This is a genomic window from Singulisphaera chitinilytica, from assembly GCF_049331405.1.
Lineage (GTDB): Bacteria > Planctomycetota > Planctomycetia > Isosphaerales > Isosphaeraceae > PoT.
The window spans coordinates 173,014-230,684 of the sequence record NZ_CP186274.1; the positions used below are offsets into that span (position 1 = coordinate 173,014).

Sequence of the window (57,671 nt, forward strand, 5' to 3'; positions counted from 1 at the left end):
TGGCGGCTCGGCGGATCGCCCACGCCCGATCCCGCCCTGGATGCACTCGTGACCTTCATGGACATTCGCCGCTTCCCATTGGCGAAAGGTTCGCTCGGAATGAGGTTGCTTCCGTGCATGACGCGGGCGCAAGCGCCTTCGAAAATCGACCAGGTCGGCGCGACCGGCGATCGATGTCGAGGGAACCTGCAAATGCCCTGCTGAACGCCTTATGTGTCTCTTACGCTATTATTGAGATCTGCTCAAGGCTAATCATCCAGGCAACCGTCACGCCACCTTCCGGCAGGCAACCGTCACGCTGCTTTCCGGATCGATCCTCATGGCCTTGGGCCAGCCAGGACCCGACGAGGGGGGATTCACGTGCCGGGACCGGAGTCCCGGCTCCCATCCATGATGATCCCCGCGGCCCTGGCCGGGGTCGCGTGCCGGATCCTCGTATCGGTCCCCCTGGTGGATTGTTGCCTCGGAGAAACCCTGGACATCGGCAGGATCGTCGAATGGGCTGCGACGAACTTGCTTTCGAAAACACGATGGACAGGCCTAAAAAAATCGTAGAGCCCGACGAAATAGCGGCTTTCCAAGAAGATGGATTGGCGTTCTGGAGGGAGAAGCCGCGAGAAGCGGGGAGTTCATCGATCGGGGACGCCCTATTCTGGAGCGTCACGTCTCGGAAATGGGTGAGTTGATTGGAAAAAGCAACACGAGAGGCCGATTGTCCAAGTCACCTCGCGTTAGAAAGCGTCCGAGACTAATCTCTACCCGTTCGATCTGACTTGCGATCGTCACGACGGAGTGGCGAAGCGGTCGGAAGAAACAAGACTCCTCGAATCGACGCACGCATCCTTCGTCGGAGGCCGTGGACAGCGGCCGTCCATTCTGCGTGCGGGCCCAACGTGGCTTGGGAATCGGCCTGATCCTGGCGAGGACTATGAGCGTTCTCGAGGACCTGAAGCCGGGCGGATCGAAGGGGCGAATCAAGAACTCAGGAGAGTGGAATTTGAACCGGACGCTGCTGATCGCCGCCCTCGTGATCCTCGCCGAAGTCGCCCCGACCGCCCCGGCCAACGCGGGCCTGCTCCTCACCGCCGAGGACGCCGGAGTCCAGGCGACGAAGATTTCCAACACGACCACGCTGACGTTCAACAGCCTGACGCCCGGCAACTACACCTCGCTGTCGACCTCGATCGGCACGATCACCTCGCCCGGGCTCAACATCCACACGGCCGACGTCTACGGCGGTGCCGGCGGGACCGGGAAGTATGCGGCGATCGGAGCCGAGAGCGCGACGACCTCGGCGACCCTGACGCTGCTCTCGCCCCAGTCATACTTCGGCTTCTGGTGGTCGGCCGCCGACGCCATGAACAAGATCCAGTTCCTCTCCAACGGCGTGGAAGTCGGCTCCTTCGACCCGACGTCGGCCCTGGGCTCGCTCGACTCGACCTACTATGGCAACCCCAACATGAGCGGCAATAGCGGCGAGAAGTACGCGTACCTGAACGTCTTCGGCACCAACGGGACCACCTTCGACCAGGTCGTCTTCACCAACCTGAACACGGGCTCCGGCTTCGAGTCCGACAACTGGTCCGTCCGCGCCGCCGCCGTCGACCCGCCCTACAGCGGCGCCCCGATCAACGGTGGCATCACCGCCGTCCCCGAACCCTCCTCGATCATCCTGACCGCCATCGGTGCCCTCGGCATGGTCGGCCTCGTCCGCCAGAAGCGGAAGGCCAGCTAATCGGGGCTGAGGTCACCCCGGCAGGATGCAACCAACATCTCGCAGCGATCGAAACCTCACATCTCCCTCGATGTCCGTGTCGCATAGTATGATCTCAGATCCGTCGATGAGATCATGCTCCCCGGCTCAAAATGAGCAACCCGTGGTGAGCTCCTCGGGAGCATCCCCGAAATCGAGCTTCGCCGCGGCGGTGTCGGTGAGCTTGGCCAGACGCCGGCCGAGTTCCTGTAACATCGAGGACGAGTAACCCGGCCAGAGATGCTCGACGGTACCCTGACCGTCGATCAGGGCCGTATAGACCGAGCTCTCCGCCCCCAGGGCCCGGATGAGCTTCTTGTCGGGGTCGGCCAGGATGGGATAAGGAGTCCCGTGGCGATCGGCCCAGCCTTTGGCCTCTTCGAGGCCCCCATCGATGACGCCGAGGATCTCGGCCCGGTCGCGGTAGCCCGAGTAGAGCCTGGCGAAGCAAGGGTCGGCGGCCTCGCTGCAAGGGCAGTCCCCCTTGATGAAGACCAGGACGCGGGGACGCCCGCCCGACGACTCGCCCAGGCGATACGTCCGGCCATCGGAGCCCTCGGCGAGCAGCGAACCCGTGACGCGCCCGGCGACGGCCTCGGCCTCGGATTCCATCCTGGGGGTGACGGGATGGCCGACCTGCCATCGCGAGGCGATCGCGGCCGAGAGCGCAATGCCCGCCCCGACGAGCAGGAGCGCGGAGATGGAATTCCTCATGAGGATTCTGACTCCCCCGATGGATCCGCCCGAGGCCCAAGCTCAGCCGCTTAGCTTAAAGGGAGACCGGCCCCTTCTGCGAGCGCCGGATCGAGTTGGATATCTTCACCTCCGACCGTCGGCGATCTTTCGGTTTTGCGCTTCGGCCCGGAGATTTGCAAGACGAGAGCGGCCGTGGCCAGGCAGAAGGCCCCCGCGGTGAGGAAGGCCGGGCGGTAGTCGCCGACGATCGCCCGGATCGAGCCCGCGCCGAAGGTCGCGACGGCGGCACCGATCTGGTGCGCGGCGACGATCCAGCCGAAGACGATCGCGGCCCGCTGCTTGCCGAAGGCGTCGGCCGTCAGGCGGACCGTCGGCGGGACCGTGGCGATCCAGTCGAGCCCGTAGAAGAGGGCGAACACCGAGAGCCCCCACGAGGAATCGACCAGGCCGAACGGGAGATAGATCAGGGCCAGGCCCCTCAGGGCATAATACCAGCAGAGCAGGGCCCGGTTGTCGTACCGGTCGGAGAGCCAGCCCGAGGCGGTCGTCCCCACCAGGTCGAACAGCCCCATCGCGGCCAGCAAGCCCGCCGCGCGGATCTCGGGGATCCCGGCGTCGAGGCAGGCCGAGATCAGGTGGGTGCCGATCAGGCCGTTGGTGCTCAGGCCGCAGACGAAGAAGCTGCCGGCCAGGAGCCAGAAGTCTCGCGATCGCAGGCCGTCCCGGAGGGCCCCAATCGCGGCCGCGAACGGGTCGACCGCCGGGGCCGAGGCCACCCCTTTGGCCGATTCGTCGCCCTCGTCGGCCCCGAAGGGGAGCAGGCCGACGTCTGACGGTCGATCCCGCATCAGGAAGGCCACGAGCGGCGTGATCATCAGGGCCGCCCCGGCCACCACCAGGGCCGCGGGCCTCCACTTGTAGGACGTGACGATCGCGGCGAGCGCCGGCAGGAAGACCATCTGCCCCGTGGCCGTGCTCGCGGTCAGGACGCCGAGCACGAGGCCTCGCCGCTCGACGAACCAGCGGTTCACCACGGTCGCCCCCAGCACGAGCGCCGTCATGCCCGTCCCCGCGCCGACGACCACGCCCCAGAGCAGGATGAGCTGCCACGAGGCCGTCATCCGGGTCGAGAGCGCCACGCCCAGGCCGACCGTCACCAAAGATCCGATCATCGTCCGCCGAATCCCCACCCGATCCATCAACGCGGCGGCGAACGGGCCGATCAGGCCGTAGAGGATGAGGTTGATCGAGATGGCCAGCGAGATCGTCGCCCGGTTCCAGCCATATTCCTTCTCCCAGGGAACCATCATGACCCCCGGCGTGGCCCTGACCCCGGCCGTCGCCAGCAAGGTCAGGAACGTGAGCCCGGCGACGACCCAGGCATAGTGCAACCGGCCCTCTCGTCTCGGCGAATCCGACATGCAGCCTCTCCCTCGATCGTTGCCCGGCCCCTTGATCTTCGGCTCCCGGTCGGCCAGAATGTTACGGACGGTTCTGTCTCATGTCAATCCGCCAAGGCATTCTGTCGCGGAACGACATGTCGGCACGGCTGTCGAATATCCGAGATGGATTCCGAGAACGGGGGTGGGGTTCGGATGCCGGGCGAGAAGTCGGAGAAGTCGGCGAAGGATCGGGTGCTCGAAGTAGCCGAGGAGCTCTTCTACCGCGAGGGGATCCGCGCCGTGGGGGTCGACACGATCATCGCGCGTTCCGGCGTGGCCAAGATGAGCCTCTACCGCAACTTCCCCTCGAAGGACGAGTTGATCGTCGCCTATTTGAAGGTGCGTACCGAAAGATTCTGGCAATGGTGGGACAGCGTGATGAAGCCGCTGGAGGGCTCCCCTCGCGAGCAGATCCGCGGCCTCTTTGCGGCCCTCCTGGTGAAGGTGAACGCCCCCGGCTTCCGCGGCTGCCCGTTCGTCAACACCGCGACCGAGTTTCCCACCCCCGGCCACCCCGCCCGCGAGGCGGCCCTCGTGCATCACCGCGAGTTGAAAGCCCACCTCACGCGCATCGCCAACGAGCTCGGCGCACCAAGGCCCGAGGCCCTGGCCGATCAGCTCGTCATCATAATCGACGGCGTTTATGCCAGTGCGGGCACCTTCTCCTCGCCCGAGACCGCCACCGCGATCCTCGCCGCGGTCGACGCCCTGGTCGAGGCCCAGGTTCCCTCGCGCTGAATCGAGGGGAGCCTGGGCCTATCGGCACGATCAAGAAGGATCAATGGCCGGCGGTCAGTTCCAGGGAGCCGGGCTTGTCGTGCTCGCCGAGGCGGTCGATCATCGTCGAGCTGGCCTCGTTGAGTCCGATCAGGTCGACTTCGATGCCCTTGCGGCGGAACTTCAATACCACTTTGTCCAAGGCGGAGATGGCCGAGATATCCCAGAAGTGGGCGTGGGTGAACTCGATCTCGACGCGCTCCACTTGCTCGTTGAAGTCGAAGCCCCGGATGAACGCGTGCGAGGACACGAAGAAGAGTTGCCCGTAGACGTGATAGATCCGCTTGCGCCCGCCGTCGACGGATTCGGACCGGACCTGGACGATCCGCTCGACCTTCATGGCGAAGAGGAGGGTGCTCAATAAAACGCCCACCAGCACGCCCTTGGACAGGTCGTGGATGGCCACGACCACGACGACCGTCGAGACCATGACGACGCTCGAGCTCTTCGGGTAGACGATCAGGCTCTTGAGCGACGCCCAGTTGAACGTGCCGATCGAGACCATCGTCATCACGGCCACCAGCGCCGCCATCGGGATCTGCCGCACCCAGCGGCTCAGCACCAGGCTGTACTTTCCGTGAGAATGTATATGTCATGCTGCCAGGCTGAGCAGCCTGGCAGCGACGGCCTGAATCTCCTCCTCGGTGGCCCCCGGGCGTAGAACCGCGCGGATTTCCTCGCCCAGCAGCGCATGACGCCACGCCCGGCGCTTATCCGCGTGGCTCGGGCGACGCGACGGGCTGTCCCACGGCGAGGCCGAGCGGTCTACCAACTCCCCATCCTCCCTCGACCACGCCCACGCCTCGGTCAGGGTGAACGTCCACAGGCAGATGTGGAACGACCCGACGTTCGCACGGATCAACCGCACCTGCTGTTGCCCGGCCCCGACGACCTGCTTGCAGTCGCGGAAGGCGATCTCCAGGCTGAAGCGATCGGCCACCATCCCCAGGATCTCCGCCACGCTCGCCCGCGTGTCGGTGCAGAAGTACGCCCTCCATCCCTTCGGCTCGTCCACCAGGACCACCCGGATCGCGCCCCCGGCCGGCCTCCAGGTCGCCGTGAACGTCTTGTAGCGCTTGACCACATCTTCCCCGTAGAGCTCGAACGTGCCGGTGGACCAGCCACGACGCTGGCCGGCCCGCTTGGCCAGGTCGATCGCATCCGGGCCGTAGGTCGGGGCCGGGCCGCGTCGGCCCGGCGGCTTCGGCCCGGGCAGGGTCCGCAGGGCCGCATCCCTGCGGAGCCGGCTCACGACCGTCATACCCAGGGACTTCGCCGGCTTGAGGAACCCCTCTTGGCATAGGCTCCGTCGGCAACCACCCAGATCGGCAGGCCCAGCAGGTCGAGCCAGGACTGGGCCCATCGGAGCAGCTCGACGGCCATCTGCAGCTTGGTGCGGAACTCGGGCCGGTGCCGGGGGTCGATGGCCGGCAGGTCCGCCTTGCGGACGTAGAGTCGGGACAGCAGGGGCAGGGCCACGACGCCCCTGGCCGGGTGCGTCGCCAGGAGCCCGAGTACGACGAAGACGTGGCCGTAGACGTAGGGGGAGCCGGCCGGGCCGGGGGTGGGGTTGTGATGGACGCCGGCCCCCTGGACGTGCGGGCCGTGCCGCTTCGTCGGGGTGTCATCCAGGGCGAGGACCAGCCGGGTGGACCCCCGGAGCAGCGGCCTGACCGCCGCGATGAGCAGGCGTGCGGCGATGCGATCGGCCTCCTTGCCGGCGGCGGCCGCGGCGGTGTAGCAGGAGCGGAACTCGTCGCCGAGGCCGGCGGCGCGGATCCAGGCGGTGACGGTGCGTCGGCCGCGGGCGAGGACGGCGCCGAGGAGCAGGAGCGCGAGCCTCGGTGCGGTCCGGCGATCGAGGACGTCGGCGAGCCATGCGAACCACTGGCAAGGGGCGGGCGTCGGATGCGAGGATGTCATGGGGGCCGGCTCCGCTCGGGGTGTCAGGCAGTGTGGTAACCGCCATCGTCCCGCCCGGGCCGGCCCCCGTCTACTCGCCACATCTCAACCCTACGCATACTTCAAGTCGCGGAAAGTACAGACCAGGATCAGGAAGAGCAGGAAAATCCCCGCGAAGAAGGTCGAGAGCCGGCCGCGGCCCCCCGACTTCACATTGATGACCGACTGGCCGATCATCGCGCATCCCGCCATGCCGCCGAAGCAGCCGGCGACGACGTTGCCGATCCCCTGGCCGGTGCATTCGCGATTCTTGTCGCTATACGTGTCGATCATGTCATCCACGATCGTCGCCGTCATCATCGACTCGAGCAGGCCGACCACGGCCAGCGTGCACGAGTAGGGGAAGATGATCCTGAGCGTCTCGAAGGTCAGGGGGACCTTCGGCAGCAGGAAGGCCGGGAACTCGGTGGGCAGGGCACCCATGTCGCCGACCGTCCGGAGCGGCATCCCGCTCAGCATGGCCACGATCGTCAGGGCGATGATGCAGACGAGCGCGGAGGGGACCGCCTTGGTGAAACGAGGCAAGATATAAATGATCGCCAGGCCCGCCGCGACCATCGGGTAGACGTGCCACTTCCTCTCGAGGCCCTTCCGCGACCTGACCCCGGGGCAGACCCGGGCGGCCAAGCGGGCGGCCCTGAACATCTCGGCGACGGCCGTCACGTTGCTGGGCGCCGGCGTCGTCTTCGGCTTCCTCTTCTGCCCGCATGAGAAGACCGGCTGGGCCCTTTTCGGCCTCGACACCCGGGAGGTCGGCGGCATCGCCATCCTCGCCTGGAACGTGGCGATGCTCGTCGGCTGCTGGCGAGGCCAGGAGTCGAGCCGGATCGTGACGATCATGCTCCTGGGCGTCGCGGGCAACGTCGCGATCGTCCTGGGATGGCTCGGGGCCTCGGCCGTCGAGCGGCAACTGCACGGGATGCCGGGCAACTACGCCCCGATGAGTGTCGGCTTGATCAGCCAGGTCGCCCTCGCTGCCGCGGCCTTGGCCCCGCCCGGCTGCCTTCGAACCCGGCGAGTCTGACGGCACGCCCGCCTCGGTCCCCGTCCGATGGTCCCCGTGCGGCGGTCCTCAAGAAAGAGGTGGGCTCGTCAACGGCTGCCGCCCGCTCATCCCGGGCGGCAGCCGCTTTACGCAGTCATCGCCTTCCTATCAACTCCACGGATCGCGAGGCTCAATCCTTGCCGAGGTAGGCGATCGTCTCGCGAGGCTGCTGCGGCCGGCGGGGCTGGCGGGGGAGGTCCCAGAACCTCAGGACGGCGTCGTCGGCCCCGGTCACGAGCGTCGTGCCATCGGGCGAAATCCCCATCGACTTCACCCGGCTATGCTGCCCTTCGAGGCGGCAACAAACGTCGATCGTCTCATGCGAGACGTCCCAGAGGGCCAGGGCCCCGTTCAGGTTCGACGAGGCCAACGTCACTCCATCGGGGAGGTACTGGACCGAGGTCACGGCGCCCTGGCCACTCTGCCAGGCGCGGGTCTGGCCAGTGGTCAGGTCGTGGTGCGCGATCCCTCGGGTGCCGCCGACCGCCAGGGATCGGCCGTTAGGCGCGAAGGCGATCGACCAGAGCGGCCCGGCTCCGGCCTGGAACTCGTCCTGCACCTTGCCCGTAACCACGTCCCAGAGGATCGCGCGGCCGTCGAGGCTGACCGAGCCCAGGACATTGCCGGACGGGGCGAAGGCGAGGCCGTCCACCGTCTCGGTGTGCCCTCGCAACTCCTGCACGACCCGGCCGGTGGCGAAGTCCCAGACGCGTACGACGCAGTCGTCGCTCCCGGTAGCAACGTAAGATCCATCGCTCGAGAACGTAACGGAGCGGATCCCACCGATGCAGACGCGAACGGACATCCGGACCTTCATCGTCTTGGTGTCGCGGACCGTGAGCATGCCGTCGAGCCCGCCGCTGGCCAGCACGTGGCCGTCGGGGGCGAACGCGACGGACGTGAATCCGGCCTGCCCCTTCACGACGACCCCCTGTTCCCGGCGCGACTTCACGTCCCAGATCCTGACCGTGCCGTCCCGGCTCGCCGAGGCCGCCGTGCGACCGTCGGAGGAGAAGGCGAGGCCCTCGATCCTCCCGGAATGGATGGCGAGCTCCTTCCGCTCCCCTTGCGGCTTGGGCCTGGAGTCGGCCGTCAGGGTCGCGACCGCGGCGATGCCGACGATCAGGACCGCCACCAGGCAGAGCTCGGGCGAGGGGAGCAGGCGGAAAACGGGCTTGCGATCGGCGAGCCGCGCCTTCGGATCATCCTGGTCATCTCGCCCCGGCGTCGCGACGCTGGGCAGGAGGCGCATCGGGTCAATCTCCCTGGAACCGCGAAGGATGGCCGGCACCGAATGAATTGGGGGGCTTGGACTTCCGGCCAGATGAGGGGGGCGAGGCATTCGTCCTCGAAACGCTCCACCCATGAAGGAACTCGCCAACGGCCCGACGAACCCAGCGCGCGATTTCCGGAAAAGTTCCCAAGACGCGCGGCGGCGGCCACGTGAAAAGACCGAGCCGCTAGCGCAGCACGGCTTTACGAGATGCGGTGCGAATTCTTAGAATGCATGCGCGTTCCCGCAGCACATGAACGGCCGGAGCCGCATCTCAGGTGATGTCCACGTCGCGATCGATCACCCGCTGCATCGACATGCTCAAACGGGGGGACCGCGCAGCGGCCGAGAAGCTCTGGGACGCCTACGTCCAGAGACTCGTCGCGCTAGCCCGGGCCAGGATCGGCGGGGTCGCTCGCAGGGCGGCCGACGAGGAGGACGTCGCCCTCAGCGCCTTCGACAGCTTCTACCGGAGGGCCGAGGGGGGGCAGTTCACCCGCCTCTCGGACCGCGACGACCTCTGGCAGATCCTCGTCCTGATCACCGAGCGTAAGGCGATCGACCTGATGAGGCGCGAAGGCCGCCAATCGCGAGGGGAGGGCAAGGTCCTCAACCTCTCGGAGGTGGAAGGGAACGCCGCCGGCGTCCTCGACCCCGGCCCCACCCCCGAGTTCGCCGCGCAGGTCGTCGACGAATTCCGCAAATTGCTCGACCTCCTGGGCGAAGACTCCCTGCGACGCGTGGCGCTCGCGAAGATGGAAGGCTACACGAACCGGCAGATCGCCGAGCGGCTCGGCTGCATCGAGCAGACGGTCGAGCGCAAGCTCCGGTCGATCCGCCGGATCTGGACCGAGGGGGGCATCTCATGAGCCCGACGGAATCGGCCATCCAGGATCCCGCCACCCCCTCGGCGATCCGATCCCTCGAATCCGCCTGCGACCGCTTCGAGGCCGCCTGGGGCGATGGGCTCCGGCCTTTACTTGAGGATCACCTCGGCCCCCCCGGATCGCCGGGATACGCCGCGCTCCTGCGGGAGCTCCTCGTCCTCGAACTGGCCTACCGCCAACGCGCGGGCGAGCAACCCAACCGCGAGGAGTACCAAGATCGCTTCTCCCGCTCGGAGAAGGCGATCGCCGCGGCCTTCGACGCGATCGAGGGCTCGGCGGGCGGAGACAACCAAGGCTCGCCGGACGACCAGCCCGGGAGCCTGCCGACGATCCCCGGGTACACGCTGCTGGAGGAACTCGGGCGGGGGGGCATGGGGGTCGTCTACAAGGCGAGGCCCGAGCGGCTCAGCCGGCTCGTCGCCTTGAAGATGATCCTGGCCGGCGAATTCGCCGGGGCCGAGGCCGCCGCACGCTTCTACGCCGAGGCCGAGGCCGTCGCACGCTTGCAGCATCCCCAGGTCGTGCAGATCTTCCGGATCGGCGACTACAAGGGGCACCCTTACCTCGAGATGGAGTTCGTCGAGGGGGGGAGCCTGGCCGACCGGCTCGACGGCACCCCCTGGCGCCCGAAGGAGGCGGCCCGCCTGGTGGAGTCATTGGCCCTGGCCGTGCATCACGCCCACCGGCGCCGGATCATCCACCGCGACCTGAAGCCGGCCAACATCCTGCTCACGACCGACGCCACGCCCAAGCTGACCGACTTCGGCCTCGCCAAGAGCCTGGGGACCGACGAGGGGCTGACCCGGACCGACTCGATCATCGGCTCCCCCAGCTACATGGCCCCGGAGCAGACGGGCGGCAACGCGCAGGAGGTCGGCCCCGCCACCGACGTCTACGCACTCGGGGCAATCCTCTATGAGTTGCTGACGGGCTGCCCCCCCTTCCGCGCGGCGACCGTGCTGGAGACCCTGGAGCTGGTGAAGACGACCGAGCCGGCGTCCTTCTCCCGGATCCAGCCCGGCCTGCCGATGGACATCGAGACGATCGCCCTGAAATGCCTCCAGAAGGAGCCGGCCAGGCGCTACGCCAGCGCCGAGGCCCTGGCGGCCGACCTCCGACGCTTCATCGCCGGCGAGCCGGTCCTCGCGCGGCCGATCGGCAGCGTCGAGCGTTGGTTCAAGTGGGCCAGGCGCCGACCCTTGACGGCCGGCCTGGCGGTGTTCAGCGCGATCTCGACGGTGTTGCTGATCGTCGTGCTGGCGATCACCAACGTCATGATCCGCCAGGCGCTCAACAGCGAGCGCCGGGTCAGGGAGGAGCTCGCCCGCACGAACGCCCAGCTCGCCGAGCAGCAGAAGCGGACCGAGAAGGCCCTCGAGAACAAGACCGTCGCGCTCGAGCTGCGCGACTACGACCTCCAGCGCGAGCGTCAGGCGTCGTACTACCGCCGGATCGAGCTGGCCGAGGCCGAGCGTCGGGCGGGGCGGATCAGCCGGGCCGAGCAGATCCTCGACGAGTGCCCGACCGACCTCCGAGGCTGGGAATGGCGCTACCTGAAGAAGCTGCCCCCCGCCACGCCGACCGCCTTCTTCGGCCACACGGGGGAGGTCTGGGACGCGGCGATTAGCCCGGATGGCAAGACCCTCGCCACGGCCGGATTCGACCTCACCGTGAGGGTCTGGGACGTCGCCACCGCCAGGCTCAAGCAGACGCTCGAGGGGCACAAGGCCCGCGTCTATAGCGTCGCCTTCAACAAGGCCGGCGACCGGCTCGTCTCCGCCAGCGCCGACCGCTCGGCGATCGTCTGGGACGTGACAACCGGCGAGCGGATCCACGTCCTCCGCGGGCATACGGATAATGTCCGCTGCGCGGCGTTCAGCCCCGACGACGCCTGGATCGTCTCGGGGAGCTGGGACGGGACGCTCCGCGTCTGGCAGGCGAACTCGGGTCGCCCCGCCGGCGCCATCGAGACGGGCGCAGGCTGGATCACCCGGCTCTCGTTCAGCCCCGATGGCCTCTGGGTCGCCGTGGGCGGGACGTCGGGGCAGGCCGAGGTCTGGGAATACCTCTCCGGCCGGCAGATCCAGACCTTCCACGGCAAGTCCGGCCCGGTCCTCAGCGTGGCGTTCAGCCCCGACGGCTGGCGGATCGCCACGACGAGCAACTCGGCCGGCATCGGCGTCATCAGGGTCTGGGACATCCCCAGCGGACGCGAGACCCTCACCTTCAGGGACGGCGCGGCCCCTTTCGAACGCGTAACGTTCAGCCCCGACGGCCGGCGGCTCGCCACCTCCGGCTGGGACGGCAACGTCAAGCTCTGGGACATCCTCACCGGCCGCGAGATCCTCTGCCTCCGGGGCCACAGCGACCGCGTCTGGGGGATCGCCTTCAGCCCCAACGGCGACTCGATCGTCTCCGCCAGCGCCGACCGCTCGGTCCTGCTCTGGGACGGCGGGCTTCCCCCCAACGCCTCGCCCGCAGAATAGCCCGGCAGGGAGACGAAGAAAGCCGCGGGGCCCTCGATGCGAGAGGCCCGCGGCAACCTTTGCGACGTCAACCGTCCGACCGGGCTCAGTACGAGTCCGACGAAAGGATCTCGCCCTGCTTGATCGAGCCGAGCGCCCAGATGGTCTGGTTGCTGGTGCTGTCCTTGAGGAACTTCACCGAGCCGTCGAGCAGCAGGATATTGGCCCCGCCCGGGTGGAAGCTGCTCAGGCCGAAGACGCCGGGGTTCTCGATCCCGCTGGAGGCGGTGTTGCAGTTGGGATACTTGGCGTTCGGGGGCAACACCACATTCCCCTGAGTATAGCCGATCAGGCCGAAGGCCCAGGCCTCGCCGAGGGTCGGAGTCTTCCCCTGGCGGCCGCCGCCCGATCGCCAGGTCTGCGAGCACTGCTCGAGCCAGGGCTGGAGGCTCGTGGCCAGCGTGCCATTCGGCAGGTTCAGCGTGCCGTTGTTCCTCGCGGTGCCGCTGGGGAACGAGCCGGTGAAGATGACATCCTGGATCGAGTACGTGCCCGCGGAACCGCTGCCGATCTTCCACTCGCCAAAGCCGAGTGTGTTGCTCAGGCCGTCGGTCACCTCGGCAATCCTCGTCACGTGCCCCTTGGTGCCGATGTAGGGGAAGGGGCCGTTGGGTGGGCCGTTCAACTGCTGGGCGGCGAACTCGAGGCTCGAGCCGACCGAGGCGAAGTAGCTGTTCCCCGTCGCCTTGGTGCCCTGCAGAATCGCATCGTTGATCCCCTGGATGTTCCAGCTCGGCGCGGTGCTCGACGGGCAAAGGAACGTGTTGAGTACCGTCGAGGTAACGGTAATGTTCATCGCGTCGCCGACGGGATCATTGAAGATGCTGACCGAGAAGTTGATCGCGTTATACAACGATTGCTGTTCGATGTAATTGAGAATACGAGCATGGGCGCTCGCCCCGTGGTTGTTGTACAGGGTCGAGTTGGGGTTGCCGTTGAGGAAGAAGGCCAGGGCGCCCGGCGGGAAGCAGTCGTTGGTCTGGTAGTAGTTGTGCAGGCCCAGGCCGATCTGCTTCAGGTTGTTGGTGCACTGGATGCGCCTGGCCGCCTCGCGTGCCGCCTGCACGGCGGGCAAGAGCAGGGCGATCAGGACCGCGATGATCGCGATCACCACCAGCAGTTCGATCAGCGTGAAACCCGAACGGCCCCGGGGGCGAGGGGCGCGAACCGGCGAGAGCCGGCCCGGAATTGTAGGCGTGGCCATGCGATACTCCGACGAGGCCGCGTGCCTCCGGTTTCTCCGGTCAGTCACGCGGCAGCGAGAAGAGTCTCAGGTGCCTCTCGTGGTCGAGTCGGCAACATATTCACGGGCACTCCTATGGTGGGGGGGAGTGGGGGGAAACCCTAGGAGGCATTCACTCAGCGAAGCCGATGCTTCTCGATCCGCTCGATCTGGATGACCACGCCATCCCGGATCGTCACGTGCACTTCGCCGTGCCGGATCCCCTTGATGGCCTGCCGGATCTGCTCCAGCTCGAAGTCGCGGGCGGCGGGAGTGGCGGGCGACGCGGCGACCGCCCGCTCGTCGTCCTGGGATGAAAACGTCTTGCTCGACATGGTTTCACATCTCTCTCTGTCTAGCGAGCGTTGGCACCGGCCGACGAATCCCGAGGGCGTTCATCCGCTCCGACGTTTGCTCATCTTCAAAGGTCTGAGTGGTTCAGGCCCATTATTGGCAGCCGCACTAAATCGGTCAAGTATATTGTCGATATTTACGATCAGGTTACTGAACTCAATTCATGGCGGGGCCAGGAATGCGGCGGACCTCCCCGGCGAGGAGCGGTCGCACGCCGAGGAGCCGAGAAAGCCGAAAAGGCCTCGACCAGAGGCCTTACGATGTCGGCTTAAAACCATGGGACTTCGCCGGGCACTCACGCCGATGGGCGTGCCGGGCGAAGTCCCTCGGAGGGGTATTCCTACCGCCGTGGTAGGGATTCGGTCGGGATGGCGTCAGAATGAGTCGGACGAGATGACCTCACCCTGCTTCATCGAGCCGAGGGCCCAGAGTGTCTGCTTGTTGACGCTGTCCTTGAGGAACTTCACCGAGCCGTCGAGCAGGAGGATATTGGCACCGCCCGGGTGGAAGCTGCTCAGGCCGAAGACGCCGACGCTCTGGATCGTCCCACCGCCGTTCGTATTGCAGTTGGGGTAAGGGGCGTTGGGGGGCAGGGTGACGTTCCCCTGCGAGTAACCCATCAGGCCGAAGGCCCAGGCCTCGCCGAGGGTCGGCGTCTTCCCCTGGCGGCCGCCGCCCGATCGCCAGGTCTGGGAGCACTGCTCCAGCCATGCCGGGAAGCTCGCGACGAGGGCGGGGTGGGGGAAGTTCAGCGTGCCGTTGTTGCGGGCCGTCCCGGCGGGGAACGAGCCGACGAAGATGACGTCCTGGATCGAGACGGTGCCAAGCGACCCGGAGCCGATCTTCCACTCGCCGTAAGCGATCGTGTTGCTCAGGCCGTCCGTCACCTCGGCGATCTGCGTCGCGTGCCCCTTGGTGCCGATGTAGGGGAAGGGGCCGTTGGGCGGCCCGCCCGTCTGCTGCGCGGCGAATTCCAGGCTCGAGCCGACCGAGGCGAAGTAGCTGTTCCCCGTCGCCTTGGTGTTCAGCAGGACGGCGTCGGTCCCCTGGATGTTCCAGCTCGGCGCGGTGCTCGACGGGCAGAGGAACGTGTCGATCACCGTCCTGGTGACGGTGATGTTCATCGCGTCGCCGACCTCGTCGTTGAAGATGCTGACCGAGAAGTTCAGCGCGTTGAAGAGGGCCTGTTGCTCCACGTAGTTGAGCATACGAGCATGGGCGCTCGGGCCGTGGTTGTTGTAGAAGGTCGGCGAGTTCGTGTTGCCGTTGAGGAAGTAGGCCAGGGCGCCCGGCGGGAAGCTCTCATTACTCTGGACGTAATTGTGCAGCCCCAGGCCGATCTGCTTGAGGTTGTTGATGCACTTCACGCGCCTGGCGGCCTCGCGGGCCGCCTGCACCGCGGGCAAGAGCAGGGCGATCAACACGGCGATGATCGCGATGACGACGAGCAACTCGATCAGCGTGAATCCCGGGCGTCTCCGGAGCAAGCCTCGATGGCAAGAATCCGAGGCGCGGCCTCCGTCGTTGCGGAGTGCCGGCAGGAAACGAGGACGTACGAGGGCGTGGACCGGCGCGAGCCGGCCTTGGGCGTTGGGCATGGCCATGATTGCCAGACTCCGACGAGCCGCATGCCTCCGGATCGACCGGTCAGCGCGCGGAGGGGGGATTCATCGTGCCTCTCGATCACGAGTCAGCAGCACATGAACAATTCAGAGGGCCCCGGTCGCGGGATTCGATCCTCGACGACCAGGCAAGGCGGGACATCGAATGACGAAAGCCTTGTCGCATCCATGACTTTTCACGGAATGACGCGAAGTCCACACATTATTCCCAGGACCCCCGCCCCGGTCAAGCGGAATAATCACGAACCCGATCAAGTTACTGTAAATTCGAAATTCCTCGAGAAATGAGCGGCGAGTGCGCTGCCCCCGGGGGAGCAAAAGGTCACGCAACAAGCAAATCGGCGTCGACGGCCCTCAGAAGAAGGGCAGCCGACGCCGATCGAATGAGCTCGGGATACGGAGGGTCAGAACCCGTCGCTGGGCCGAATCGTGAGGGTCAATTCCTGGCCGTTGCGGAGGACGTTGATCGAGGTCTCCTTGCCCACGGCGACGCCCGAGGCGGCCGCGTAGGCGTCGGCGATCGAGGTCGTCCAGCGCCCGTCGATGGTGGTCAGGATGTCGCCCGGCTTCAGGCCGGCGGTCGAGGCGGGGGAGTCGGCCAGGACGGAGCGGACGGGGATCCCCCTGGCGTCGACGCCCCCTTCGGCCTCGTCGACGCTGAGGCCCCAGAGCCCGCCGGGGGCGAGCACGCGATGCTTCGCCACGCGAGGGCCGGCCAGGCGGTCGGGCAGGTCCTTCATCAGGTTCCGCACCTTGTTCTCGACCGGCTCGAAGGTCATCGTCCGCGACTGGTAGTCGATCGTCGTCTTGTACCTGGCGAAGAAGGTGTACCCCATGATGCCGTCGAGCCTTCGGCCGAGCATCTGGCCCATCGCCTTCAGGAGCGGGTGGTCGAGCACGATGACCGGCACATCCTTGGCCACGAGGCCGCCGACCTTGATGGTGCCGACCTCGGCCTCCCCGCGCATGGCGAACAGGAACGAGCGCGGGGCGTTCGCCTTGACGACTCCCGAGGTCTCGGCCGCCTTGTTGCTCAGGAGCGTGACCGGCGCTCCGACGTCGAAGATCAAGGAAAACGGCCCCTTGTCATTGATCTTGGCCCGGACGAGCATGTGGTTCGTCGCCAGCATCTCGAACGAGACGATCGACACCTCGGGGCGATCCTCGGCCTTGACCGCGGGCGGGGCTGTAGCCGCGGCGGGGGGCGAGTCGGCCGGGGTCGAGCCGGGGAGCAGGGCGAGCGTCGCCGCCAGCAGGGTCAGACCCATAGCTCGGAGGCGGCGGAGCAGGGTGGTCGAGTTCGCGATCATGTTCAGAAGCCCTCCCCGGCGGTCAGGGATACGTCGACCTTCCCCGAATCGCGGCCGATCACGAGCGGGACGCGGTCGCCGGGCTTGATCTCGGCGACGATCTCACGGGCGACCTTGACGCTCCCGAGTTGCTTGCGCTGGATCTCCAGGAGCCGGTCGCCGGCCTTCACGCCAGCCCTGGCCGCGGGCGAGTCGGCCAGGACGCGAGTGACCCGCACCTCGCCCCCCTTCTCGGCGATTTCGAGGCCGAAGAACCCGCGAGGGTGAAGTTGTTCCTCGGGCTGCTTGCCCACGACCTTCGCGGCGAACTTGGCGAGCGGGCCGAGCATGTTCATCGCCCCCATCTCGGCCGGAGGCGCGTCCCTCTCAGCCCGGTCGGGCACGGGGGGCTCCTTCGGCTCGTAGTCGAGGCGGGTCCAGGTCATCCGGTCCCGGGTCGGGTCCAGCTCGAGCTTGAACCTGGCGAGGATGGTGAAGCCGAGGATGCCGTCGATCGAGGCCCCCGGCAGGCCGAGGGCGTTCATGCCGATGAGCTGGAACGGATCCTCGACCCTCGCCTTGACGTGGTCGAGTCGCGCGCCCCCCTCGAACTCGACGCGATCGACGGGGGTCCAGAAGCTCGTCTTCGACGCGGTCAGGTCGATCTTCTTCGCCGTATCGGTGGAGATGTAGAGCGCGGGCGCGCCGGTGTCGACCAGGAAGTTGAATGGCCCCTTGCCGTTGATGCGGACCCGGACCAGGAAGTGGTTGGTCTCGGTGAGCCGGTAGGGGACCTGATACGACTTGCCGATCGCCCGGTCGCGGGCCTCCTCGGGCGCCGGCGCCAGGGCCGCGAGGGCCAGCACCAATCCGAGCCGCCAGAGCCTTCGATTCATGGGAGCGGACGCCTCCGTTGCCGACTTCTCGAACGGGTTATTTCCTAAGTCTACGTCGGGAAGACCCGCTCGGAAACGGCACCGGACTTTCCTTTTTCGGTTTCGGGCCGCTCAACCAAATGAGTAGGAGGTTTGCGGGGTTGCGCGCGGCGCGGTAACTTCGTGTCTCATTCATGAAGCGTACGAATGCGTGATCGGGTCGCCGGCTGGACGCGTGGATCTCCCTCGAAGGTCTCCGGCTCTTTATTCGCTGGCCAACAACAACCTGTGCGAGCGCCTGCCCCATGTCGACCTCCCCGACGACTGCGCTGGACCGCGCCCGAGCCAAGGCGTATCGCCGGCTCCTGCCGCTCTTATTCTTCTGCTACATGATCGCCTATGTCGATCGGACGAACGTGTCGATCGCCTCGCTGACGATGACGAAGGACTTACCGGGGTTCGACAACGCCGTCTTCGGCTTCGGCGCGGGCATCTTTTTCCTCGGCTATTTCTTGCTGGAAATCCCGGGCACGCTGATCGTCGAGAAGTGGAGCGCCCGGAAGTGGATCAGCCGGATCATGATCTCGTGGGGCTTCATGGCGGCCCTCACGGCGTTCGTGAAGACCCCGATGCACTTCTATGGCGTGCGGTTCCTGCTCGGTTTGGCCGAGGCCGGGTTCTTCCCGGGTGTGATCGTCTACCTGACGCACTGGTTCCCGAGCCGTGACCGGGCGCGGGCCCTGGCTTACTTCTTCGTCGCCACGCCGATCGCGCAGATCGTCAGCCCTAAGCTCTCGAATATCCTGCTCAAGATCGGCGTCGACGGGGCACCTTTGGTGCTCGGCCTCAAGGGATGGCAATGGGTCTACATCGCCTGGGGCATACCCGCGCTCGTCCTTGGGATTTTGGTCCTCTTCCTGCTGACCGACCGGCCGGGGCAGGCGAAGTGGCTCGACCCCGACGAGCGCACGGCCCTCGAGCTCGAGCTCAAGCGGGAGAAGGAGATCCAGCACGGCAGCGGGCACATGGGCGTGCTCGAGGCCTTGCGCCATCCCAAGGTCATCCTGCTCGCCGCGGCCTACTTCTTCATCGTGACGGGCAACTACGGCATCGAGATGTTCCTGCCCAAGATCCTCGAGAACTGGTACAACCTCAAGCTCGACGCCGTGACCTGGCTGGTGATCCTGCCGCCGATCGGCTCGCTGATCGGGCAGATCAGCGTCGGCTGGAACTCCGACCGCACCAAGGAACGTCGACTGCACGCGGTGGTGCCGATCCTGTGCGGGGCCCTCGCCCTGGCCCTGACCCCCTGGAGCCAGGGCAAGCTCGGGGTGACCATCCTGCTCTTCATCGGCGCGATGACGGGCCTGAAGGCCTATTTGCCGGCCTTCTGGTCGCTCCCCAGCCTCTTCCTCACGGAGGCCGCCGCCGCCGGCAGCATCGGCCTGATCAACTCGGTGGGCAACCTCGGAGGCTTCCTCGGCCCGTTCATCCTCGGCAAGGTCCAGACCATGACCGGCTCGTTCCAGGGAGGGATCTACATCCTCAGCACCTCGATGGCCGTCTCGGCGATGATCATCCTGGTGCTCGGGCTCGGCCGGCGTGACACCAAGGAGAAGGTCTCCGACCCGCTGGTCGAACCGCTCGCGGAAGTGCTCTAGCCATAAACATTCACATCAGCATCTTCGCGGGCGGCCTCCGCCGATCGTCCTCCTCGCCGGGGAGATCGGCGGAGGCCGCCCGCCTCGTTTTGCCGGGGCGGTCAGTCGTCCCCTTCGAGCTCAAGGACGCCTTCCTCGATCATCTGGGCGGCCTCTTTTCGCAGTTTCTCTCGGGCCGCCGCGAGTTCGGCGGGGAGGCTGCCGGCCGGGATCTCGTCGAGGATGCGGAGCGCCGCGGTGGGGCGCTGGCAGTTCCGCATCAGGACGAAGGCGAGCTTCAGGCCGATCCTGGCCGAGGCGTCGGGGAACCTCCGGCAGTGGTCGCGCATCGGGCGGACCGAGTCGACCTCGGCCCCCCGGGCGTGGAAGGCCTTGATCAGGGCGAGGAGATCGCGCTGGGGAGGCCACTCCGGCAGCGTCTTCCTCGCCTTGTCGTAGGCTGCGAGCGCCCCGATGAAGTCGCCATCGGCGATGATCGACTGGATGCGCTGGACGGCCGAGGCCCCTCGGGACTCCGATATCACCGCATCATCATCTGATAATTTTTTCTTCGATTTGGATTTGGCCTTCTTCTTCGAGGGGAGCGCCTCGTTCTCCTTCGCCAGGGCGTGCCGCTTGCCTCGGGCCTCCCAGTCGCGCCCGAGCTTCCGATTCTTGGACCAGACCGAGAAGATATCCCACCCTTCGCAGTCGACCAACCTGGCCTTGAGCAGCAAGACGGCGACGACGCTCCCCCAGAGGGCTCCCGAGAGGTGCCCCATCTCCGAGAGCCTCGCCTGGCCGATGACCCCTCCCCAGAAGGCCAGGCCGAGGAGTTGCTCCCCGACGTAGATGAGGGCCACGGTCGTGAAATACGGCTCCCACTGGAAGACCAGGATCCGGAAGCCGACGAACAGGATGATCGTGCAGTTCAGCTCGTTCCTCGGCGCCCAGACCATGCACGTCGCGAGCAGGCCATAGACGATCGCCGATGCCCCCGCCGCATGCCCGTCCAGCCCCGATCTTATCATGATGAGCTGCACGAACAGGCCGTGCAGCGTGCCGATCGCGGCATACATGATCAAGTAAGCGACCGCGCCCAGCTTCCCCTCGACGACGATGCCGAAGGCCCAGAGGAAGAGCATGTTCCCGAGGAGATGACCGATCCCGTAATGCAGGAAGTTGTGCGTGAACCACTGCACGGGGTGGAGCTTGCCGTCGCCGATCGCCAGGGCATAGCGGTCGAAGTTCGACTCAACCACCGCCACGACCTCGTCGTTCTCGTCGAGTTGGGGGATGCTCGAGACCGGCGGGACCACGACGAACACCGCAATATTGATCAGGATCAGCGCGACCGTGGCATACGGCCAGTGATAGATTGGCGCATCGGTCCCCGTCGGAATCACGATCATGGGCGAACTCCCTGCGGACTGCGGCGGAAACCACTCGCGGGCGATTATGCAATGACCCCCCGATCGAAGCAACCTCTCCTGGGCTCATCCACTTCTTGAATCTGCTTGATTGATAAGGCCGGGCATGGGCGACACGTTGGCACCATAATGCCATCATAATTCACATATTATCTTCTCAATCACAGCTGGTTTCTGACGTCACCACCTCGTGCGACGTGCAGGCAGTCGGCGGCATCGCCAAGATGTCGGGGCCCTGTTCGGCGGCGACGACAAGTCCCCCAATCGATCGGGGGCGAGGTCTACGGCGACCGCGCCACGCTGCGGCGCCCCGCCCGGCGACGCCGCATCTCGTCAAAATATCATTGCGTGAGCGCCTTCAGGACCATCCTGGCGACGGCCACGTAGGCGTTCTCCCACTCCCCCCCGCGGAAGAATCGCAGGGGGGCGATGGGGTTGCCGACGAACGGACGCAGGATCCAGCCCATCTGGATGCCGACGAACGAATACAGGAAGAGCCAGACCCGCAAGAGCATGCGGTGCCTCGGGTCGATCGCGACGAGCGGCCGATAGGCGCGGGCGAGCACGACCTGCGCACCGAGGCTCGCGGTGCCGAACATCAAGGCGTTGAAGAGGATCGCCGCCTGATAGTTGGCCGACGAGGCATACCAGAGCATCGTCAACGGCGCGAGGGCCACCAGGATGATCGTCAGCGCGGCCTGCGCCGAGACGATCGCGCGCAGGACCTTCGAGAACTCTCCCCGGACGCCCAGCAGTGTGTTGAGGATGAAGTAGCTCGGCAGGCTCAGGGCGAGCGTGGCGAGCAGGAGCAGGGGGACCTTCACCGCCGAATACGCCATCTGCCCGAGGCGCCCGGCGAACGAGCCCATCACCGCCCCGTAGGCCATGCCGCAGAGCACGACCAGGAGCCAGGGCTGCGAGGCCGCACGGCCCCGCAGGACGTCGTCGACCCTCCGCAAGAGGGCCTTCATGTGAAGAGACTCGCGATGGCCCCCCAGACGGCCTCGAAGAAGTTCGAGTCACGCCCGCGGAACCAGGTGAACGGCCGCGCCGGGTTGCCGATGAAAGGCCGGAGCACCCAGCTCATCTGGGCCCCGACGATCCCGAAGAGGAGCACCCAGCAACGGAAGATCGTCTTCACGTGCCGCCCGAGCACCTTGTCGGTGATCGGCTCGAGCGCCCCCTTCGATCCCGACTCCCCCTCGTGCCCCTTCTCCTCGCCGACGAACTCCGTCGCCTCGGTCTCCGGGTCGGGCACGACCAGGCTCAGCCGGTGGAGCGTGCGGAGCAGGAAGATCAGGCCCAGCACCCCCGAGAGGCCGAACACCACGACGTTGATCAGGATCATGAACGAGTACGTCGTGGTGCTGGCCGAGAAGAACGCGACGATCGGCCCGAGCGAGGCCAGCACCGAGATCATCACCGCCAGCGACGCCACCAGTAGCTTCAACGCCGCGCCGATCTGCAGCCGAGAGCCCACCAGGGCGTTGAACACGTAGAGCGACGGGAAGGTCACCAGCAAGGTCATCACGAAGAGCGCGGGCACTTTCACCGTCGACGCCACGAGTTGCTGGGTCTCGGGGCCCGACTCCTTCAAGAGGGAGAAGCTCCCCATGCAGGCGCCGTAGAACATCGACAGGAGGATGAGCACGAACGTGATGCCCCCCGCCGGGATCTCGATCGTCCCCCGCCGCAACGAGGAGAGCTTCGTGGCCTCCCCGCGCAAGATCCGGTCGAGGTCTCTCCACCATCCCCTCATCGCGCACCTCCATCCTTCCCCGATCGACGGGGTATCTCGCACGAGGCCCGGTCGACGGCGCACCCCCATCGGGGGCGGCCGATCGCGGCGCCTGCTCGTCGAGCACGTGAATTCAAAACTCTCTCAAGCAACGATCCCGCCGAGACGTGATGCGAGATCCATGACAATTGCCACGGACACACCACCCCAAGGCAATGGTCGCCCGACGGATATTAGCTTTGCAGAACAAAGCACTTTATGCAAGAAGGAAAACTTTGCGGATTGGCGAAAGAAGATGAGGCCGCATCCTCGCCGGTCCTTGCGCATGGGGGCTCGCCACGCCGGGGTAGACGTGGGAACATCTCTGGAATTCTTCACGGCGAGGGCATGACGCCAGTGCTGGCGGGCGGCCTCAGTTCATCGACGGGTCGTCGGGGATTTCCTTGAGGCGGAGCATCCTGGAGAGCTGCGAGGCGTTGATGGACTTGACGACGACGTCCCAGAGGTCGCCTTCGCCCTGCCAGAAGACGTGTTCGTAGGTGGCGGGGAGGTAGAGCCACGAGTCGTCCCCGAACTCGCTCTCGAGCTGCCCGGGACCCCAGCCCGCGTAGTTGGCGAGGACGAGCGAGGGCTCGGGGCGGTGATGGATCAGCTCCTGAACCCTGTCGGTCTCGACCGTGTTGTAGACGCCGGTGAGGATCTCCTGGTCGCCAAGGTCCTCGAGCGTATGCAGGACCATCAGGGGGCCGGGGACGGGCCCGCCCAGGCTCACCGGCTTCTCCCAGGTGAAGGGGGCCTCGAAAATGCGCTCGGCGATCTCGGTGACCGTCGTCTCGGTCGGCCGGTTCAGGATCAGGCCCGCCGCACCTTCCTCGGTGTGGTCGAGCATGAGGAGCACGGTCCGCGCGAAGATCGGGGCGACCAACGACGGCGAAGCAACCAGGAGGTGGCCTTTCAGGGATTGCATGATCGGTCGACGGTCCCGCGCGGTTCGGAGATCAGAGGGCGCGGACGATGTCCGCGATCCCAGACGTACCCCAGTATAACCGAGCCGGGGCCGTCGGCAGTAGACCCGCGATCGCGATCCGGGCGACGGCCTCCCGAACCGAGAGGCCTGTCGCACTTATTCCATAAAGATGCGTATTCTCAAAACCGCTGTCACAGGCATGACGATCACCACGACCTGGCTGAGACTTCGACGCGGGGCGTCACGCGATAGAGGGCGAACGCGCGGTCGTCGACCCGAGAGGCGCGGGCGCGGAGCTTCGGGCCTCGCAAGATCGTGTCGACGTGCCCGAGTTGCAGGAGCGACGGGATGTCCCGATCGCGGCCGATGACCGCGAATGAAGCCCCTCCGCGCACGGGGGGTTGCTCCAGCAGGGCGTCGACGCCGATCCGCCACGAGGCCGGGCGATCGAGGTAATACAGCCGCACGGCCAGGTCATGCGGCACGGGGCCGAACGGCGTGGGATACGGCTTCCGGTCCCAGTCGTCGTAGAGCAAGGTCAGCGACTCGGTCTCGTGCAGGGCGTCCCCGGCGGTCTCATAGAAGGCCCACTCCTGGCCGCGATGGTCGAAGCGGGGGGCGATGAACCCGAAGCCGAGCCCGCAGCCCAGCGCCAGGGTGCCGAAGCCGAACCGGGCGAGCCGCTCGATCCTCGGCGCGGGCCAGCCTCTGGCGAGGAGCCTGGAGCCGATCCGGACCAGGCTCAGCGCCGCCCAGACCGACCACGGCGGTAGCGCATAGATCGCGTAATGCCCGTTCTTCACCGTCGCCAGCGACAGCAAGACGATCGGCCCGACCGCCCAGGCCCAGAGCAGGCGGTCGCCCCCCCGGGGTTGATCCAGCGCACGCTTCCAAGAACGCCAGGCCCCGATCAACGCCAGCGGCGTCCAGGGCAAGACCTGCCAGAGCAGGGCGGGGCCGTACTGCCACCAGGGGCCCCCCGCGAAGTGCTCCGGCCGCGCCGCGACCCTATCGGTGACGTGCAGACTCCAGAGGCTCAACGCGTTCGGATGCCGCAAAAGGACGAGCAGTGGCCAGGCCAGCGCAATCCCGGCCGACAGGAGCCAACCCCGGATGAATCGCAAGTCGCGGAGCCCTTCCCGGTCGCGGTCCCAGGCCAGGACGAGCGCGACGGCCGCGAGCACAAGCGCCGCCCCGAAGCCGATCCCCTTGGCGAGCGAGGTGAACCCGATTCCCGCGAAGAAGGCCCAGCGCCAGAGTTTCCGGCTCGCCTCGTCAACCTCGTCGCGCATGCGATCGAAGGCGAGGACCGTCCACGTAATCAGGCAGGCCAGGAGCATGTCGGCCTCGGCCAGCCGACCCCGGATCATGGTCCAGGTGGTCGTCGCCTGCACCAGGCCGGCGAGCAGCCCGACGGTGGATCCGAACCGATACGCGGCGAGGATCGCGACCCCCAGGGCGACCGCAACCCCCGCGAGGGCCGACGGAAATCGCGCCTGCCATTCCGCACTCGAGCCGGTGACCCGATCGGTGAGGGCGACGAGCCAGACGGCCAGCGGCGGCTTCTCGAGCCAGGGCCTGCCGCCCATCGTCGGCACCAGGACGTCGCCACTCGCCACCATCTCCCGCGCCGCCTGGGCCACGAACGCCTCGTGATACGTCAAGCGGCCCGCTCGACCGAGTCCAATCCCGAGCGTCAAGGCCGCCAGCCCCGCCACCATCGCCAAGCGCGCCATCCCCAAATGGGTTCCGGGCACGGTCGAATCCTCCCTGTAATCCCAGCTCATCCGCGGCCGCCTTGCCGTGGTCGACTCCTCGTCGGCGCGAATCCTAGTCCATCTCCCGAAAAAAGACGACGCGAACTCTCGCCGTCAGGGGCAGGTGGAGGACGACGCAGACTACCCAGATCCCCCGGAGGGCTCACACATTCACACGGATGCACCTAGGCCCCGCTCTCACTGAATCTCATCCCCGAGATTCGGGTTCTGGGCATGGCGGAGGTGGGGGGGCAGGGCCGTGCCGGCGGGCGTGATGAGTTCGGCGTAGACCTTGCCGTCGATGGTGTTGCTGATGAATCGGGTCGCGCCGTCGCAGAAGACGAAGTTGCTCCCGCCGGGATGGCCGCTGTTGGCGAACGGGAAGGAGCCCTCGCCGAGCGGCCCGCGACTGCCGGCACGCTTGCGGGCTTCCAGGCCATCCGCCCGCGACCAGCCGGCGCCGGTCTCCCCCCGTGCGGTCGGTTTAAGTTGTCCGCCGAGGCAGTCGGTGGCGGAGTTCGGCGTGCGGCAGACGTCGTCGGAGGCGAAGAACATGCAGAAGTTCGGCAGCGGGCACGCCCAGTTGGTGGCAATGCCCGCCGAGTCGGGCGTCCCCGGCGAGTACCCGACCCGCATGTTCTCGCCGATCAGGATCGTCGTCGAGGTCCCGTCGACGATATCCGTCGGCCTCGTCTTGATATCCCAGGGCTGATCCCCCGTCTGCGTCCCCAGAAACATCACGCCGAGCTTCTTGCCGATCTCCTGGTTCTCCTGCCAGGTCCCCCCTGGGCCCGCCCAGCGAAGCACCTCGCCCGCCCCCGCCTTCTCGCGGGGACTGTTCCCCGACCAGGCCACCGGGTACGCCGGCCAGCGCGAGAAGCCGCCGTTGACGACGTAGCTGAGATTACCCTGACTACTCTCGCAAGTAGAGTCATCGGGACAACGCAGTATTCCTATCGCTGTCGAAGAAACATTGGCATTGGACAGTTCCTCTGTCATCTCCTCTTCAACGCAAACCACCTTTATTTTGTATGTGTTTTTATTTGAATAGTAGGTCTCATTATTCCAAGTATCATAAAGACATTGCACGTCCACATATGGCAAGATACTGACAACCCATGACCGGAAGAGAGTTTTCTCGATGGAAGCCCCTTTACCTTGCTTCTCGAGCATCATCGCTTGATAGATGTTCGACTTCGTGGGATCTCCCTGATGGACCAGCGGGTCATCATAGATCGTCCCGGCGTTGGGGAACCATTGCTTGGAATTGGAGAACCCCGTCAGCCCGAGGCCGATCTGCCTCATGTTGTTCTGGCATTGGGTCCGTCGCGCCGCCTCTCGTGCACCACCGCAAACCCCGGTGACCAGGGAGAACAAGACCGCGATGACGGCCACGGCGACGAGGAGATCCCTCAGCTTGATGCCACCATTCGAATGGCTCATCTCGACCCTCCTCCAACTGTGACTGTCGCGACCTTCGGCGCATTTCGGGGCGAACGCAGGAATCGAGGCCCCTACTTTTGACGACTGTCGTCGACCTTCGGTTCCATACTGTTCTTCGAAATGCAAAGGGCGGGCACCCGACAAAAACCGGAGGCCCGCCCTCGATTCATGCTCAGTGACCGATCAGCGGCTGCCGGGGCGGATGGCCTCGACCAGGGGCGGGGCGGACTTGGGGGCCTCGGCGCGGAAGTCCTCGCCGAGGAGGGCGGCGACGGTTCCGGCGACCTGGCTCTGGGTGATGAGGGCGGCGTCGGAACGCTCGCCGAGGGCGGGGGTATCGGGGCCGAGGACGGCGAGCCAGATCGCCTCGGAGCCATCGATCTTGGCGCCGTGGCTGCGCCAGCCTTGCGGCGGATCGCCGCGGCCGTGGTCTGTGGTGAAGATGACGGTGGTCGTGCCCTTGTATTTGGGGTTCGCCTGGAGCTCATCCCAGAGGATCTTGAGGTTCCCGTCGGCGTTGTGGGCGGCGTGCAGGTAGTGGTCGTAGTGGCCCTCGTGGGCGTGCTCGTCGGTGTCGCCCAGGCCGATGTACATGACCGACGGCGACTCATGCTTCAGGTGCTCGAGGGCCACCTGGAAGGTGAAGGCGTCGTTGCGGCAGCCTTCCCAGGTCTGCGGCGTCTGGGCCATCATGCGGTTGAGCACGAGTTCACCCTCCGAGAGGTTCTTGCGCTCGATGGGGACCCAGCCGGCGTTGATGTAGAGGCCGCTCCGCTCCCGGTTGAAGATGAACGGGTAGACATCCCACGACCCGATCACCGCGACTTTGCCCTTATAAGCGGGCAATTTGTTCAGCCACTCGAAGACGTTGACGTTGGGGTTGGGGACCTTGTTGTTGCTGTCGATGCGGTCGTCGGCGGAGCCGGTGAAGAGCTCGTTGTAGCCGGGGTAGGAGAAGTTCTTGCCGTTGGTGACGCGGGCCGGGCTCTTCTTGTCGTTGTTGCCGTAGATCTGCCCCTGGCGGGCGACGACCGTCCACAGGAAGGGCATGAGCGCCTCGCGGCGGGCCTCGGCGTTATCGCGCCAGAACTCGCGGCGGAGTTCGTCGACCCGGGCCACGCCGCCGTCCTTCTTGTTCAGCAGGGACTCTTCGGCCCCGCGGAAGACCTCCTGCCAGCGCAGGCCGTCGGCCGTGACGACCACGACATTCCTGGTGGCCAGGGCCGGCGCCTTCGGCTCGTCACCGCGAGCAAGCGGAGAATTCGTGTGGGAACCGGCCAGCAAAAGCAGGAGGAAGCAAGCTCGACGCAGCAACGTCATGACAACCTTTCTGTTCAACGCGGAGGGTTCTCGAGGGGGAAGGGCACGTCGTCGCGGATCGTCCTTGCGGGAGACCACGCGGTACGGCGTGTCGCGACGCCATCGTCGCTCATCGACAGGATTTCGGTGTGATTTTATGAGAAACGATTCGTGAATTTCGCGCCGAGACTTGACGGTCGGCCGGGCCTTTCGCTCTAATTTTGGCTTCCCGACGGGTGCTCCACGCCCACGATCCGGCGAGGGAGAGAATAGGGAAGACGGTGAGAATCCGTCGCGGGGCCGCCGCTGTCATCGGCGAGGCCCCCGGGCCGATTGTGCCACTGCCAGGTATGGCGGGAAGGCCGCCCGGGTGCCGTTACGAGCCGAAAGCCAGAAGACCTGCCCGTCGAGGTGCTGTTCCGATGCTTCGGCCGCAAGCATTTGGGCGCGCCGCTCGCGATTCGCCGGCGACGGGCCTGGTGCCCGAGGGCCAGAGCCCACCCTCACGCCCGACCCGGCACGAAAGTTCGCGTTCATGGCTCGCCGCCCCTCCAGTCGCCCCCGCATGCACTCCCCCGGCTCCGCCCTCGACGAGCCCCCGGCCAACCCCAGGCGCCATCGGCTCGCTGACGTTCTTACCACAGTCGGGAGCCGCAGGCCACCGAGCGTCGACCCTCGCGATCGGGAGCACGGGCAACCCATGAACCGACCAAACGCCTTACTCCGAGCGGCCTGGGCCCTCGCCGGCCTCGCGATCCTCGCGGCGTCGGGCTGCGGCGACGCGTCGAGATCGACCGCGAACCCCGACGCCAGGCCCGTCCGCATCGCGTCATTGACGCTGGCGACGGACGAGATGCTCACCGAGCTCGTGCCGACCGAGCGGGTCGTGAGCGTCACCGCGCTCGTCGACGACCCGACGATCTCGAACGTAGCGGGCCGCTATCCCGAGAAGATCGCGAGGCTCCGGGACATCCATGTCGAGCTGCTCCTCTCCCTGGGACCGGACCTGATCCTCGTCGCGCCTTATAATACGGCCGACTCCCTCCGCCTGCTGGAGAACTCGGGGCGCTCGACCTACCGCAACGAGGCCGTGAACAGCGTCGCCGAGATCGAGGAGGGCATCCTCAAGCTGGGCAAGCGACTGGGCGAGGCCGGGAAGGCCAAGGGCGTGGTCGAAGGGATGGAAGCGAGGCGACGAAAACTCGCCGAGCGCTTGCAAGGGGCAACGACCCGGCCCCGTGTCCTCTTCTGGTCGGCCGGATTCACTTCGGGGAAGAAGACGACCATCGACGACATCATCCGCGACGCCGGGGCCCTGAACGTGGCGGCCGAGATGGGGCTCGAGGGCTCGGTCGAGATCCCCCCCGAGCGCGTCGTCGCCGCCGACCCCGACATCGTGCTCCTCTCCCTCTGGAAGGACGACGAGCGGCAGGCGCAGGTGGCGAACCACCCGATCCTCCGGCAGCTCCGCGCGGTGAAAGAGAACCGCCTGGTGACGATCGAGGGGCGGTACATCACGAGCATCTCGCAGTTCGTGGTCGAAGGGGCCGAGCGGCTGGCGAAGGCCCTGCATCCCGACCGCTTCGCCGGCGACGGGGCCCCGCGATGAGGCGTGCGATGACCATCGCGGCCCTGCTCGGCCTCGCCTACGCGGTGCTCGCGCTGCTGGGGACGATCTGGGGCTCGGTGTCGATCCCCACGTCGCACGTCGCCCGGGTCCTGGCGTCAGCGATAGGGCTGGACCTCGGCGGCGGGAGCCCGGTCCCGGCCACGGAGCGGTTTCTCATCCTCCAGGTCCGGCTGCCGCAGGTCTTCCTGCTCGGCCTGGTCGGGGCGGCCCTGGCGACCTCAGGAGCGGCCTTGCAGGCGACGTTCGAGAACCCGCTAGCCGACCCCAGCATCCTCGGCGTCAGCGGCGGCGCGGCGCTCGGTGCGGTGCTGGCCATCCACAGCGGCATCGCCGAGACCGTCTTCCTGTCGCTGCCCCTGTGTGCCTTCTGCGGCGGGCTCGCCTCGTCGATGTTCGTCTACGCCATCACGTACTTCGAGGGCCACAGCACGGGCCCGACCCTGCTGCTGACGGGCGTGGCGGTGGGGAGCATGACGATCGCGGGGGTCTCGCTCGTGATGGTCATCACCGAGGTCCACCGCATCCAGGAGCTCCTCTTCTGGATGGTCGGGGGCGTGCGGAACCAGTCGTGGGAGCACGTCGGCCTTTGTGCCCTGCCGATCGCCCTGGGGATCGCCGGGCTCCTGAGCTTGCACCATCGGCTCGATGCGCTCCTGCTCGGCGAGGAGCAGGCGATGGCCGTGGGAGTGCCGGTCGCGGGGACGCGGCTCCTCGTCCTGCTCCTGACCGCCCTGGCCACCGGCGCGGCAACGGCCGTCAGCGGCTCGATCGGGTTCGTCGGCCTGATGGTCCCGCACCTGATCCGCAGGCTCACCGGCCCACGCACGCGCGACCTGCTCCCGGCCTGCGTGACGGGGGGCGCCGCGTTCCTGACCGCCTGCGACCTCTTCGCCAGGAGCGTCTCGGGGACATTCACGCTGCACCTGGGGATCATCACAGCCTTACTCGGCGGCCCCGCCTTCCTGATCGTCCTGCGCAAGTCGAAGGGAGGATCGCGGCCATGACCGTCTCTCCCGTCCTCCATGCCAGGAACGTCGGCTACCGCGCGGGGGGCCGCATGCTGCTCGACGACGTCAACCTGTCGCTGGCCCCGGGCTCGATGACCGTCCTAATCGGGCCCAACGGTGCGGGGAAAACAACCCTGATACGGATCCTGGCCGGGATCCTGCCGGCGTCGAGCGGCGAGGTCTACCTCGGCGAGCGGCGGCTCCGCGACCTCGGCCGGGCGGCGGTGGCCAGGCATTGCGCCTACCTGCCGCAGCAGTTCGGCACGAACTTCGAGATCCGGGTCGAGGACGTGGTGTACCTCGGGCGTTATCCCCACCTCGGCCCCTGGGGCAAGCTCTCGAGCCACGACCACGAGCGCGTGGCCTGGGCCCTGGACCGCGTGGGGATCTCCCCCTTGCGGCGGAGGAGCCTGCCCACGCTCTCGGGGGGCGAACGCCAGCGCGTCTTCCTCGCGAGGGCCCTCGCCCAGGAGGCCCCCATCCTCCTCCTCGACGAGCCGATCTCGGCCCTCGACGTCGGCCGGCAGTTGGAGCTGATGGCCTTGCTGGCCGAGCTCCACGGCGAGGGGCACACGATCCTCGCCGTCCTGCACGACCTCCGACCGGCCCTCGACTTCTTCCCGAGCGCCCTCCTGATGGACCGGGGCCGGATCGCCGCCGAGGGGACGACCCGTTCCGTCGTCTTCGGCCAACCCCTGCAAGACGCCTTCGGCGTCCAGGTCCGGGCAGGAGAGGGGCTCCGCTTCACCCCCATCGCCGGCGACCTTGAAGGGGACGGGCCTCACTCGGGCGTCTCGGCCTCGTTCCGATAGCTCTGCCAGACGACCCCGGGGTGGTCGGTGAACCCCTCCTCGTCGAGCGTGCAGCTCTCGACGAAGGCCGGCCCGGCATAACAACGCGACTGCCACTCGAGCGCGACTTGCGAGGCCTCGCCCTCGTCGGAGGCGAGCACGCCCCAGGTGGTCGAATAGGCTTTCCATTCGACCTCGCCGGCGAGGCAGCCGGGGGAGTCGGGCCAGGTCGCGTCGAGCGGTTGGATGACCTGGCAACGGTAGAAGCCAACGCCTGGCTTCTTGGGGTTCGCCATCCGTGCCGGCTCGAAGAGGCCCGAGGGGGCGAGGCCGGAGGAGAGCAGGATCGATTCCAGCTCGGCGCGCTTCGGGTCGTCGGCGGGGAGGATCTCCGAGGCCTTCCAGAGGCTCTCGAAGAGGCTGTTGATGCCGTTCCTCGTGAGGTACGTCACCTCCTTGAGCCGGAGCTCCAGCACCTCGCCGAGGCGCTTGCGGAACTCATCGGCGTTCCCCAGCGCGGCCTCCGCGTTGGCGAGGAAGACGGCGACGGGGAAGACGACCTCGGGCTGCCGACGCCTCTCCTCCTCGATCGCGACGATCGCCTCTTGCGGGCGGCCGAGCTCGAGCAGGCCCCGGGCCCGGTAGTAGTTGACCCAGCCTTCGCCCGGTTCGAGCGACTCGTACTTGTCGAGATAGGTCAGCATGACCTCGAACTGGTTCAGGCCCGAGGCCAGGAGCGCGGCCTCCCAGGCGACCTGCGCACTCTCGCAGTCGTTCCGCAGGCACATGTCGAGGACGGACAGGGCGTCGCGGGCCCGGTCCGTCTGCTGGTAGATGCTGGCGAGACGCAAGGTGATGAAGGCGTTCGCCCGGTCGAGGCGGAATCCTCGCGCGAAGCGACGCTCGGCCTCGCCGAGGTCCTGCGTCTTGAGGCTATACGCGCCCGCCCTGGCGAAGTTGCCGCTGTCCTCCGGGTCGAGGTCGAGCGACTGACGGAAGAGGCCCTCGATCCGGTCGGGGGTGATCCTGTCGGCCAGCGGGGATTCGGGGAGGTCGAGCAGGGTGTCGCCGAGGTCGGCCAGGAGGCTCAGGACCGTCGCCTCCCGGGGGAAGCGGGCCGCGAGGGCCTCCGCCCACGCCCAGACCTCCTCGGCGCGTGACGCATCCTCAAAGGGGAGGATGTTCGCCAGGTGCAGCAGGCGCAGGGCGTCGACGGCCTCCGTCGCCGAGGCCGGCTCGATGACCAGCAGCATATCGAAGAGGCCGGGACGCAGCTCGGCATCGGCCTGGGCCTCGCGGAACCGGCCCCAGACCGCCATCAGTCGCTCCTCGACCGGGCGAGGCTCCGCGGGCGGGGCATCGGCTTCGGAGCCATCCCCGGCCTCGTCGTCGGGGTCGGGCTCGGTCGCGGCCTCGAGGGCATCGGCCTGCTTCGACGGGGCCGCCGAGGCGAACGGGCCGACGCTCATGGGGAGCAGCGCGGCGATGGGGGTGACGGCCTCGTTCGGATCCTGGAGCCGGGCCAGGCGACGGAGGGTGAGCCAGTCGCGGGCCTCCTTGGCCTTGGTTTCGAGCTGCCGCGCCAGGGCAGGGACCTTGGCCTCGAGCCCGGCGAGGTAGTACGCGGCGATCAGCCGGAGCCGGACCTCGAACCAGTGCTCGAGACATTGGTCGCGCGTGAGCCGCCGGTCCCAGTCGGAGAGGATCCGGATTGCCGCCTCCTGGTCGCCGACGACGCTCGCCTCCATCGCACGCCTGAGGGCCTCTCGCAGCTCGCCCAGCGGGAATTCGCCGACGGCCGGATACGAAGAGGCGATTTCGCCGGGTGTCGGCTCCTGCGAGGGCACGACCCCCGTCTTCAGCAGACGGATCGTGTTCAGGGTGTGGGACGATTGCAGGCGGGAGCGGAGCGGGTTCGGCGAGCTCGCGCTGAAGGCCAGGGCGGAGGTCGCCGCGGCCTCGGCCGCATCGAGGTCGCCGCCGAGCATCAGGAAGTTGGCCTCGTTGTCGGCCCCGACCCAGCGGCGGTCGATGCCCCGGCCGGTGTCGCCGTGCGACGAGATCTGGCGGGCGTGGTGCATCGCCAGCTCGAGGTCGTCGGAGGCCCGGTAGACGTCGGTGCCGTAGTCGCGGAAGCAGACGATGCACTCGAGCTTGCCGGTCTTGTGGCAGATCTGGATGCCTTCGCCGATGGCGCCGTGGGCCCCTTCGGAGTTATACCCGTTGGCGACCGCCGTGATCGTCGCGAGGTTGTCGTAGGCGCACGACGACATCCGCTCGATCGAGTAGGCATATTCCTCCTCCTTGTAGTCGGGCTGGATCATCCGGGCCCGGTCCTCGCTCTCCAGCAGGGCGATCAGCTCGATCGCCGCCTCGCGCCCCTGGTCGAGGTCGAGGAGGTCGGTCGCGTTGATCGTCAGCATGTAGAGGGCGCGGAGGTAGGGGCTCAGCTTGCGCTCGGCCTTGGCCAGCCGCTTGACCTCGGTGGCGAGCCGGGCGCAGGTGCGATACTCGCAACGGTCGTGGGCCTGGCTGATCGCCTCGAACAGCGTCTCGATCCGCTCGTCGACGTCCTGGTCATCCGGGTTCGGGTCGCTCATGTCCTGATCCCTGAACGTGTTGTCTCGGGTGGAGAGATTGGGCTCACTGATCCCGGCCCCAGAGGGCCTCGGCGATCCAGTCGAGGTCCTCGTCCTGCTGGCGCTGGGCGGCCCGCGTCGGCGCCGCGCCGGCCGCGCCGAGGGCGTTGTTGACGAGGAGCCGGAGCACGCTCGCCAGAGGGTGCGACGTCTTGCGCTGGAGGGCCCGGCCGACGAGCTTGTGGCGGCGGTTCAAAAGAACCTCATTACCGCCGGCGGCCCCCCGGGCGAGGTGGGTGTCGATCATCCGCTGGAATCCGGCGGGGATTGTCCCATCCTTCCGGAGGTCGTCGAACGTGCGGAGCAACTCCGAACGCTCGTTGAGGAAGGCCATCACCGGCTGGTCCTCGCGGAACGAGGCGCAGAGGATCTTGGCTCCCGAGGCCTTAAGGAAGTCCTGCCACTCAGCCGGCGCGTCTTCCACGTCCTCCACATCCAGGATCGTCCTGGCGAAGTTCGCGGAGGTCGGGCTGGCCAGGCGGAGGTCGATGACCTGCCCGGCCGCGTTGCGGTCGGCGATCATCGCGGCGAGCAAGGACTCCTCGAAGCTCCTCAAGGCGTGGACGCAAGGGGCCTCGTGCCCGGCGAACAGGGCATTCGCCCAGCGCTCCTGGCGCCTGTCGGTGTTGAACCAGACGACCCGCTCGGCATCGGACTCCTGCAAGGGGTCGGCGGCGCTGCGCTCGAGGACCTCGGCGAAGGTCAATGGCCCTTGCGAGGTCATCAGGCGATAGGTCCGGCTCCAGAGGTCGCGGAGCCTCCGCTCGGTGAGTGCGGCTCCCACGAGCGTGTAGCGATGCCAGGCCAGGATCGACTCGAGCCGGGGGAGGTCGTCGCGCCCGAGCTGCTCCAGGTGCTCGAAGAGGAGCGGTTCCAGGGCGGCCCTGGCCCGCTCGAAGGCCTGGTCGCGGACGAGGTCCTCGCGACTCAAGGTCGGGGTGCAGCCGTCGAGCTCGATCACCCCGCGCAGGAACGAGGCCCACTCCGGCAGGAGCCCCTGAATCTGCCGGGAGATGACCATCCGCCGGATCGTCGCCGTGACGACCGGCTGGCCGGCGAACCCGGGGGTCCGCCTGGGGGTGACGTAGAGCGCCCCCACGAGCGGGGCGCTCGCCGTGCTCCGGATCGGGATCACGTCCAGGGGGGTCTCGCCGAAGTAGCTCTCCAGCTCCAGTTCGAGCGACTCCGGGTCGGGCGTGGGGTCGAACCAGGTCGCGTTGATGACGTTGAGGCGGGCCTTGCCGCCGTTGAGGTGAATCGGGATCGGCAGGAAGTCGGCGTACTCCTTGACGATGGCCTCGAGCGCCGAAGGATCGGCGCCGAGCCGAAGGAACACCGGCTTGAGGTGCAGGATGACCGTGGTGCCCGGGGTCTCGCGCTCGCAGGACGAGAGGGTGATGTCCGTCCCCGCCCCGGCCTCCCAGCGCACGCCTTCCGACGCGTCGGACCGACGGCTCTCCACGACCAGGCGATCGGCCACCATGAACGCGCTGAAGAGCCCGACGCCGAACTGGCCGATCAGGCTGCCGGCGTCGCCCGAAGGCCGCACGGCCACCGAGCCACGCCCCTTGATCAGCCCCGTGATGCCGATGCCCAAAGTGCTGAGGTACGTCTCGGCCTCGTCGGCCGTGAGCCCGATCCCGTCGTCGTGGAATTTGAGCGTGCCGCCCGCCGGATCCTGCTCGATATCAATTCTGCCTTTGTACGAGAGGTCCTTATGGCGCCGGCGCATGATGGCGTCGTGCGCGTTCTGGATCAACTCGCGGACGGCCGTGTCGGGCCGGCTGTAGAGGCCGGAGCCAAGGATCTCGATGACGCCGGCGATGTCGACCTTGAACGGGATGCGGCGGGGGGCCGTCTCCATGGCGCTCCTCTTCCTACCTTCGCGTTCGGCGAGTCTCGCGTGACGACGGACTTCGTCGTTCGTCGCCGAGCGACGGCGAGCGTTCATGCTACAGACGCGATTTGACGGAGGTCAATGGAGCGGACAGCCTTGAAGGCCGCGAGGTTCGACCCGCCGAGGTCGGCTCCTGCACGCCCAATAAAGCGGGGACGCCCCCGGATCGCGGGCGTCCCCTCGCTTACATCGACATAGAAGAGGATGAATTGCCGGTCAGACGCTGACCTCGAACCCGGCGCGCTGGGTGCGGGTCTGCCAGGCGTTGGCCTCGGAGTCGCCCACGATCTCCTCCCGGGCCGGATCCCAGGTGAGCTTGCGGCCGCCGAGGCGGAGCGCGATGTTCGCGAGGTGGCAGGTGGTCAGGGCCCGGTGGTGGGTCCAGACGTCGGAGGCGGGGACGGAGCGATCCCGGGCACACTCGAAGAAGTTCGCCATGTGGCCGTCGACCCGCTTCCCCTTGCGGAGCTGCACCAGGAGGGAGTCGGGCACCGGGTTGCGGTAGAGCCCGTCCACGGCGCCCCCGGTCAGGTCGATGCGGTCTCGGGTGACGAAGATCTTGCCGCCGGTCCCCTCGAAGGTCACGCCGTTCTCGGTGTCGTGGCGGATGTGCATCTCGACGCCGTTGGCGAACGTCGCCTTGACCAGGAACTCGGTCGCCGTGTTGAAGCGGTCGTCGACGGTCGCGAAGCCATCCTTGTAGTCGACGGGGAGCACCCCCTTCACGACCTCGATGGTGTTCGGCCCGGAGTCTTCCATGCCGATGGCCCACTGGCCGATGTCGACGTGGTGCGCGCCCCAGTCGGTGAGCTTGCCGCCGGAGTACTCGTACCACCAGCGGAAATCGTTGTGGCAGCGGTTCGCGATGTAGTCGACCTTGGGGGCCTGGCCGAGCCAGAGGTCCCAGTTCAGCTCCGAAGGGGCCGCCGTCTTGGGGAAGGGGCCCCCGGTCGGTGCGCCGCCGATGGCCGCCGTCACCTTCTTGATTTGGCCGATCCGGCCCGAGCGAACCAGGGCGACGGCCAGGAGGAAGACGCGGTTGTGATCGCTGCGCTGCTGGGTGCCGACCTGCACCACGCGCCGGGTATCGCGGGCAACCTGGCCGAGCTTCTTGCCCTCGTCGATGGTGAGGGTCAGCGGCTTCTCGCAGTAGACGTCCTTGCCCGCCTTCATCGCGTCGATGCAGATCTTGGTATGCCAGTGGTCGGGCGTGCCGATGATGACGGCGTCGATGTCTTTGCGCTCGAGGACCTTGCGATAGTCCTCATAGATGTCGGCCTTCCCCTTGCCGATCCGGCCGTCGGCCTTGGCGCGCTCGGCGTGGCGCTTGTCGACGTCGCAGACCGCCAGGAAGTCGCCATAGCGGCTCGCCCCGCGAGCATCCCCCGACCCCTGGCCGCCAGCCCCGATCAGCCCGAGCCGAGGCCGCTCGTTCTTGGCCTTCGTCTCATCGGCCATGGTCCGGCCGGTGGGGTTGAGGAACGGCAGGATCAGCGGGCTCGCCGCCGAAACGCGCAGGAAGTCGCGACGGGTCTGCGTACGAACGATCATGGGAACGCCCCCGGGTCTGAGGTATGGATATCATCGTGGTGGGCCGCCCCTTCCGCGCGAATCCAGGGCGGTTCGCAACGGGGAGTATATAAGGGCCGTCTGCGCCCCACAAGGACGCGGACCGGCCCGGGGCATGGTCCCACCGCCATCGAAGCCAATCTTCTTAAATTCTTATAACTGTTTAAATTTACATTTTCCGATCGATTGACCTCGGTCCATCCGCCGGCGGGCGCGAGCGGTCCTCGGCACCCCTTGATACAATGATCGGGTGCCCGTGACACCAGGGAGGTTCGCCAATGAGCACGCCGAGCGCGGAGATCGTCTCCGAGGCCACGATCGACATGGTGACTCATCTCGACGTCGGCCCCGGCGGGATCGATCGCTTCCTGGATCTGGTGGCGGATCGACGCAGTCCTCTCATCAAGTATCGCCGGGGGAGCCTGACGCTTGTGTCTCCTTCACGAGCCCACGAGCGTGGCGCCGAGCGCCTCGATGGCCTGATCAAGGCCATCTGCGCCGAGCTCGACATCGACTACCAGGCCACCGCCACGACCCTCTACCGCCGCCCCGATCGCGACAGCGGGATCGTGGCCGACAAGACGTACTACCTCGCGCATGAGCCGGATGTGCGCGAGGTCGAGGGGAGCATCGACCTCGCCATCAACCCGCCGCCCGACCTGGCCATCGAGGTGGTCGTCACGCACGACCCGGCCAAATCGCTGGCGATTTGCCAGGAGTTGGGCATCCCCGAGGTCTGGGTCTACTGGCTGAAGCGAGGGGTCCTGGAATTCCTCAGCCTCGACCCCGAGGGACGCTACGAGCCGACCCCCGCCAGCCGCTCCTTCCCGTTCCTCCCGGCCGCGGAGGTGCTCCCCTGGCTCCAGACGGGCGAGGCGGAGCCGGACAACCGCTGGGAGCGACGGCTCCGCCTTTGGGTCCGCACCGAGCTGGCGCCCAGGCGAGGCTGACGGTCGGCTCGCGACGGATCGAACCATTCTCGGGCTATTCGCGATCGTTCCGCGTCTATGCTCTAATCAGGATATCCCGGTCATTCCGGAGTCCGCGCCTCGTCGGCGTGCAAACGAGCCATTTGCGATCAGGAGTCGCATTCGGGTCGGCCGATCGACGGAGGAGTCGCGGACATGCCACAGGGGCCGTCGCCCGGAGTCGCGACGGATCTGCGACGCGCCACTCTGGATGGAGATCCCCAATGTCGGCCACCTCTCGTCGTTTCGCGGCCCTCCCTCGGCTCGTCCTCGCGATCCTCGCCCCGTCCCTGCTGGGCGCAGCCCCTATCACGGTCATGAGCGGCAAGATCGTGTCGGTCGACAAGGCCGGCGGGACGGTCACGATCCTCCCACAGAACCCGAAGGGCAAACAGATCCTGAAGGTCGACGCGAAGACCGTCGTCGTGGGGCAAGGGTCCGGGACCCTCGAGACCCTGGCCCCCGAGCAGCAGGTGACGGCCTACTACGACCCGGAGACGCGGCAGGCCTCACGCATCCGCGTGGTGATCGCCCCCGCCGGCGACGCCACCAGGCGGACCGTGATGCGGCCCGCCTTCCCGACTACGCCCAGGATCGCCCCGCAGGACGGCGGCAACTCGCGCTACGTCTTACGCGTGCAGCCGGCCAAGACGATCGAGGCCACGCTCGACTACGAGATGAAGTTCCCGTCGATCTCCGCGAGCCAGTGGGTGGTCGTCGCCCCCGCGGCCCCCGAACTGCCCGGGCAGACGGGCGTGCAAAACCTGCTCGAGCCGCGTGGGACGCCCTCGCAGGAGATGAGCCCGACCCATCGATCGATGCTCACGGCCCTCGTCCCGGCCGACGGCTGGGAGCAGCGCTACCAGATCTCCGCCAAGGCCGAGTATCGCGCCACCCTGATGTCACGGCGGCTCGCCCTCCGCGACGCGGGAGAGCAGGGGACCGAGCCCAACCCCCCCAGGCCCGAGGAGCGCCGGGCGGCCCTCGTGCAGAGCAAGACGTACGACTTCGATTCCCCCGGCTTCCGCAAGTGGCTCGACTCCCAATCGCTCCGCCGAGATCCGCAGGAGGGCCAGGTCGATTACGCCAGGCGCGTCTTCCAGGCCATCAAGCAGGGATTCTCCTACGAGTTCACGGATCGGATGGACCGGCGGGCCTCCCACATCTGCGCGGCGGGCAAGTCGGACTGCGGCGGCCTCTCGATCGTCTTCGCCTCGGCGCTGCGTGCCCAGGGGATCCCCGCCCGCATCCTCGTCGGGCGCTGGGCGATGTCGGCGCAGGGGGGCCGCGGCGAATACTACCAGGCCCACGTGAAGGCCGAGTTCTACGCCGACGGCGTCGGCTGGGTCCCGGCCGACCTCGCCTCGGCCATCCTCCACGACCGCTCCCGCGAAGGCCTCCGCTACTTCGGGCGCGACGAGGGGGACTTCCTCACGCTCCACCTCGACCCGGACCTCGTCGTCGACTCGGTCCTCTTCGGCCCCCAGCCGGTCTTCTGCGTCAACGGCGGCCTGCTCGTCTGGGTCCAGGGGGACGGCTCCGCCTCACGACCCAAGATCCGCCAGGGCTGGCACGTCCGCGAGGTGCCCCTCTCCTCCCGGAGCCTATCCCGCAACCCCGAAGGCGCCTTCTTCACCGGGCGTTGACCCTCGGGCCGCATCGCGACTCAATGACCGTTCCAACGTTCCCAATCAAACCGGGGCGCCGCCGACCTCACTCAAAGGTCGGCGGCGCCCCGAGCTATTTCCAGACCTCCGGGATGGTGATCCGGCGGCGCCCAGGTCCGGTCCAAGGCCTGACGTCGGGATGACAAAAATCAACACGAAGGAAGGACTGCCCAAGCTTTTTTTGATGCCCTTATGACAGACCCCCACTCCAGTCCATTCTCGTTAAACCCGTATTGTCCGACGACACATCGATGACAACCATAACTGGCGTGCCTCGGCCGCGAGCGTGCCAGGCCGCGATTGCTGCGGCCTTATCCCGTCGAATCGGGCGATTCGGCGGAGAGAATCCATCGTCTCGTCGTGTCCTCATATCAAGGTTATTTCTGCGTCGAGTCGTGACCGTCCTGCTGGGTGCGCGCACGACCATGCGGATGGACAACGGATCATCGGACATGCTTTCCTCCTACGTCATCCAAGTCGCCGACGCCACGAAGCCGCTCTACTTCATCGGGCCCGAGCAGCTCGCCTCGGGGAAGCCCGAGGGCGTGGACGCCGAGGAGCCCACCCCGCATGGGCTCTCGCTCCGGGCGGTCAAGCATCCGCTCTTCGCCGAGCGGTTCGTGCACCGGGTCGAGGCCGAGCATCAGGCCAGCCGATACGCCGCCGACGAGCCCGAGCTGCGGTTCTTCGTCCTCGAGATCATCGCCCCCATCTGATCCCTCGCGAGGCCCCTTCCCGAGGGAACGCCTCCCCATGTCATCGCCATGATGACGCCAAGCCATTGCGTGCCCCCCGCCGAGCCTCGTCGCCCCTGAAGGTCGCGGCAGGTCGCGGCGGCCTCTCGTATCCTCAGGCCATAGCTCGCAGACCTCTTACGCATCTCGGAAGAATATCTTACGTGTGTTTCCGCCAAAGCTGAGCGGGCGACTGCGTAGAGTGTTCTCGGGCGTAAGGGTGGATCCTGCGTAAGACGAATTCGCTCGAGTCACCAACCTCGCAACCCCGCCCCTCATGCGTTTGAACTCCGTTGCGGGGGAAAACGTCGGAGGCTGTGTCGTCCTCCTGGGCCGTCCGTGAAGGCCAGGCGGGGCGTGGGATGGCCAAGCCCTGGGCCGGGCTTGAATCCCCGACTAAGGGGCCAACTCCCCCGAATCCAAGGGCATTCCCGGGCGAATCCCGCCCTCTGCACCTCCATTTTCCCCCGCCAGGCGGCCTCGTCGCCGCTCCGAAAATTCCGATTATCCTGGGGAAACGGCCCCCGAACCGTCGACACTCTCCGGGGGAAAAGCTGTTGATAACCGGTCAGTCCTCCGTGGGATGATGGAGTGTTCTCCACAACCCCCGGTTTACGCCCACGACACCGAGATCCGGGACGGCGGCCCATGCCGGCCGGCGCGACGGCGCTGTCGACAGGTTTTCCCCCGGTGAACAAGGTTGGTTGTATTCGGTTAAGTTGTTTGCTATCATGGGTTTCTCGGAAGACCGGCTCGGTTATCAACGGCGACGAGCCTGGCTTTCGATGAAGACGAAGGTTGAGTTATCTCTCCTTTCTCTTAAGGGAGAAGGCAGACACACTCACCCAAAGGCCCGCGATATTCCTGCAGCAGGAAAGGCCGACGAGGAACACGCATGAAGGCCTTGTGCAATCGCGAAGGATTGCTTGCCGCATTCGGGATGGTCAGTGGTGTCGTCCCGGCGCGAAGCCCCAAGCCCATCCTGCAGAATGTGAAGCTGGTGGCCGACGCCGACGAGGGCTCGGTCCTGATGGGGACCGACCTCGAGGTGGGGATCCGCCACCGGGTGCTCGGCATGAAGGTCGAGCGGCCCGGCTCCGTGATCCTGCCGACCCAGCGGATCGGCTCCATCCTCCGGACCAGCAACGACTCGGAGCTCGCCATCGAGGCCGATGAGGACCGCCTCGTCGTCCGCGGCATCCACTCCGAGTTCACCCTGCCGTCCGAGGATCCCAGCCTCTACCCCGAAGTCCCCGACTTCGCGGCCCCCAGCTACCACGTCATCCAGGCCGCCGACCTGCGGAGGCTCATCCGCCGGACGATCTTCGCCACCGACGTGGAGAGCACCCGCTACGCCCTCGGCGGCGTCCTCGTGGAGCTCTCGGACGACTCGATCACGATGGTCGGCACCGACGGGCGTCGCCTGGCTCGGATGGTGGCCTCGGCCGAGTCGGAGAACGACGCCCCGGCGCCCGCCGGCAGCCCCGTCATCCCGGTCAAGGCCCTCAAACTCATCGAGCGCAACCTCAGCGACGACGATCCGCCCGTCCACCTGGCCATCCAGGGAGGGGCCGCCGTCCTCGTCCGCACCGAGCGGGCCATCATCTACAGCCGCCTGGTCGAGGGGCGCTTCCCCCGCTACCAGGACGTCTTCCCGAGCCACGTCGAGGTCAAGATCCCGCTCGAGACCGGGCCCCTCCGCCAGGCCGTCGAGCAGGCCTCCATCGTCACCAGCGAGGAGAGCCGCGGGGTCGACTTCCAGTTCTCAAGCGGCGTGCTCAAGCTCACGAGCCAGGCCGCCGACGTCGGTAGCTCGCACGTCGACCTCCCCATCGCGTATGATGGGAAGCCGGTCGACATCACCTTCGACCCGCGCTACCTGACCGATGCGCTCAAGACCCTCGACGACTCCATCTCGATCGTCGCCGAGCTCATCGACTCCAAGAACGCGGCCGTCTTCAAGACCGACGACCGGTACACCTACGTGGTGATGCCCTTGACCCGTGACCGTTGATCGTTCGTTGACCGATGCGCCCGTCCCGCCAGGCCGAATTGCAACCTCGGCGCGGCGCCTACGACCCTGCGCGATCCCCGTTGCGGAGACGAGGGGATTGCGATATCATGAAGAGACGTTCACGTTGTGAGCGCCGAGCGACCGGCCGGTGGGTCGGATTCCGCCCGACCCTCGGGCCGAGGCCAGGGGCGGAACGAAACTCGACATCGGAATAACGCGGATTCGTCCGACGCGGCGGGCTCATCGCGATATCGAGGTCCCAAGCCGCTGGGTGATATCCTGGGCGACCTCTTCGCCCTGAGGGGCCTGGGACGGCTCCGCGCGCAGAAAGAGCTGGAAGACGCCTGGAACGCGGCGGCCGGGGAAGCGGCCAGCCGCCACACGCGGGTCGGCGAAGTGCGTCGCGGCATCTTGCATGTGACGGTCGCGCACTCGGCACTCCTGGAAGAGCTGGCAGCCTTTCAGAAACCTGCACTGCTCTCGGCCCTGAGGCAGAACGCCCCGGGGACTCTCATTCATGATATCCGTTTCCGAGTCGGTCCCATCACCCCCCCGGCCGACCCCCCCGCATCCGCCCCAGGCGCGACGAAGCCCAGGTCGAAGCCGGCGTCGGGGAAGGGCAAGCGGCGGTCCCGAAGCGACGGGGATGAGCCATGACCCAGCCGTGCTGTCCGTGAGCCGGGCCGAGGCCGTCAGGCCGGGCGGCCGGGCGACGATCCAACCCGGCGGGCACCCTCTCTGCGGCGGCCAGGATTCTCCGCAGGCCGGATGCCTTTCTCCCACGCTCCTCCCGGCCCGGTCCCGGGTCGCGCGGAGTCGAGCTGGGGCAAGGTCGACGGGGGTCGGCGGCCGAGGGGCCATCCAGGGCCTCCGGCATGAAGCGCGGGCGGATTCCCGCTTGAGATGACAGACCCAGACATGCGAATCGAATCAGGTCTTTGAATCCGAGGGATGGTGTGAGGGTCGCCGCGAGGGCAACGGCCAGGGCATTGGATGCAATGCCAGCCGAGGCCGTCGAGGGCGATCGAAGTTGGTCGGGGCTCGTCTTCTTACTTGGTATGACCGAGGTGAACCCGCGATGAATTTGAGCAAGAGCGACGGAGCCGCGATCGAGTCCCCCGAAGCGCCCGAACTCGCCGCGGCCAACGGCGAAGGGGCGGCGGCCTATACCGAGGCCAACATCCGCGTCCTCGAGGGGATCGAGGCGATCCGCAAACGCCCCGGCATGTACATCGGCGACACTACGCTCCGAGGCCTGCACCACCTCGTCTACGAGGTCGTCGACAACTCGATCGACGAGGCGATGGCCGGCTACTGCCGCCACATCCACGTCACGGTGAACGTCGACGGCTCGGTCTCGATCGTCGACGACGGCCGAGGCATCCCGGTCGGCCCCCACCCCCAGTTCACGGGCAAGAGCACGCTCGAGATCGTGCTGACCAAGCCGCACGCCGGCGGTAAGTTCGACCACGACACGTACAAGGTGTCGGGCGGGTTGCACGGCGTCGGCGTGACCGTCGTCAATGCCCTCTCGGAATGGCTCGAGGCCGAGGTCCATCGCGACGGCCAGGTCTGGCGCCAGAAGTACGAGAAGGGGGAGGCGCAAGGCCCCGTCCGGGCCAGCGGCACGGCCAAGGCCAGCGGCACACGCATCCGGTTCCTGCCCGACAACACGATCTTCCCCAACATCGAGTTCGAATACGATATCCTCGAGAAGCGCCTCCGCGAGCTCGCCTTCCTGAATAAGGGGATCGCGATCCGCCTGACCGACGAGCGCGGCGAGGAGCGCAAGGATCAGGAGTTCTTCTCGGCCGGAGGCCTGAGCGAGTTCGTCGCCTATTTGAACCGGGCCCAATCCGCCTTGCATCCGCCCGTGGTGCTTTCGGGCAAAGATGAGGAGCGGGCGGTTGAAGTCGAAGTCGCTTTGCAGTACAACGAATCGATCAGCGAGTCGGTCGTCTCGTATTGCAACAACATCAATACCGTCGAGGGGGGAACCCACCTGACCGGGTTCCGGACCGCTCTCACGCGGACGCTGAACACCTACGCCAAGGGTGCCGCGCCCGCGAAGAATAAAGACCTGTCGCTCAACGGCGAGGACTTCAAGGAAGGCCTCACCGCGATCATCAGCGTGCGCGTGCCCGACCCCCAGTTCGAGGGGCAGACCAAGACCAAGCTCGGCAACAGCGAGGTCGAAGGGATCGTCGCCAAGGTCATCAACGAGAAGCTGGCCGAGTTCCTCGAGACCAACCCGGCGGCGGCCAAGAAGGTGATCGCCAAGGCCCTGCTCGCGGCCGAGGCCCGCGAGGCGGCCCGCAAGGCCCGAGAGCTCGTCCGCAACCGCAAGGGGGTCCTCTCCGGCGGCGGATTGCCCGGCAAGCTGATGGATTGCACCACGCACGACCAGGATTCGAGCGAACTCTTCCTCGTCGAGGGTGATTCGGCCGGTGGCACGGCCGAAGGGGGACGCGACCGCCTCTATCAGGCGATCCTCCCGCTCCGAGGCAAGATCCTCAACGTCGAACGGGCCAGGCTCGACCGCGTCCTCGGCAACGAAGAGGTCCGCAACATCATCACGGCCGTCGGCAACGGCATCGGCGAGGAAGAAGACCCGTCGAAGAGGCGCTACGGCAAGGTCGTGATGATGAGCGACGCCGACGTGGACGGCTCGCACATCCGCACCCTGCTGATGACCTTCTTCTATCGCCAGATGCCCAGGCTCGTCGCCGAGGGCCACCTGTACGTCGCCCAGCCGCCGCTCTACATGGTCGAGAACCGCAAGAAAGACCGGCGCTACGTCCAGGCCGAGTCCGAGATGCAGAACATCCTCATCGAGACGGGGCTGGCCAACTCGCGGCTGCAGCCGTATCAGGTCGAGGATGAGTCGCAGTGGATCGTCGGCGATCGGCTCCGGGCCCTGCTGGACCTGGCCAACGCCCTCGAGGTCGGGCTCAAGGTCTTCGGCAGGCGGAACCGGCCGCTCCGCGACCTCCTCGCCATGGCCCATCCCGAGACCGGGCAACTCCCCGTCCGGCTCGGGATCGTGCAAGGGGTCGAGACCCCGCTTTATAATGACGACGACCTGATCGCATTCCGGCAACAGTATCCCGAGTCGGTGGCCGAAGAATACGAGGAGTCCCAGTCGCCCGCCGGGGCCGGAGCCGATTCCGTCGACGGCGAGTCGCCCTCGGCCGAAGTGGCCCATGAGTTGCGAGCCAAGGTGGAAGACCTGCTCGAGGTCATCTCCCTGAACAAGCACCTGGCCCGGCTCCGGGACGAGTTCGGCTCTCGGGCCGAGGTCCTCTTGCCCGTCGAGGTCGTGGGGGATGAGCCTCCTCCTCGTTACATCCTGCATCGCGACGGCGACACGCATTCGCTCTCGGATCTGCGCAGCCTCTCCCCGACGGTCCGCCACCTCGGCGAGCGCGGGATCAAGATCACCCGGTTCAAAGGGCTGGGGGAGATGGACGCCGAGCAACTCTGGGAGACGACCATGGATCCGACCCGTCGGACCCTGCTGCAAGTCCAGCTCGACGACGCGGCGGCCGCCAATGACCTGTTCACGACCCTGATGGGGGATGACGTCGAGCCCCGTCGCGAGTTCATCGAGAAGCACGCCCTGGAGGTCAAGAACCTCGACGTCTGAGCGGGATTGGCCGCGTAATCGGATCCTCCCGGGCTTGAGAACCTGCCGTGGTGCTTGTCGTCGCCCGGTCCTTTCCTGTAGGGTGGAAGTGCCCACCGATCATCGTTGCCAGAGTGCCTTTTTCTTGAGGGTTTGCAGCAGAGGGGCGGGGGGCGTGCCCATCCCCCCGTCGACGGCCGGTCCTGGTCGGGGAGCCTTCGCCTTTGGCTCCCGAAGCCGGGGCCGTCGCCGAGATCGGGATCATCGAGTCTTCACGTTTAGGTGAGGCGAGGGCCTTCGCCCCGGGCCGCCCATGGCGGCAAGGGCCGGCGCGAACGTTGTCCTCGTCGGTCCAGGATTTTTGGGGAAAGCGAATCGCTCGCGAAGGCGCCGAGTCGTCTCGACGGCTTAGGCCATCTTGCGAGGGGACACAACCGAAGCCGGAGCCTTCCCCGACGCCGTGCGAGGGGCCGGTCTCGTCGCTCGACCCACATGCGGGCTGGTGGTGCGTTCGTTCCTGAATCAGAACGATTTGAGATGGATTGGATCGAGACCCGAGCGGTCGTCCCGGCCGGCGGCCCTCGCCTCGCGAGACTCGCCGGGGTTGCCCTGAAGTTTGAAGCCAGTCGCCGACGTCGCGGACGGTCGGGGGCCCGGCTAAGGATTGGGCCGGGGCGGGGATCGACAGGGCTCGAGATCGTCGGGTCGGTGCCGCGAAGGGTAGGTTGCCCCGGAGGTTGCCTGTCCGTGGCATCGGATCGGTTTGGGATTTGGTTCGGTTCGGTTGAGCCCATCCGCAGTGGGAAGGGATGATGGGGATCGCCCAGAAATTATCGCGAGTCTTTATCGACGCGGTCCGCTCGCGCGGGCAATCGTACTTCGCCAAGGGGCGGGTCGCCGTGACCTCGGCGACCACCGGCGAGGTGATTGCCAGGGTGAGGGGGACGACGAAGTATCGGGTCCGGCTGAGGACGCGGGGGAGCAAGCTCCACGTCTCCTGCTCGTGCCCCTACTTCACCCCCTTCGGCGACCCGTGCAAGCACATCTGGGCCACGATCCTGATGGCCGATGCGCGGAACCTGCTGCAGGCCTCCCCCACGCGCCCCATGAAGCTGGTCAGCGACCTCCCGCGCAGGCCGGTGAGCCCCGAGAACGGTGCCGTCCCCAATGGGATGGAAGGCCAGGGGCCTCCCGGCGTCGGCCAGGGGCCGGGTTCGGGGCACCCGCAAGGGGGCGCCCAGCGTCAGCAGGCCGGCCGGCAGAGGGGCAAGGAGCGGCCGGGCCGCCCCGGCCCGGGCGGCCCGCCCGGTCAGCCGCGCTGGACCAACGGCGGCGGCAAGATTGCCCACGGCGGCGGGGCCGCCAGGGCCAAGCCCGTCAACCGGAACTCGAAGCGACTCCTCGTCTACATCCTCGATGTTCCCTCGACCCTCGCCCATAACCAGATCGTCATCGACCTCGCCCGCCGCCAGCGCAGGCCTAGCGGCGACTGGGGCCCGCTCAAGCCCTGGTGGCACGCCCCGGGCACCCCGCACGCGAAGTACGACCCCGAGGATCGCGACCTCCTCGCGCTCCTGGACGAAGTCCAGGCCATGACCCTCGCGACCAATGGCACCCTACCCCCGGGCGCAGGGCCGATCGAATCGATGGGGACGCGGCGGTATATCCTCCGGCACAACCAGGGGATGATCGTCGAGAAGCTCGCCAAGAGCGGCCGGCTCCGCCTGCGACGCTCCGACGGCGAGGAAGACCCGCCGACCATGCGCTGGGACGACGGCACCCCCTGGCGGTTCTCGCTCGAAATCCGGCCGGAACTCGGCGGCAAGCGCTGGTCCTGGCGCGGCTCGCTCCGCAGGAGCGAGGGGCGGGGAGATCGCATGGACCTGGCCGAGCCCCTCGTGCTCGTCCCCGGCCTCGTCATCCAGGGGGTCGGTCGCGCCGCGAGGTTCGACGACATCGGCGTCTTGCCCTGGATCGTCAGGCTCCGGCATGAGAAGGAAATCGTCTTCGCCGAGCCGCAGCAGGACATCATGCTCGGGCGCATCCTGGCCGAGTCGCGCGTCCCGCCGTCCGAGCTGGTCGAGACGATCCTCTTCGAAGAGATCGACACCACGCCTCGCCCTTGCCTCACCCTGCGCACGCCGAGGCAGAACTGGGGCCCGGGGTCGGACCGGCTGCACGCCGAGCTCGAATTCGACTACAACGGGGCCCTGATCCCCGCCGGTCGGACGACGCCCCTGGCCGTCTCGACCGAGTTCGGCCTGGTCATCCGTCGCGACCCCAAGGCCGAGTCCCAGGCCGACATCCTCCTGTTCGAGCTCGGATTCCGCGAGTCGAAGGACCCTCGGGCCGAGCCCGGCACGATGGAGCTGCCGCCGAAGCGCATGGCGCAGGTGACCCGAGACCTCGTCATGGCCGGCTGGCGGGTCGAGGCCGAGGGCAAGCTGATCCGCCCCGTCGGCGAGTTCAAGCTGGCCGTGACCACCGGGATCGACTGGTTCGAGCTCGGCGGCCAGGTCGACTACGGCGGCCAGAGCCTGAGCCTGCCCGACCTCCTCGCCGCCGCCAGGCGAGGCGACACCATGGTCACCCTCGGCGACGGCTCGATGGGCATGATGCCCGAGGAATGGCTCAAGAAATACGGCCTGATCGCCGAGCTCGGCACCTCCGAGGACGGGCACGTCCGCTTCGGCCAGGCGCAGGCCGGCCTGCTCGACGCCTTGCTCGCCAATCAGCCCGAGATCCGCGTCGACGCCGCCTTCCAGAAGGTCCGCGAGAGCCTCCACAAGTTCGACGGCGTCCAGCCGGCCGACGCCCCCGCCGGCTTCCACGGCGAGCTCCGGCCCTATCAGCGCGAAGGGCTCGGCTGGCTCGACTACCTCCAGAAGTTCGACTTCGGCGGCATCCTCGCCGACGACATGGGCCTGGGTAAGACGATCCAGGTCCTCGCCATGCTCCAGAAGCGACGCGCCCGCCGCCTGGCCAAGGCCCCTTCGCTGGCGATCGTGCCCCGCTCGCTCGTCTTCAACTGGATCCAGGAGGCCGAGAAGTTCACGCCGAGGCTTCGCGTCCTCGACTACACGGGGCCGGCACGGCACGGCTTGCGGGAGACGTTCCGCGACCACGACCTGGTGATCACCACCTACGGCACCTTGCGGACCGACATCGGCGAGCTCGCCCAATTCTCGTTCGACTACATCATCCTCGACGAGGCGCAGGCGATTAAGAACGCCGACAGCCAGGCCGCCAAGGCCGCCCGCCTGCTCAAGGGCCGGCATCGCCTGGCGATGAGCGGAACTCCCATCGAGAACCACATCGGCGAGCTCTGGTCGATCTTCGAGTTCCTCAACCCCGGCATGCTCGGCGCGGGCTCCGTCTTCAAGCGGCACGCCGACGGCGACCGCTCCATGCTGGCCAAGTCGCTCAAGCCGTTCATCCTGCGGAGGACCAAGTCGCAGGTCGTCCAGGACCTCCCCGAGAAGACCGAGCAGACCCTGCATTGCGACATGGAGCCCGAGCAGCGCAAGACCTACGAGGAGCTGAAGGCACACTACCGCCAGGCCCTCTTGCGCAAGGACTCGGCCGAGCTCAACCGCTCCAAGATCGAGGTCCTCGAGGCCCTCTTGCGGCTCCGCCAGGCGGCCTGCCACCCCGGCCTCATCGATCCGACCCGGATGGCCGAGCCCAGCGCCAAGCTCGACATGCTGCTGCCCCAGCTCTCGGAGATCATCGAGGAAGGGCACAAGGTCCTCGTCTTCTCGCAGTTCACGAGCTTCCTGGCGATCGTCCGCGAGCGGCTCGACGCGGAGAAGATCCGCTACGAGTACCTCGACGGCCGGACCCGCAATCGCGCCGAGCGGGTCGAGAAGTTCCAGAACGACGCCGATTGCCACCTCTTCCTAATCAGCCTCAAGGCCGGCGGCCTCGGCCTGAACCTGACCGCCGCCGACTACGTCTACCTCCTCGACCCCTGGTGGAACCCGGCCGTCGAAGCCCAGGCGATCGACCGCTCCCACCGGATCGGCCAGACCCAGCGCGTCTTCGCCTACCGCCTCGTCTGCCGCGATACGGTCGAGGAGAAGATCCTGGAGCTCCAGCAGAAGAAGCGGGAGCTCGCCGACGCCATCCTCAACGCCGACAACCGGCTGATCCAGAACCTCTCGCGCGACGACCTCGAGTTCCTGCTGACCTGACGCGATGTGATCGCATCTCGTCGAGGTCAAAGATGCTTGCGCCTTGAACGCCCGACGGATCCCGACGCCCGAGGGCGCGTTGCCCCGCGGCGACCGGACGTCCCCCCTCCGATCCGAGGAGCCTGCGCACGATGACCGCGAAGCTATCGAACCCGAAGGCGAGACTCTGCGCCCTGCTGATCACCGCCGCGTCCCTCGTCGCGACCACGGCGGCCCGGTCCGCCGACAAGCCGGCTGTCGTCGATGCCAAGATCTCCTGGAAGGTCGGCGAGACGCGCACGTATGAACGCGTGAAAGGGCGAACCAAGCTCCAGAAGGGCAAGGTGGCCTCGAAGGGTGCCGGGCGCAGCCGGCTCGAATTGAAGGTCCTCGAGGCGAGCGAGAAGGGCTACCTCCTCCAGTGGTCCCTCTCCGGCACGAAGACCGACGACCCCATTGCGGCGAAGGACCCGTTCGCCGTCCAGTTCTCCCGGCTCATCGACAGCCTGAAGATCAAGATCGAGCTGGATGAGAACGCGTCGATCATCGGCGTGCGCAACTGGAAGGAGCTGAAGGCCACGTCGGAGAAGATGATCTCGACCATGACGGACCCGAAGCTGGTCAAGGGGATGGACAGGGCGACGGCCGAGAAGTTGCGTGTGGCCGTGGGCTCGATGTTCTCCACCAAGGAGCGCATCGAGCAGGCCTTCACGCACGAGCCCCGGATCTTCCTCGCCGCCATCGGCCGATCCTACGACCAGGCCCAGCCCGTCGAGTACGACCAGGAATTGCCCAGCCCGCTGAATGGTGCCCCGATCCCTTGCCGAGGCCGGATCGCCCTCGAATCCTACGACGCAAAGACCGGCCGGGCGAAGGTCTCCATGACTCAGACCGTCGACCCCGAGGTGGCCAGGCGCGTCATCCTCAAGTCCCTGAAGGAGATGGGCGAGAAGCTAGGTCGGAAGGACGCGCCCGACGCCAAGTCGCTGGGGGCCTTCTCCGTGGACGACCGGGGCGAGTTCGTCATCGACGTGAAAACCGGCTGGCTCGAGGAGGCCAACCAGTCCAGGACCGTCACCTCGGGCGATTCCACCCAGGAAGACACTCTGACCTTCAAGCGGCTCAAATCACGCTGAGCATCGAGGGAGCCTCCTCCCCCGACGTCGCGGCAAGGCGCGGGGCCCCGTCCAATCCGGGGTCCCTTGCAAATCTGTTGCATCGATCCCCGATGTTTGCGAACAATACTCGTGCCTCCCAATAAGGGAGGCTTCGGGTGTTGCTGCGTTCTCAGCGAACATGACTCGATGCCACAAGGATGGTCGCTCATGTACCCGCTCAAGCGGATCGCCGCCTATGTGATCGACTACGCGATCATCCTCTTCCCCACGATGTTCGCCGTGAAGCATATCTTGCTCCGGCTGGGGAGCCAGGTCCCCGACGAGGTCCGCATGCACCTGAGCATGGCCATCTGGGGCATCTCGCTGCTGGCCCCCGCGGTGATCCTGGGCGTGATCACCGGCCTGACGGGGACGAGCCCCGGGAAATTCATCACCTTCCTGCGAGTCCAGGATCATGGCGGCGACCCCCCCGGCATCGCGAACGGGATCATCCGCGAGGTCGCCAAGGCCGTTTCGACCGGCTTCCTCTTCGGGATGTTCTACGCGCTCCAGGCCGTCGTGACCCGCAGGCGCACCTTCTACGACGAGTGGCTCGACCTCGACGTCGAGGATCTCAGGCCCGTCGGCCTGACGCCGACTCAGAAGAACTTCCGCAAGTACATGCGCGAGAAGCAGCGCCGGGAACGCCGCTGAGATTCGCGTTTTGGGGAGAGGCAGGGACGCGTCAGCCACGAAGAGAAAGCGCCGGGAAGGCGAAGCGGAAGCGGCTTCGCCTTCCCGACATTCATGGTTTCCGGATCAGAATCCGCCGCCTGCACCTGCTGCGGCAGGGGTCGCGGGGGGCGTGGCGGCCGGCGGGGCCGGCTTGGTCTCGGGCTGGGGCTTCCTCGGGAACTTCTCGTCGAGCATGGCGGTGTTATACACGAAGGCCGCCATGATGACCGACGCCTGCTTCATGTCGTCGGCCTGGAGCCGGTCGTAGACGTCCTGGTTCGAGTGGTGGGTCCTCGTGTCGTACTCGATCTCATCCTGGATGAACTGGAAGCCGGGCAGGCCGATCCCGTCGAACGAGAGGTGGTCGGTACCGCCGGTGTTGGAGATGGAGAGCGTTGCCGCGCCCATCTCGCGGAAGGGCTGGAGCCACTTGCGGAAGATCGGCCGGGCGGCCTCGTTCCCCTGGAGGTAGACCCCCCGGATCTTGCCCGAGCCGTTGTCGAGGTTGAAATAAGCCGAGAAGCCGTCGAACTCGGCCTTGGTCTGCTGGCTCGACTCGCTCGAGGCCTTGCCTTCCTCGGGGGTCGACGGCCGTGGGCCGCCCATGTCGGGGAGGCTCGGGGCTTTGCCGAAGTGCTGCGTGACGAAGGCCCGCGAGCCGTGCAGGCCTTGCTCCTCGCCGCTCCAGAGACCGATCCGGATCGTCCTGCGCGGCTTGAGGTCGAGGGTCTTGAGGATCCGGACCGCCTCCATGCTGACCGCCACGCCGGCCGCGTTGTCGGTCGCTCCCGTGCCGCTGTGCCAGGAGTCGAGGTGGCCTCCCAGCATCACGACCTGATCCTTGAGGTCTGTCCCGGGGATCTCGGCGACCGTGTTGTACGCCATCAAGTCATCGCCGTGGAACTCGACGCCGAGGTCGACCGAGACCTTGATCGACTCCCCTTGCTCGATCATGCGGACGAGTCGGTTGTAATGCTCGCTCGCCACGACGATTTGCGGGGGGATTTTGGGGACGTCCTTGTCCCAGGCCGAGATACGCTTGGCTCCGGGCTTGGGGGTTCCGCCGGGATTGGGCACCGACGCGGACGAGACGAAGAGGGTCCCGCCGTCGCCGTTCGTGCTCGGGTCGATCAGGAGAGCAGCCCCTTCATCAATCAGGAACTGGAGCCGCTTGCGGGCGAACTCCATCGCCCCGCCATTCGGCCGGGGCCTCGATGGCTCATCGCGGTTCTCGGCGGAGGCGGGCTGGCCGTTGGCGGGGGCGTTCGTCGCGTTCGGGGCTCCGGGCCCACCCTGATTCGCGGGCGGGCGTCGCCGCGTCCCGGGCTCGGGGGCGTCGGCCAGGTCAAGCAGTTCCTTGTCGGAGAGTCGAGTCGCCAGGGGTTCGAACCGGGCGGCGAGATTCCTCGGCCGGCTGGTCAGGACGATCGCCCCCTTCAGCTTGCCCTTGTGCTTGGCCAGGTCCGCCTCGTTCTGGGCGTTGAGGTACACAACCTGGGCGACGAGCGGGCCGTCGGTCCCCGGCGACCAGGCCTTGGAGAAGGCGATCAGCGGGATGCATTGCGGCTCGACGACCTGGGCCGAGAACCGCTTGAGGGTCCAGCCTCGCCCGAAGGGGCCCCACGACTCGAGGTGGGCATTCTCCAGGCCCCACTCGCCCAGCTTGCCCCGGGTCCACTCGTTCGCCCGCTTCATCCCCGGCGAACCCGTGAGCCTCGGGCCGATCACGTCGGTCAGGTAGCTCAGGGTCGTCATCACCTGCGAATGCTTGAGCCCCTCTTCCTTGATCCGATCGATCGGGTCACGCTCGCTCGGCTTGGCTTCCTTCTTCTCCTCGGGCTTGGATTCCTTCTTGGCCTCTTCGGGCTTGGGCTCTTCTTTCGGCTTTTCCTTATCTTTGTCCTTGGCCGGGGGCTCGACCGTGGCGGCCGGCTGCTGCGCATACGCGTGGCCGACGAGCGATAAGGACAACGGCAGGGACATGGTCAGCAATAAGGCCGCTGCCTTGGTCGCGAAAGGCTGGGGCATGGATGAAAAGGCTCCGCTCCGAAGTGAATCCCTGGCAAACACCGCGTCGTTCGTGTCTCGACCACCCAGGCTAGCGATAACCGGCCCGGGTCGGGCAAAACATTTCCAAAGATTACTCGCCCAGGATCGGTCCCGTCCAGAAGCCGTCCCGACAATTTATGACGATCCCTTGATGATTCAGGTCGCGCCAGGATCTGATCAAACGACGAATCGTCGCGCCCGGCCACGGGGAAGGGGGCGGATCGGGGAACGAAACTTGCCGGGATCTGGGAGTCGCCTGTTGTAATTTTGCACAGGGATACAATAATCCACTAAATGCCGACAAGATATGTCATGGGCGTCGCCGGGCTTGAGTCCCGATCGCCCTGCTTTTCTCGAAGTCGTAAGGAGCATCCGGCCATGAATGCCCTGTCCACTCTCTTGATAAGCCTGGCGATCGTAAATCAAGCCCCGAAAGCGAATTGGGAGAAGGTCGCGGTCATCAGGGTCGTCGCCTCCGACACCGTGATCGTCGACGCGGCCGACAACCCGATGCTCTGGGTGAGCCTGCTGGGGGTCGGGACGCCCGAAACTGACGACGCCCGGAAGGACGCACACCTCGCGGGCAAAGGGGATCCGAACCAACTCGAGTCGTGGCTCCCGCCGAGCACGGACGTCTGGATGGAGCGTCGAGGAGAACTCAATGGCCGGCCGCTCGTCATGCTCTACCGCCAGGACGATCTGTTCTGCCTGAACGCCCTGCTGGTCAGGTCGGGGGCCGCCTTCGTCCGGGAGCAGGTCGCGTTCCCCGAGTTCAGCAAGCTCGTGTCCCTGGAAACCGAGGCGAAGAGGCTGGGGCTCGGGCTCTGGGAAGGTCTCGAGCCTCCGCAGGCGATCAAGCCTCAGGTCGCGGTGAAGGAGGCGGTTGAGCCCAAGCCGGTTGAGGTCGCGAAAGCGGACGACGATTTGAATAATGACAAGGACGAGGTGGAGGACGTGTTCATCCCGCAAGAACGTGTCCAGGGGATGCGGAACCCGGTCCAGGTGTCCCCGAACGTCGTCTTGCCGGCCCAGGTTTGGGAAAACTACGTCTATCAGAACGCGGCCCGCACCCGGTGGAATATGCAGATGGGCGAGGTTCAGGCCAACTACCTCAACAGCGACACCGGCTACTACGGACCGATGCTGAATCCGAACTCGCGCAATGGCTACCCGGGGATGCTGAACCCTAGCTTCTCCACCGGCGCCAGGTATTATCCCGGTCCCTACGCGGGCATGTGGAACTACTTCACGGGCTATCCCTACGCCTACGGCTTACCTAACTACGGCGGCTATGGACCCTACGGCGGTGGCGCCGTGTACGGCTACTTCGTGCCCGTCAATCGGCCCGGCTGGTGACGTTCGGCTGAGGTCTTCCGCCCACCTGAAATCCTGCCAGGTCCGCGCGATCGAAGCGTCTACGCATCGCCCCGATGCTGTAGGGGCATCGATTTGCGTGGATCTTGGGTTAATCCGCCGAGAAACGACGCTAAAGTAAAGAGAGCCGATATCTGGAGGGATGAATCCATCGCCCCCGGCGGTTCGATAATTTGCCTCCCCGGCCGATTGGGGTTAGATTCGCCAGACGCATCCGGCCTCACCTTCCCGCAGACGCAACGCACGAAACCATCCAAGCGGCTTGGCTTGACCGAGCCAACGATCTCCATAAGGTCAGCGAGGATAAGATCGAGTGAAGCTGCGCAAACTTCTGTTCGGCACGCTGATCCTCACGGCCAGCTCCCTTGTCGGGGGAGAGGCCCCGGGCGCCGATGCCCTCGTGGCCGTCGCCAGCACATCCTCCTCGGCAGACAAGGCGCTCGCCGCCCGAGAGGCGACCGAAGGGTTTGCCAAAAACGCCGCGCCGTTCCTGGCCAAGCACTGCGTTTCCTGCCACGGGCCCAAGAAACAGAACGCCGACCTGACGCTCGACCGCAAGTTCGACGAGAAGACCATCCAGGAAGACCGGGAGATCTGGGAAAACGTTCTGGAGATGGTCCGTACCGGCGAGATGCCGCCGAAGGACAAGAAGCACGAGCGCCCTGATCCCGCCGAGGTCGAGCCCGCACTCCGGGCCATCGAGACGGCCCTGGCGCAGTTCGATTGCACCAATCTACGCAACCCGGGCCGCGTGACCATCCGCCGGCTCAACCGCGAAGAATACAACAACACGATCCGGGACCTCGTCGGCCTCGACTTCAAGCCGGCCGACGACTTCCCGAACGACGACATAGGCTACGGGTTCGACAACATCGGCGACGTCCTCTCGCTCTCCCCATTGTTGCTGGAGAAGTACCTCGCCGCCGCCGAGTCGATCATGGATAAGGCCATCGTCGTCGCCGAGCCGACGAAGCCTTCGAAGGCCCGCCTGGATGTGCGCTACAGCCCGAGGGTCGGGGAGAACCGGCGAGGCTTCGGCGACGTCCTCCACTCCCGAGGCGCATTCGGGTCCGAGACGTTCCTGGAAGAAGGCGATTACCTCGTCCAAGTCCAAGTCTTCGGCCAGCAGAAGGACGACGAGCCGGTCCGGGGGCAGATCCGGTTCGAGGGGGAGGTCATCAAGGAATTCGAGGTCCATGGCGATCGCCGCAACCCCGAGACCGTCGAGGTCAACGTGCGCGGCCGTGGGCGCACGGGGCATCTCAACGTCGCCTTCGTGAACCCATACAAGGATCCGGGCGTCGAGGGGCCCGAGAAGTATCGCCGCCTGCTCTTCATGCGCTCGATCTCGGTGGACGGGCCTTACAACCAGCCCCCGCCGGTCTTGCCGGAGACGCATCGACGGATCCTCGCCCATCGCGAAGGGCTCGCGCCGCGAGAGGGCGCACGGGAGATTATAGGCCGGTTCGCCACCAAAGCCTTCCGGCGCCCGGTCAAGCCCGAGGAAGTCGAGCGCCTGCTCGCCCTCTACGACCGCGCCACCAAGGAAGGCGAGAAGTTCGAAGGCTCCGTCCGGCTCGCCCTCCAGGGAGTTCTCGTCTGGCCGGCGTTTCTCTTCCGCGTCGAGTTCGACCCGGCCGGGGCCAAGCCCGGGAATGCGTACCCGGTCGACGAGTACGCCCTGGCCACGCGGCTCTCGTACTTCCT

Annotated in this window: 41 protein-coding genes, 3 pseudogenes and 1 riboswitch (2 of these 45 only partly in view); of the genes and pseudogenes, 20 read left to right on the top strand and 24 right to left on the bottom strand. The window is 66.8% G+C overall.

The annotated features are described in order from the left end of the window. Both ACOYYX_RS00590 and ACOYYX_RS00595 read right to left on the bottom strand, forming a co-directional pair. On the bottom strand, nucleotides 1-65 hold the start of the coding sequence (locus ACOYYX_RS00590) for a tetratricopeptide repeat protein (protein ID WP_422927996.1). Its footprint begins 1,891 nt before the window's first position; the window shows 65 of its 1,956 coding nt (coding positions 1-65); it begins with the start codon at nucleotides 63-65; the stop codon falls past the left edge of the window. Between the two features lie 291 nt (nucleotides 66-356). Continuing rightward, entirely contained in the window at nucleotides 357-482 is a 126-nt protein-coding gene (locus tag ACOYYX_RS00595) for a hypothetical protein (RefSeq protein ID WP_422927997.1), read from the bottom strand. A gap of 515 nt (nucleotides 483-997) precedes the next feature. On the opposite strand from ACOYYX_RS00595, the gene ACOYYX_RS00600 reads away from it, so the two are divergent. Next, nucleotides 998-1,735, top strand: coding sequence for a PEP-CTERM sorting domain-containing protein (locus ACOYYX_RS00600; RefSeq protein WP_422927998.1), 738 nt, complete (start codon nucleotides 998-1,000; stop codon nucleotides 1,733-1,735). Nucleotides 1,736-1,861: 126 nt separating this feature from the next. On the opposite strand, the gene ACOYYX_RS00605 is transcribed toward ACOYYX_RS00600, so the two are convergent. Continuing rightward, a complete protein-coding gene (locus ACOYYX_RS00605) occupies nucleotides 1,862-2,467 on the bottom strand; it encodes a peroxiredoxin family protein (protein ID WP_422927999.1) in 606 nt (201 codons plus the stop codon). 50 nt (nucleotides 2,468-2,517) lie between these two features. Beyond that, on the bottom strand, nucleotides 2,518-3,870 hold the full coding sequence (locus tag ACOYYX_RS00610) for an MFS transporter (RefSeq protein ID WP_422928000.1): 1,353 nt from the start codon (nucleotides 3,868-3,870) through the stop codon (nucleotides 2,518-2,520). Between the two features lie 144 nt (nucleotides 3,871-4,014). Between ACOYYX_RS00610 and ACOYYX_RS00615 the strand changes: the two genes are divergently transcribed. Further along, nucleotides 4,015-4,629 carry a TetR/AcrR family transcriptional regulator gene (locus tag ACOYYX_RS00615; RefSeq protein ID WP_422928001.1) on the top strand — a complete coding sequence of 205 codons (615 nt, stop codon included), beginning with the start codon at nucleotides 4,015-4,017 and terminating at the stop codon, nucleotides 4,627-4,629. A 40-nt stretch (nucleotides 4,630-4,669) separates the two neighbouring features. Here ACOYYX_RS00615 and ACOYYX_RS00620 read toward each other — a convergent pair. The 3 pseudogenes from ACOYYX_RS00620 to ACOYYX_RS00630 all read right to left on the bottom strand — a co-directional run. Beyond that, nucleotides 4,670-5,227: pseudogene (locus ACOYYX_RS00620) on the bottom strand (STAS domain-containing protein); the annotation flags it as partial. A gap of 33 nt (nucleotides 5,228-5,260) precedes the next feature. After that, nucleotides 5,261-6,591, bottom strand: a pseudogene (locus ACOYYX_RS00625) (IS701 family transposase). Between the two features lie 120 nt (nucleotides 6,592-6,711). Further along, nucleotides 6,712-7,203 (bottom strand): annotated as a pseudogene (locus ACOYYX_RS00630) (SulP family inorganic anion transporter); the annotation flags it as partial. Between the two features lie 91 nt (nucleotides 7,204-7,294). Between ACOYYX_RS00630 and ACOYYX_RS00635 the strand changes: the two are divergent. Continuing rightward, on the top strand, nucleotides 7,295-7,654 hold the full coding sequence (locus tag ACOYYX_RS00635) for a hypothetical protein (RefSeq protein WP_422928002.1): 360 nt from the start codon (nucleotides 7,295-7,297) through the stop codon (nucleotides 7,652-7,654). 151 nt (nucleotides 7,655-7,805) lie between these two features. On the opposite strand, the gene ACOYYX_RS00640 is transcribed toward ACOYYX_RS00635, so the two are convergent. Then, nucleotides 7,806-8,927, bottom strand: coding sequence for a WD40 repeat domain-containing protein (locus ACOYYX_RS00640; RefSeq protein ID WP_422928003.1), 1,122 nt, complete (start codon nucleotides 8,925-8,927; stop codon nucleotides 7,806-7,808). 302 nt (nucleotides 8,928-9,229) lie between these two features. Between ACOYYX_RS00640 and ACOYYX_RS00645 the strand changes: the two genes are divergently transcribed. Continuing rightward, entirely contained in the window at nucleotides 9,230-9,817 is a 588-nt protein-coding gene (locus tag ACOYYX_RS00645) for an ECF-type sigma factor (RefSeq protein WP_422928004.1), read from the top strand. Continuing rightward, the gene (locus ACOYYX_RS00650) at nucleotides 9,814-12,321 is read left to right on the top strand and encodes a WD40 repeat domain-containing serine/threonine protein kinase (RefSeq protein ID WP_422928005.1); all 2,508 of its coding nucleotides are present in this window, start codon (nucleotides 9,814-9,816) and stop codon (nucleotides 12,319-12,321) included. Before ACOYYX_RS00645 ends, ACOYYX_RS00650 begins: the two co-directional genes overlap by 4 nt. 85 nt (nucleotides 12,322-12,406) lie before the next feature. Here ACOYYX_RS00650 and ACOYYX_RS00655 read toward each other — a convergent pair whose 3' ends face one another. From ACOYYX_RS00655 to ACOYYX_RS00675, 5 genes are all read right to left on the bottom strand, one after another. Beyond that, a complete protein-coding gene (locus ACOYYX_RS00655; RefSeq protein WP_422928006.1) occupies nucleotides 12,407-13,564 on the bottom strand; it encodes a DUF1559 domain-containing protein in 1,158 nt (385 codons plus the stop codon). Between the two features lie 155 nt (nucleotides 13,565-13,719). Next, nucleotides 13,720-13,917, bottom strand: a complete 198-nt coding sequence (locus ACOYYX_RS00660; protein ID WP_422928007.1) for a YezD family protein — start codon at nucleotides 13,915-13,917, stop codon at nucleotides 13,720-13,722. A gap of 393 nt (nucleotides 13,918-14,310) precedes the next feature. Continuing rightward, the gene (locus ACOYYX_RS00665) at nucleotides 14,311-15,540 is read right to left on the bottom strand and encodes a DUF1559 domain-containing protein (RefSeq protein WP_422928008.1); all 1,230 of its coding nucleotides are present in this window, start codon (nucleotides 15,538-15,540) and stop codon (nucleotides 14,311-14,313) included. Between the two features lie 422 nt (nucleotides 15,541-15,962). Beyond that, entirely contained in the window at nucleotides 15,963-16,868 is a 906-nt protein-coding gene (locus ACOYYX_RS00670) for a PDZ domain-containing protein (RefSeq protein ID WP_422928009.1), read from the bottom strand. A gap of 2 nt (nucleotides 16,869-16,870) precedes the next feature. Beyond that, nucleotides 16,871-17,743, bottom strand: a complete 873-nt coding sequence (locus tag ACOYYX_RS00675) for an aspartyl protease family protein (protein ID WP_422928010.1) — start codon at nucleotides 17,741-17,743, stop codon at nucleotides 16,871-16,873. 284 nt (nucleotides 17,744-18,027) lie between these two features. Between ACOYYX_RS00675 and ACOYYX_RS00680 the strand changes: the two genes are divergently transcribed. Further along, nucleotides 18,028-19,383, top strand: coding sequence for an MFS transporter (locus ACOYYX_RS00680; RefSeq protein WP_422928011.1), 1,356 nt, complete (start codon nucleotides 18,028-18,030; stop codon nucleotides 19,381-19,383). A 101-nt stretch (nucleotides 19,384-19,484) separates the two neighbouring features. On the opposite strand, the gene ACOYYX_RS00685 is transcribed toward ACOYYX_RS00680, so the two are convergent. The 7 genes from ACOYYX_RS00685 to ACOYYX_RS00715 form a co-directional block, all read right to left on the bottom strand. Further along, nucleotides 19,485-20,774, bottom strand: coding sequence for a rhomboid family intramembrane serine protease (locus ACOYYX_RS00685; RefSeq protein ID WP_422928012.1), 1,290 nt, complete (start codon nucleotides 20,772-20,774; stop codon nucleotides 19,485-19,487). Nucleotides 20,775-21,133: 359 nt separating this feature from the next. Beyond that, nucleotides 21,134-21,763, bottom strand: a complete 630-nt coding sequence (locus ACOYYX_RS00690) for a hypothetical protein (protein ID WP_422928013.1) — start codon at nucleotides 21,761-21,763, stop codon at nucleotides 21,134-21,136. After that, nucleotides 21,760-22,551: a hypothetical protein gene (locus tag ACOYYX_RS00695; RefSeq protein WP_422928014.1), complete on the bottom strand. Its 792-nt coding sequence runs from the start codon at nucleotides 22,549-22,551 to the stop codon at nucleotides 21,760-21,762. Before ACOYYX_RS00695 ends, ACOYYX_RS00690 begins: the two co-directional genes overlap by 4 nt. Before the next feature lie 391 nt (nucleotides 22,552-22,942). Beyond that, entirely contained in the window at nucleotides 22,943-23,497 is a 555-nt protein-coding gene (locus ACOYYX_RS00700) for a YqgE/AlgH family protein (protein WP_422928015.1), read from the bottom strand. Nucleotides 23,498-23,703: 206 nt separating this feature from the next. After that, nucleotides 23,704-25,233 carry an ArnT family glycosyltransferase gene (locus ACOYYX_RS00705; RefSeq protein WP_422928016.1) on the bottom strand — a complete coding sequence of 510 codons (1,530 nt, stop codon included), beginning with the start codon at nucleotides 25,231-25,233 and terminating at the stop codon, nucleotides 23,704-23,706. Nucleotides 25,234-25,452: 219 nt separating this feature from the next. Further along, nucleotides 25,453-26,697, bottom strand: coding sequence for a DUF1559 domain-containing protein (locus ACOYYX_RS00710; protein WP_422928017.1), 1,245 nt, complete (start codon nucleotides 26,695-26,697; stop codon nucleotides 25,453-25,455). A 183-nt stretch (nucleotides 26,698-26,880) separates the two neighbouring features. Beyond that, nucleotides 26,881-28,017, bottom strand: coding sequence for an AP protein (locus ACOYYX_RS00715; protein WP_422928018.1), 1,137 nt, complete (start codon nucleotides 28,015-28,017; stop codon nucleotides 26,881-26,883). Nucleotides 28,018-28,213: 196 nt separating this feature from the next. Then, a riboswitch (cobalamin riboswitch) is annotated at nucleotides 28,214-28,417 on the top strand. A gap of 279 nt (nucleotides 28,418-28,696) precedes the next feature. On the opposite strand from ACOYYX_RS00715, the gene ACOYYX_RS00720 reads away from it, so the two are divergent. From ACOYYX_RS00720 to ACOYYX_RS00730, 3 genes are read left to right on the top strand one after another with little or no spacing between them, the layout of a single operon-like run. Further along, nucleotides 28,697-29,605 carry an ABC transporter substrate-binding protein gene (locus ACOYYX_RS00720; RefSeq protein ID WP_422928019.1) on the top strand — a complete coding sequence of 303 codons (909 nt, stop codon included), beginning with the start codon at nucleotides 28,697-28,699 and terminating at the stop codon, nucleotides 29,603-29,605. A gap of 8 nt (nucleotides 29,606-29,613) precedes the next feature. Continuing rightward, complete coding sequence (locus ACOYYX_RS00725; RefSeq protein WP_422928020.1) at nucleotides 29,614-30,630, top strand: FecCD family ABC transporter permease; 1,017 nt, start codon at nucleotides 29,614-29,616, stop codon at nucleotides 30,628-30,630. Then, the gene (locus tag ACOYYX_RS00730; RefSeq protein ID WP_422928021.1) at nucleotides 30,627-31,445 is read left to right on the top strand and encodes an ABC transporter ATP-binding protein; all 819 of its coding nucleotides are present in this window, start codon (nucleotides 30,627-30,629) and stop codon (nucleotides 31,443-31,445) included. Before ACOYYX_RS00725 ends, ACOYYX_RS00730 begins: the two co-directional genes overlap by 4 nt. Here the strand turns inward: ACOYYX_RS00730 and ACOYYX_RS00735 are convergent. The 3 genes from ACOYYX_RS00735 to ACOYYX_RS00745 all read right to left on the bottom strand — a co-directional run bounded on the left by ACOYYX_RS00735 (nucleotide 31,415) and on the right by ACOYYX_RS00745 (nucleotide 37,511). Further along, a complete protein-coding gene (locus tag ACOYYX_RS00735; RefSeq protein ID WP_422928022.1) occupies nucleotides 31,415-34,024 on the bottom strand; it encodes a hypothetical protein in 2,610 nt (869 codons plus the stop codon). The genes ACOYYX_RS00730 and ACOYYX_RS00735 overlap by 31 nt on opposite strands. Before the next feature lie 43 nt (nucleotides 34,025-34,067). Continuing rightward, on the bottom strand, nucleotides 34,068-35,927 hold the full coding sequence (locus ACOYYX_RS00740) for an ATP-binding protein (RefSeq protein WP_422928023.1): 1,860 nt from the start codon (nucleotides 35,925-35,927) through the stop codon (nucleotides 34,068-34,070). A gap of 249 nt (nucleotides 35,928-36,176) precedes the next feature. Then, nucleotides 36,177-37,511, bottom strand: a complete 1,335-nt coding sequence (locus ACOYYX_RS00745) for a Gfo/Idh/MocA family protein (protein ID WP_422928024.1) — start codon at nucleotides 37,509-37,511, stop codon at nucleotides 36,177-36,179. 296 nt (nucleotides 37,512-37,807) lie between these two features. Between ACOYYX_RS00745 and ACOYYX_RS00750 the strand changes: the two genes are divergently transcribed. The 9 genes from ACOYYX_RS00750 to ACOYYX_RS00790 all read left to right on the top strand — a co-directional run bounded on the left by ACOYYX_RS00750 (nucleotide 37,808) and on the right by ACOYYX_RS00790 (nucleotide 52,520). Continuing rightward, the gene (locus ACOYYX_RS00750; RefSeq protein WP_422928025.1) at nucleotides 37,808-38,479 is read left to right on the top strand and encodes a Uma2 family endonuclease; all 672 of its coding nucleotides are present in this window, start codon (nucleotides 37,808-37,810) and stop codon (nucleotides 38,477-38,479) included. Between the two features lie 242 nt (nucleotides 38,480-38,721). After that, nucleotides 38,722-40,143 (top strand): transglutaminase-like domain-containing protein, encoded by a 1,422-nt coding sequence (locus tag ACOYYX_RS00755; protein ID WP_422928026.1) that lies wholly within the window; start codon nucleotides 38,722-38,724, stop codon nucleotides 40,141-40,143. Nucleotides 40,144-40,616: 473 nt separating this feature from the next. After that, on the top strand, nucleotides 40,617-40,880 hold the full coding sequence (locus ACOYYX_RS00760; protein ID WP_422928027.1) for a hypothetical protein: 264 nt from the start codon (nucleotides 40,617-40,619) through the stop codon (nucleotides 40,878-40,880). 913 nt (nucleotides 40,881-41,793) lie between these two features. Beyond that, on the top strand, nucleotides 41,794-42,912 hold the full coding sequence (dnaN, locus tag ACOYYX_RS00765) for a DNA polymerase III subunit beta (RefSeq protein WP_422928028.1): 1,119 nt from the start codon (nucleotides 41,794-41,796) through the stop codon (nucleotides 42,910-42,912). Between the two features lie 126 nt (nucleotides 42,913-43,038). Further along, nucleotides 43,039-43,569 (top strand): DUF721 domain-containing protein, encoded by a 531-nt coding sequence (locus ACOYYX_RS00770; protein WP_422928029.1) that lies wholly within the window; start codon nucleotides 43,039-43,041, stop codon nucleotides 43,567-43,569. A 421-nt stretch (nucleotides 43,570-43,990) separates the two neighbouring features. After that, nucleotides 43,991-46,558 carry a DNA topoisomerase (ATP-hydrolyzing) subunit B gene (gyrB, locus tag ACOYYX_RS00775; RefSeq protein ID WP_422928030.1) on the top strand — a complete coding sequence of 856 codons (2,568 nt, stop codon included), beginning with the start codon at nucleotides 43,991-43,993 and terminating at the stop codon, nucleotides 46,556-46,558. Between the two features lie 788 nt (nucleotides 46,559-47,346). After that, the gene (locus ACOYYX_RS00780) at nucleotides 47,347-50,730 is read left to right on the top strand and encodes an SNF2-related protein (protein WP_422928031.1); all 3,384 of its coding nucleotides are present in this window, start codon (nucleotides 47,347-47,349) and stop codon (nucleotides 50,728-50,730) included. Between the two features lie 131 nt (nucleotides 50,731-50,861). Continuing rightward, the gene (locus ACOYYX_RS00785; RefSeq protein WP_422928032.1) at nucleotides 50,862-51,845 is read left to right on the top strand and encodes a hypothetical protein; all 984 of its coding nucleotides are present in this window, start codon (nucleotides 50,862-50,864) and stop codon (nucleotides 51,843-51,845) included. Between the two features lie 189 nt (nucleotides 51,846-52,034). Further along, nucleotides 52,035-52,520 carry an RDD family protein gene (locus tag ACOYYX_RS00790; protein ID WP_422928033.1) on the top strand — a complete coding sequence of 162 codons (486 nt, stop codon included), beginning with the start codon at nucleotides 52,035-52,037 and terminating at the stop codon, nucleotides 52,518-52,520. Between the two features lie 105 nt (nucleotides 52,521-52,625). On the opposite strand, the gene ACOYYX_RS00795 is transcribed toward ACOYYX_RS00790, so the two are convergent. Then, complete coding sequence (locus ACOYYX_RS00795) at nucleotides 52,626-54,569, bottom strand: M20/M25/M40 family metallo-hydrolase (RefSeq protein ID WP_422928034.1); 1,944 nt, start codon at nucleotides 54,567-54,569, stop codon at nucleotides 52,626-52,628. A gap of 399 nt (nucleotides 54,570-54,968) precedes the next feature. Between ACOYYX_RS00795 and ACOYYX_RS00800 the strand changes: the two genes are divergently transcribed. Next, nucleotides 54,969-55,946, top strand: coding sequence for a thermonuclease family protein (locus ACOYYX_RS00800; protein WP_422928035.1), 978 nt, complete (start codon nucleotides 54,969-54,971; stop codon nucleotides 55,944-55,946). A 331-nt stretch (nucleotides 55,947-56,277) separates the two neighbouring features. Next, nucleotides 56,278-57,671: the 5' portion of a DUF1592 domain-containing protein gene (locus ACOYYX_RS00805; protein WP_422928036.1), read on the top strand. 970 nt of this gene lie beyond the right edge of the window; the window shows 1,394 of its 2,364 coding nt (coding positions 1-1,394); the start codon lies at nucleotides 56,278-56,280; its stop codon lies off the right edge, out of view.

Bases quoted from the DNA above. Each gene is read 5' to 3' on its own strand.
- ACOYYX_RS00660 (WP_422928007.1), bottom strand. From the start codon at position 13,917: ATGTCGAGCAAGACGTTTTCATCCCAGGACGACGAGCGGGCGGTCGCC.
- ACOYYX_RS00720 (WP_422928019.1), top strand. From the start codon at position 28,697: ATGAACCGACCAAACGCCTTACTCCGAGCGGCCTGGGCCCTCGCCGGC.
- ACOYYX_RS00665 (WP_422928008.1), bottom strand. From the start codon at position 15,540: ATGGCCATGCCCAACGCCCAAGGCCGGCTCGCGCCGGTCCACGCCCTC.
- ACOYYX_RS00595 (WP_422927997.1), bottom strand. From the start codon at position 482: ATGTCCAGGGTTTCTCCGAGGCAACAATCCACCAGGGGGACCGATACG.
- ACOYYX_RS00695 (WP_422928014.1), bottom strand. From the start codon at position 22,551: ATGAGGGGATGGTGGAGAGACCTCGACCGGATCTTGCGCGGGGAGGCC.
- ACOYYX_RS00740 (WP_422928023.1), bottom strand. From the start codon at position 35,927: ATGGAGACGGCCCCCCGCCGCATCCCGTTCAAGGTCGACATCGCCGGC.
- dnaN (WP_422928028.1), top strand. From the start codon at position 41,794: ATGAAGGCCTTGTGCAATCGCGAAGGATTGCTTGCCGCATTCGGGATG.
- ACOYYX_RS00685 (WP_422928012.1), bottom strand. From the start codon at position 20,774: ATGATCGTGATTCCGACGGGGACCGATGCGCCAATCTATCACTGGCCG.
- ACOYYX_RS00670 (WP_422928009.1), bottom strand. From the start codon at position 16,868: ATGATCGCGAACTCGACCACCCTGCTCCGCCGCCTCCGAGCTATGGGT.
- ACOYYX_RS00615 (WP_422928001.1), top strand. From the start codon at position 4,015: ATGGATTCCGAGAACGGGGGTGGGGTTCGGATGCCGGGCGAGAAGTCG.
- ACOYYX_RS00675 (WP_422928010.1), bottom strand. From the start codon at position 17,743: ATGAATCGAAGGCTCTGGCGGCTCGGATTGGTGCTGGCCCTCGCGGCC.
- ACOYYX_RS00755 (WP_422928026.1), top strand. From the start codon at position 38,722: ATGTCGGCCACCTCTCGTCGTTTCGCGGCCCTCCCTCGGCTCGTCCTC.
- ACOYYX_RS00790 (WP_422928033.1), top strand. From the start codon at position 52,035: ATGTACCCGCTCAAGCGGATCGCCGCCTATGTGATCGACTACGCGATC.
- ACOYYX_RS00785 (WP_422928032.1), top strand. From the start codon at position 50,862: ATGACCGCGAAGCTATCGAACCCGAAGGCGAGACTCTGCGCCCTGCTG.
- ACOYYX_RS00745 (WP_422928024.1), bottom strand. From the start codon at position 37,511: ATGATCGTTCGTACGCAGACCCGTCGCGACTTCCTGCGCGTTTCGGCG.
- ACOYYX_RS00605 (WP_422927999.1), bottom strand. From the start codon at position 2,467: ATGAGGAATTCCATCTCCGCGCTCCTGCTCGTCGGGGCGGGCATTGCG.
- ACOYYX_RS00645 (WP_422928004.1), top strand. From the start codon at position 9,230: ATGTCCACGTCGCGATCGATCACCCGCTGCATCGACATGCTCAAACGG.
- ACOYYX_RS00640 (WP_422928003.1), bottom strand. From the start codon at position 8,927: ATGCGCCTCCTGCCCAGCGTCGCGACGCCGGGGCGAGATGACCAGGAT.
- gyrB (WP_422928030.1), top strand. From the start codon at position 43,991: ATGAATTTGAGCAAGAGCGACGGAGCCGCGATCGAGTCCCCCGAAGCG.
- ACOYYX_RS00710 (WP_422928017.1), bottom strand. From the start codon at position 26,697: ATGAGCCATTCGAATGGTGGCATCAAGCTGAGGGATCTCCTCGTCGCC.
- ACOYYX_RS00735 (WP_422928022.1), bottom strand. From the start codon at position 34,024: ATGAGCGACCCGAACCCGGATGACCAGGACGTCGACGAGCGGATCGAG.
- ACOYYX_RS00750 (WP_422928025.1), top strand. From the start codon at position 37,808: ATGAGCACGCCGAGCGCGGAGATCGTCTCCGAGGCCACGATCGACATG.
- ACOYYX_RS00655 (WP_422928006.1), bottom strand. From the start codon at position 13,564: ATGGCCACGCCTACAATTCCGGGCCGGCTCTCGCCGGTTCGCGCCCCT.
- ACOYYX_RS00780 (WP_422928031.1), top strand. From the start codon at position 47,347: ATGATGGGGATCGCCCAGAAATTATCGCGAGTCTTTATCGACGCGGTC.
- ACOYYX_RS00730 (WP_422928021.1), top strand. From the start codon at position 30,627: ATGACCGTCTCTCCCGTCCTCCATGCCAGGAACGTCGGCTACCGCGCG.
- ACOYYX_RS00680 (WP_422928011.1), top strand. From the start codon at position 18,028: ATGTCGACCTCCCCGACGACTGCGCTGGACCGCGCCCGAGCCAAGGCG.
- ACOYYX_RS00650 (WP_422928005.1), top strand. From the start codon at position 9,814: ATGAGCCCGACGGAATCGGCCATCCAGGATCCCGCCACCCCCTCGGCG.
- ACOYYX_RS00715 (WP_422928018.1), bottom strand. From the start codon at position 28,017: ATGACGTTGCTGCGTCGAGCTTGCTTCCTCCTGCTTTTGCTGGCCGGT.
- ACOYYX_RS00725 (WP_422928020.1), top strand. From the start codon at position 29,614: ATGACCATCGCGGCCCTGCTCGGCCTCGCCTACGCGGTGCTCGCGCTG.
- ACOYYX_RS00610 (WP_422928000.1), bottom strand. From the start codon at position 3,870: ATGTCGGATTCGCCGAGACGAGAGGGCCGGTTGCACTATGCCTGGGTC.
- ACOYYX_RS00800 (WP_422928035.1), top strand. From the start codon at position 54,969: ATGAATGCCCTGTCCACTCTCTTGATAAGCCTGGCGATCGTAAATCAA.
- ACOYYX_RS00705 (WP_422928016.1), bottom strand. From the start codon at position 25,233: ATGGCGCGCTTGGCGATGGTGGCGGGGCTGGCGGCCTTGACGCTCGGG.
- ACOYYX_RS00690 (WP_422928013.1), bottom strand. From the start codon at position 21,763: ATGAAGGCCCTCTTGCGGAGGGTCGACGACGTCCTGCGGGGCCGTGCG.
- ACOYYX_RS00795 (WP_422928034.1), bottom strand. From the start codon at position 54,569: ATGCCCCAGCCTTTCGCGACCAAGGCAGCGGCCTTATTGCTGACCATG.
- ACOYYX_RS00760 (WP_422928027.1), top strand. From the start codon at position 40,617: ATGCTTTCCTCCTACGTCATCCAAGTCGCCGACGCCACGAAGCCGCTC.
- ACOYYX_RS00700 (WP_422928015.1), bottom strand. From the start codon at position 23,497: ATGCAATCCCTGAAAGGCCACCTCCTGGTTGCTTCGCCGTCGTTGGTC.